Here is a 55,261-nt window from a genome sequence, read left to right as displayed (position 1 = left end):
AGCGCCAGGAAGAACGCGGGGATCCCGATGGTGAGGCCGTCGGTGATCGACAGCTGGCGCGGGAGGAACGGGAAGGCCAGGATCAGCGCACCGAACACGACGGCGAGGGTCGTCGCATACGCCGTCTTGGTGAGGAACAGCATCGAGACGCGTTCGATGTTCGCGATGACCTGCCGCCCCTCGGCCACGACGTCGGGCAGGTGGGAGAACTGCCCGTCGAGCAGGACGAGGCGCGCGACGGCCTTCGTCGCCGGCGAGCCGGAGTTCATGGCGATCCCGATGTCGGCCGTCTTGATCGCCAGGGCGTCGTTGACCCCGTCTCCGGTCATGGCGACGGTGTGTCCGTGGCTCTGCAGCGCGGTCACCATGCGCTTCTTCTGCTCCGGCGTCACCCGCCCGAACACCTGCTGGCTGTCGAGGAGCCGGGCGAGCTCGGCATCGTCGTCGGGGAGCTCCCGCGCGTCGAACCCCTCCTCCACGTCGAGTCCGACCTCGCGCGCGATCGCCGCCACGGTCCGCGGGTTGTCTCCGGAGATGATGCGGATGGCCACCTCCTGGCGGCGGAAGTACTCCAGCGTCTGCGCGGCGTCAGGACGCACCTGTTCGCGGAAGGTGAGGACGCGGACGGGGGCCAGTCCGGCGGGCAGGCGCTCCTCGGCGATCTCCGACTCGGACAGCGGCTGTTCCGCCCGCGCGAGGACCAGCGTGCGGCGCCCGCTCTCCGCGAGCCTCGTGACCGTGCGGCCGAGCTCGGTGCTGCTCGAGGTGGCCTCGTCGCCGAAGATCATCTCCGGTGCCCCCATCACCCAGGTGCCGTCGACCTCCTCGAACACCGTGGCGCTCCATTTGCGCGCCGAGGAGAACGGGATGTCTCCGCGGACGTGCAGCGGTGCGCGCACCGGGTGGTCGGCGCGCAGGGAACGGGCCGTCGAGTTCGCGTCCGGAGCTGCCGCATACCAGGCCAGCACGGCGGCCACCTCGTCTGCACGGGACGGAGACGCGCCGCCGATCGTGTGCTCGGCGTCGAAGACGATGTCGCCCACCGTGAGCGTGCCGGTCTTGTCGAGGCACACGACGTCGACACGAGCGAGCCCCTCGACCGCCGGCAGCTCGTTCACCAGCACCTGTCGACGCGCGAGCCGCGACGCTCCGACCGCGAACGCGATGCTGGTCATCAAGACGAGGCCGAGCGGAATCATCGCGGTCAACGCGGCGATCGTGTTGACCACCGCCTGCTGCCACGAGCCTGAGCTGAACGCCGTCGCATAGCCGCCGGTCACGATGATCTGCGCGTTCAGCACGAGGAGCCCGACGGGACCGATGATCCAGCCCACCCAGGTGAGGACGCGATCGATCGACGACCGGAGCTCGCTCGCCACCAGCGAGAACCGCCGCGCCTCACCCGCGAACCGGTTCGCGTACGAGTCCGCCCCGACGCGGGTGGTGACGGCGAGCCCTTCGCCGGCGACGACGACCGCCCCCGACAGCGCCTCATCGCCCGGGTGCTTCTCGACCGGGTCCGACTCGCCGGTGAGCATCGACTCGTCGATCTGCAGCCCGCGGGACTGCGTGACCGTGGCGTCGGCCGGGACCTGTTCGCCGGCACGCAGCACGAGCACGTCGTCGAGCACCACATCGCCGGGGACCACCTCCGTCTCGGCACCGTCCCGTCGGACGAGCGCACGCGGGGCGTTCATCAGGGCGAGGCGATCGAGGGCCGCTTTCGCTCGGAACTCCTGCACGCAGCCGATGATCGCGTTGGAGAACGCGGCGAGACCGAAAAGGGCATCCTGCCACCGCCCGATCGCGAACAGCACGAAGAAGCACGCGAACACGATCCCGTTGAAGATGGTGAACACGTTCGCGCGGACGATGCTCCAGGCGCTCCGGCTCGTATCGGCCGTGAACGCGTTCGTTCGGCCCGTCGAGACGCGTTCCGCCACCTGGGCGCGCGTGAGTCCGTCGGCGGGCGTGGGCGGGGTCATCGTCACGGCCTCAATATAGGCTGCGCCGGCGTCTCCTGCGGCATGCCCTCCTCCGCGTCTGCTCCCTGGGCCGCGCGTGGTCGCATTGTCAACCGTCTGGCCCCCGATCCTCCGGGAGGAGAGGCTGGAGGAAGTCACCCAGAAAGGAACGCGCATGAGTAGCGACAGCCACCGCAACGACATCAGCACCGAATCCTCCCCCGGGCCCGACGAGAACGACAACCTCGGCGCCGAGGACAACAAGGGCGAACCGCCCACGGTGCCACCCACCGGCGACGACGACGTGGAGGCTCACGACGGCACCGACGCCGACTAGCTGGTCTCGGAACGACGAAGCCCCCGTGTTCATGAGGAACACGGGGGCTTCGTCTGTGACAGCGACCTGGTGGAGCTGGGGGGAATCGAACCCCCGTCCAACGCTGAGTCTCCACGCCTTCTCCGGGCGCAGTCTGTGGAAGCGTTCTGCTCGGCTCCGACCTTTGTCACAGACACCTAAGTCGACGAGCCCAGCCTGGGAAGAGTCCCGCGTGACGTCCAGACGCCGTCACGCAGCAAGATTCCTAGATGACGCCAGGATCCGTATCGGAATCACATACGGTCTGACGGACTATCGGGCTCGCTTAGGCAGCGAGGGCGAAGTCGTTGCGCTTGGATTCGGCAACTATTGTTTTGCAGAGAGCGTTTACGAGATAACTCTGCATCCTCGGCCCGCTTCTCGTGGATTCACAGGCGCTGTCGAAACCGATCAGCCCCGTGGTCCTTCTCGCGAAGGAGCCGCTGTCACACTGTGGAATTACCAGGCCGGGCGACATGCACCCGAGCATCACAGGTTACAACGTTCGGAGGCCCTTCGCCATTCCGCCCCTGCCCCGACCGGCTCGCGTAGAGTCGGCGCATGAGCGAGGTCATCGTCACCGTCCGTGGTGAGCACGAAGTGCGGGTCCGCCCCGAGCGTGCCATCGTCCGTGTCTCCGTCCGTGCCGAGGGGCCGGAGCGCGGCCCCGTGGTCGACGAAGCCCTGCGTCTCTCCGAGCCCGTGCGCGAAGACCTCGCCGAGCGCACGAAGACCGGGTCAGCGCTCGACTGGAGCAGCGCGAACCTCAGCGTCCGGGCGGAGCGCCCGTGGAGCAGCGATGGCTCGCGCCTCGCGCCCGTCTACATGGCCGGCGTCGACTTCACCGCGACGTTCGCGGAGGACGGCGAGCTCTCCCTGTGGGTCACCGAGGTCTCAGCGCGGGAGGGAGTCGAGGTCGGTTGGGTGGACTGGCATCTCACCCCCGAGACCCGCACCCGTGTCGAACGCGAGGTCGCGGCCCGCGCCGTGGAGGCCGCCGTGCTGCGCGCCGAGGCGTACGCGGGTGCCGTCGGCCTCCATCAGGTCTCGCCCGTCGAACTGGCCGACGTCGGGCTGATCGCCCCCGGCCACCCCGGCCCCGGTACGCCCCTGATGAAGGCTCGCGGAGCGGTCGCGTTCGCCGCCGACGCCGCACCCTCCATGCAGTACGAGCCGGAGGAGATCGTCATCTCGGCAACCGTCGAGGCGCGTTTCCTCGCCCGCTGAGCGCGGAACTCACCCCTCCGCGACGAACGGCGCCAGCTCGGCCGCCAGACGCTCGGACACCCGGGCGTGCACGGCGCTTCCCTGCTCCTGATGCTCGACGGACAGCAGCATGCCCGTCTCGTGGATCGCGGCGACGAGGTCGCCCCGGTCGTACGGGACCACCGCACGAATCTCGACCGCGGGCTGGGGCAGTGCCGCCTCAATCGCGGACCGCAGCTCGTCGATGCCCTCCCCTGAGCGCGACGACACGAAGTGCGCGTGCGGCTCCAGGCCGCGCAGCACGAGACGCTCATCCTCGGGGATCAGGTCGGCCTTGTTGAAGACCACGATCTCCGGCAGGTCGCGCACCCCGACGTCGCCCATCACGTCGCGAACCGTCTGCAGCTGGCCGGCCGGGTCGGGGTGCGACCCGTCGACGACGTGCAACACGACATCGGCGTCGCCGACCTCTTCCAGCGTGGAGCGGAAAGCCTCGACCAGCTGGTGCGGCAGGTTCCGCACGAAGCCCACCGTGTCGGTGAGGGTGTAGACACGGCCGTCCTCGGTCGCCGATCGGCGCACGGTCGCGTCAAGGGTGGCGAAGAGGGCGTTCTCGACGAGCACGCCGGCGCTCGTCAGGGCGTTCAGAAGGCTGGACTTGCCGGCGTTGGTATAGCCCGCGATCGCGACGGAGGGAATCGTGTTGCGCTTGCGCTCGGCCCGCTTGGCCTCGCGAGCCGGCGCGAAGTCGCGGATCTGCTTGCGCAGCAGCGCCATCTTCGTGCGGATGCGACGACGATCCAGCTCGATCTTCGTCTCACCCGGGCCGCGCGATCCCATCCCCGCGCCGCCTGCGCCGACCTGCCCACCGGCCTGGCGGCTCATGGACTCACCCCATCCGCGCAGCCGCGGAAGGAGGTACTCGAGCTGTGCGAGCTCGACCTGGGCCTTGCCCTCGCGGCTCTTCGCGTGCTGGCTGAAGATGTCGAGGATCACGGTCGTGCGGTCGATCACCTTGACCTTGACGACGTCTTCGAGGGCGCGACGCTGGCTGGGCGCCAGTTCGGTATCCGCGATGACGGTGTCCGCCCCGACCGCGGCCACGATGTCCTTCAGCTCCTGCGCCTTGCCTCGTCCGAGGTAGGTCGCGGCGTCAGGGTGGGGCCTCCGCTGCAGCACGCCGTCCAGGACCACGGCACCCGCCGTCTCGGCCAGCGCGGCCAGCTCGCGCAGCGAGTTCTCCGCGTCTTCCTGCGCCCCCTGCGGGTACACGCCCACCAGCACGACGTTCTCGAGCCGTAGCTGTCGGTACTCGACCTCGGTGACGTCTTCCAGTTCGGTCGAGAGTCCGGCCACGCGACGCAGCGCATGCCGATCTTCGAGGTCCCACTGCTGACCGTCGGTCTGCGAGTGCGCGGCCGTGGCCTCGTCCTGCAGGGCCTGGGCGGCGCCGAAGACGCGGACCTCCGATCGCTTCTCCGCGTTCGAAAGCACTCGGTCGACCGTCTGGTCGTCGGTGGAGGGGATCTTCGTCTCCGTCATCCGTTCCTGTCTCTGGTTTCCTCGCGAGCCTTAACCTTAGCCCGCACCGTCCGGTACGCTCACCGTATGGGGTCCGACCACTACTTCACTGCGGCCCCGGCAAGCCCCGAGAACCTGCGCACGATCCGTGTATCCCTGGCAGGGCGCGAGCTGGAGATGACCACCGCCGGTGGGGTCTTCAGCCCGGATCGGCTCGATGCCGGAACCGCGGTCCTTCTCGCCAACACTCCGCCCGTTCCACCCGGCGGCCATCTTCTCGACCTCGGCAGCGGCTGGGGACCCATCGCCCTGTCGATGGCTCTGGCTTCACCGCACGCCACCGTCTGGGCGGTGGACGTGAATGAACGTGCGCTCGACCTCGTGCGTCGCAATGCTTCCGCGCTCGGCCTCACCAATGTCAACGCCGCGCTGCCCGGAGATGTTCCCGACGACGTGACCTTCCGCACCATCCGCTCCAACCCGCCGATCCGCGTGGGGAAGAACGGGCTCCACGGGCTTCTCGAACGGTGGATCCCCCGGCTCGACGAGCGCAGCGATGCCTGGCTCGTGGTGCAGCGCAATCTGGGTGCCGACTCCCTGCAGCGGTGGATCGCCAGCACGTTCCACCCCGGCTTCAGCGTCTTCCGCACCGCGACCGGCAAGGGCTACCGCATCCTGAAGGTGCGCAAGCACGGCACGCCACCGACGGAGCCGATCGCGCTGGTCTGATCCGCGCCTCAGAGCAGGTCGATCTCACCCTGGAAGACCAGCTGCGCAGGCCCGGAGAGCGCGACGTGCTCGCCGTCCTCCGCCGGGAACATCCGCACGGCCAGTGTGCCACCGGGCACCTCGACCTGCCAGTTGTTCGGCGCCTGCGCACCCGCCCAGTACCGCACGGCGAGGGCCGTCGCCGCGACACCGGTTCCGCAGCTGAGCGTCTCGCCGACGCTGCGCTCGGAGACCCGCATGCGCACATGGCCGATGCCGTCGCGGACCAGGGGTTCACCCGGGACGACGAACTCGACGTTGGCGCCCGCAGGAAGGGCGGGTTCGAGCTCGGGTGCACGCGTGAGCTCGAGCAGCGCGAGTTCGGCCTCGGATGCCAGCGCGACTACGACGTGCGGGTTGCCCAGATCGATGCCGAGGCCGGGGCGGGTCACGGTGAGCCCATCCGCACGGACGAGTGGGTCGTCGCCCGACAGGCGCCACGCCCCGAGGTCGACCTGGTAGCCGTTCGCGCTGCGGGTCACGTGGCGCACTCCGGCCCTGGTACCGATCGGCAGCGTCGCGCCCTGCTCGATACTCGCGAGACCGGAACGCACCAGATAGTGCACGAACACGCGGATCCCGTTGCCGCACATCTCCGCGACCGAGCCGTCGGCGTTGCGATAGTCCATGAACCACTCCGCGGCGGGCTCTTCCGCCAGCGCCGCAGCGCCCTCCGGAAGGGACGCAGAGCGGACGACCCGCAGGACCCCGTCTGCGCCGATGCCGAAGTGGCGGTCGCAGAGCACAGCCACCTGCTCCTGTGACAGAGGCAGCTGCCCATCGGGGTCGGCGATGATGATGAAGTCGTTGCCGGTGCCGTGCCCCTTGGTGAATGCGACCATGCTCCCAGTCTAGGGACGGTTCGTTCCCCCCTCGTCGCGGACGACGCGATAGCGCCCGCACAGGAAGCTGCGGTTGCGCGCGACCTCGAGCAACTCCAGATCGAGTCGACGAGGAAGAAGCGGTGCACCTGACCCGAGGGTGACCGGGGCGTATTGCACCCAGACCTCGTCGAGAAGCCCGGCGTCGGCGAACTGCCCGGCGACGTCTCCCCCGCCGACGATCCAGACATCGCGACCTTCCGCCGCCGCCACCGCGCGGGCGTGCACCTCGCTCACGGCGTCGCTGGTGAGTTCGACGGCCGCCCCCGCGGGCAGCTCGAGGTCGCGGTGCGTGAGCACCCACGTCGGCTGGGTGTACCCCCACCGTCCCTCCTCGTGCCGCATCACCCACTCGTAGGTGGACGCCCCCATCACGAGGGCGCCGACATTCTTCTCGAACGACGGGTACGCCATCGGCCCCTCCAGATCGATGTCCAGGCTCAGCAGCCAGTCGAGTGAATGGTCGAGCGTGGCGATGAACCCATCGAGACTGGAGGCGGTGTAGAAGTGAGTGGCCATGCGCGCAGTCTTGCACCGGGCACCGACACTCGTCAGTCGGCGAGAAGCTGCTCCGCGGAGGTCGGCACGTCGTGCCACTCGAGCTGCGGGTAACGCTTGAACCACGACACCTGACGGCGGGCGTACCGGCGGGTGAGGGCCTGCGTCTCCGCGATCGCCTCCGCCTCCGTGAGCCGGCCGTCCAACTGTCCCAGCGCCTGGGCGTAGCCGATCGCGCGGGAAGCCGTGGTGCCGCTCTCCAGGCCACGCCCACGGAGACTCTCGGCCTCCGCCACCAGCCCCTGCGCCCACATGCGGTCGACCCGGTCGTTCAGCCGGCGCACGAGCGGCTCGCGGTCCAGGCGCAGGCCGATGATCCGCGTCTGCGGCATCCACAGCGTCGGCGCATCGGGAAGCGCTGCCCCGTGCGTAGCACTCCCCTGTTCCACCACTTCGAGCGCACGGATGACCCGTCGGCTGTTCCTGGGGTCCACGCGCTCCGCCGTGGTCGGATCGAGCAGCCGCAGTCGCTCGAGCAACGGCGTGATCCCCTCGGCCTCGAACTCGAGCTCCAGCCGCCTCCGCACCGCCGGGTCTCGCGGCGGGAAGTCGAAGTCGAAGATCACGCTGGAGACGTACAGACCCGAGCCGCCGACCAGGATGGCGTCTCCGCCGCGCTCCTGGATGTCGCGCACCGCGGCACGCGCCAGCGGCTGATACCAAGCGGCAGCAGCATCCTGCGTGACCTCTCGCACGTCGAGGAGATGATGGGGAATGCCACGACGGTCGGCGGTCGGCAACTTCGCCGTGCCGATGTCCATGCCGCGATACACCTGCATCGCGTCGGCGTTGATGATCTCGGCCGGGTTACCCTGACGCCGCAGCGCTTCGGCCAGGTCCAGGGCGAGGTCGCTCTTGCCCGTGCCCGTGGCACCGACGATCGCCCAGAGTCGCGGCGCGGTCACACGCCGACGCGCAGCGTCGGAAGCCCGAGCGACACGGCGCTCGACCCGCTCGCACTCGGTGACGGCACCGCGCACGACTCCGCCTGCGAGCGGTCCCAGGCATCTCCGCCCCGTGTCCGGCGGATGCGCAGAGGCGCGCCGGTGGGGTCATCGGCCAGCAGGTGGAACGGCGCGGCGTGCGTGACCGTCACCGTGACGACGTCACCCGGGCGCGGAAGCTCCGACCCCGGCGGGACCTCGAAGTGCACGAGACGGTTGTCCTCGCCTCGGCCCGTCAGGCGGTGGGTCTCGGCGTCCTTCTTGCCCTCCCCGGTCGACACGAGCACCTCGATCTCGCGGCCGACCTGCTTCTGGTTCTCTTCCAGCGAGATGCGCTCCTGCAGTGCGATCAAGCGATCGTAGCGGGCCTGCACCACGGCCTTCGGAACCTGATCCGCCATCGTCGCCGCCGGTGTGCCCTCCCGGATCGAGTACTGGAACGTGAAGGCTCCGGAGAAGCGTGCCTGCTCGACCACCCGCATCGTGTCTTCGAAGTCCTCCTCGGTCTCACCCGGGAACCCGACGATGATGTCGGTCGTGATGGCCGCGTGCGGGATGCGTGCCCGCACCCGATCGAGGATGCCCAGGAAACGCTCGCTGCGGTACGAACGCCGCATGGCCTTGAGGATGCGGTCGCTGCCCGACTGGAGCGGCATGTGCAGCTGCGGCATCACGCTCGGTGTCTCGGCCATCGCGTCGATCACGTCGTCGGTGAAGGCGGCCGGATGCGGACTCGTGAATCGGATCCGCTCCAGGCCCTCGATCTGCCCGGCCGCGCGCAGCAGCTTGCCGAAGGCCTGGCGGTCTCCGAACTCCACACCATACGAGTTGACGTTCTGGCCGAGCAGGGTGACCTCGATCGCGCCGTCCTCGACCAGCAGCCGGATCTCGTTGAGGATGTCGCCCGGGCGGCGGTCCTTCTCCTTGCCACGAAGGCTCGGAACGATGCAGAACGTGCAGGTGTTGTTGCAGCCGACCGAGATCGACACCCAACCGCTGTGGGCGGAGTCGCGCTTGGTCGGAAGCGTGGACGGGAACACCTCGAGCGACTCGAGGATCTCCAGCTCCGCGTCTCCGTTGTGGCGGGCGCGCTCGAGGAGGCCGGGCAGGGAGCCCATGTTGTGCGTTCCGAAGACGACATCGACCCACGGCGCCTTGTCGAGCACCGCCTGCTTGTCCATCTGTGCGAGACAGCCACCGACGGCGATCTGCATGCCCGCCTTCCGACGCTTCACCGCGGCGAGGTGTCCGAGAGTGCCGTACAACTTGCCCGCCGCATTGTCGCGCACGGCGCACGTGTTGATGATGACGACGTCGGCTTCACTGCCCGCGGGCGCAGGGACGTAGCCCGCGCTCTCGAGCGAACCGGACAGCCGCTCGGAGTCGTGCACGTTCATCTGGCACCCGAAGGTACGCACCTCATACGATCGCTGTCGCCCGTCGTCGTCGACGGCCGCCGATGAGGCGCTGATGATCGTCGGTTCACTGCGGGGGATAGTCATGATCTGTCCATTGTACGAGCCCCGTCACCGCGCTCAGGGCGGCACCCTCAGTCGGAATCCACGAAGCGCACGCCGGACCCGGAACCACCGGACGACGCCTCGCGCAGCGCCGTCTTGGCGGCGGTCATCGCGACCGATCCGGCATAACCACGCCGCGCCAGCTGACCCGTGAGGCGACGAAGCGCCGTGTCGGCGTCGAGTCGGCTGAGAGACCGCGCCTTGGTGCGAGCGAACTCCAGCGCCCGCTCCGCATCGTCGTCAGGGAGTTCCTCCAGCGCCGCATGGATCACCTCTCGCGGGATCCCGCGCTGGGCGAGCGCACGGGACAGCGCGACACGCCCCTGCCCCTTTCGTTCGGCGCCCGAGGTCACGAGCATCTCGGCGAGCACCGCGTCGTCGAGGTAACCGCGACGGCAGAAATCCTCGATCAGGTCGTCGACGTCGTTCGCCTCCACCCCGTGGCCTCTCAAGACCAGGCGCGCTTCGGAGACGGACAACGAGCGGGTGCGAAGCTTGCGGAGCAGAGATTCTTCGGCCGCGACACGGACCTCCTCCGTGGTGGGACCGTCCTCGTCTCCCCGCTCGGCATCCGCCCCGCCGAGCGTCCCCTCGTCGATCGCGCGCAGCCGAGGGACCGGGGTGCCCGCTGTCGATCGCCCGCGTCGACCGCGTGCGGGATGCCGTTCGCTCGGCGTGCCCGCGTCGGGTTCCTGCGGGAAGTCGGACGGCGCCTGATGCCAGGTCGAGCGCCACGACGCGGCGCCGTCAGTCGATGCCGGCGCGTCCACCCCCGAATGATCGGGCGGGGTAGGCCGTCGTGAGGGCTGCCGAGACGGCGCCCCTCCGAAGAGAGGGATGATGGGGGCGATCCGTTCCGGATCGCCCCCACGCTGCTCGTTCATCAGGCCGGGCGACGCTCAGCGAGCTCGTCCGCAGACGCGGGCGCGGGCTGCGCACCGATGCCGAGCTTCTGCTTGATCTGCGTCTCGATGGCGAGGGCGATGTCGGGGTTGTTGAGAAGGAACGTGCGCGCGTTCTCCTTGCCCTGCCCCAGCTGGTCGCCGTCGTAGGTGTACCACGAGCCAGACTTCTTGACGATCCCGTGCTCCACGCCGAAATCGATCAGGCTGCCCTCGCGAGAGATCCCCACGCCGTAGAGGATGTCAAACTCCGCCTGCTTGAACGGCGGGGCCATCTTGTTCTTGACGATCTTGACCCGCGTACGGTTGCCGACGGCGTCGGTTCCGTCTTTGAGGGTCTCGATCCGTCGGATGTCCATGCGCACGGAGGCGTAGAACTTGAGCGCCTTTCCACCGGCGGTGGTCTCGGGCGATCCGAAGAAGACGCCGATCTTCTCGCGCAGCTGGTTGATGAAGATCATCGTGGTGTTGGTCTGGTTGAGCCCACCCGTCAGCTTGCGCAGCGCCTGCGACATGAGCCGGGCCTGCAAACCCACGTGGGAGTCGCCCATCTCACCCTCGATCTCGGCTCGCGGCACGAGGGCCGCGACCGAGTCGACGACGATGAGATCGATGGCACCGGACCGCACGAGCATGTCGGCGATCTCCAGCGCCTGCTCACCGGTGTCCGGCTGCGACACCAGCAGGGAATCGATGTCGACGCCCAGCTTCGCGGCGTAGTCGGGGTCGAGCGCGTGCTCCGCGTCGATGAACGCCGCGATACCACCCGCGCGCTGCGCATTGGCGATGGCGTGCAGGGTGAGTGTGGTCTTACCCGAGGACTCCGGGCCGTAGATCTCCACGATGCGGCCACGCGGCAGGCCTCCGACCCCGAGGGCGACGTCGAGGGCGATGGAGCCGGTGGGGATGACTGCCACGGGGGCGCGCTCATCGCTGCCCAGCCGCATGACCGAGCCCTTTCCGAACTGACGGTCGATCTGCGCGAGGGCGGTCTCGAGGGACTTCTCGCGGTCGGCGGGTGATGGCATGGTGTGCTCCTTCTGCGCGTGTGATGCCGCCTGTAGGCTGTCGCGGCTCTTCCGGCTGGAAGGAACTCTCCGACAAGGCGTGTGGCTTCTTCAGCCTGGTCCTCACGCTAGGACGAGCCACCGACATTGCATCGGCCCACCCGAGGTCTGTGATGATCCAGGCATCGAAACCACTTGTGCAGAAGACTACGCCCGGTTCGAACAGATTTTCGACAACAGCGCAACGCGGCGTGTCGGAGTTCCGCACAGCCCGGAGAACGAGAGCAGCAACTCAGCGGCTCCGCGGCTCCAGCCGTCCGACGCCGTGCCGCCGAGACAGCGGAACATCCATCTCCTCGCACAGGGCGAGCCAGATCTCCCGGGGCGGCACGCCGTCCGCCAGCGCTTCGCTCGCGGTACGGCCGTTGACCGCCGTCAGACTGAGGTCGTTCACCAGTGACGGCCCTCGCGCCTGGAACTCCGCGTCGACGGCGCGAAGGAATTCGCTACGTCGCATCGTCACCCGGCCGAGTGGTCAGTGCAGCGAGAGCTCGGGCTCGACCGAGGCGACCAGCTCGTCGGGAACGACGTCGGGGAAGACCTGGATGCCCTCGAGGACGGAGATGCGATCCCCGACCTCGCGCATGATGGTGGAGATGGGAACGTCGAGGGCCTCCGCGACCGAGGCGAGGATCTCGCTCGACGCCTCCTTCTGTCCGCGTTCGACCTCGCTGAGGTAGCCGAGCGCGACGGACGCCTTGCTTGCGACCTGCCGGAGGGTGCGCCCCTTCTGCAGGCGGAAGTCCCTCAGCACATCGCCGATTTCCTGTCGTACAAGAATCATCGGAACCTCCTCCCCATGTGTTCGATCGAGGTTCCCCTCGAAGAGACAGCCAGTCTAGCCCTCCTGGCCTGCACAGAATCTACCCTTGCACTCTGTGGTTTGAATGTGAGCACATCGGTATCAACCTTCGGCTGTCGGCTCGTATTCCCCGACCGCCTCAGCCAGCATTCGCACCAGCATCGCCACCGACTGCGCGCGCACCGCCGCTCGGTCGCCGTCGAAGACGAACGCCTCCGTGCGAGTGCCCTCCGGAGTGACGACGCCCAGATGGACGGTCCCGACCGGCTGACCGTCCGGCGACTGCGGCCCGGCGATCCCGGTGGTGGAGATACCGACGTCCGCCGACCGTCCGTCGACGGCGACGGCGTGGCGAACCCCCTCGGCCATCTGCCGCGCCACCTCGGGATGGACGGGTCCCTTTGTCGCGAGCAGCTCGGCGTCTACCCCGAGCAGCGAATGCTTGACCGGCGTCGCATACGCGACCACGCCGCCGAGGAGAACGACGGAGGCTCCGGGAACGGCGACCAGCGCCGCGCAGACCGCGCCGCCGGTCAGCGACTCGGCGACCCCGAGCGTCCAGCCGCGCGCGCGCAGGGCGCCCACGACCATCTCAGGGGTGAACGACGTCATGACCGCTGTCGCGAACCGCGTACCTGCGCCACGATGTAGTCGATTCCGCTGACCACCGTGAGGACGAGCACGATCAGCATGAGCAGGAAGGTGATGGTCGTCCACGGACCGAGACCGATCCACACGTGAAGCGGCAACAACGCCCAGCCGAGGGCCACGCCCTGGAACGCGGTCTTGATCTTGCCCATCCAGGCGGCAGCGACGACATGCTCGCTCGCGACCACCAGACGATGGATCGTGATACCCCACTCGCGGACGAGGATCACGATCACGATCCACCAGTTGACCTCGCCCAGAATGGCCAGCCCGATGAAACCGGCCCCCGTGAGGAGCTTGTCGGCGATCGGATCCCACAGCTTCCCGAAGTCGCTCACAATGTCGTAGCGACGCGCGAGATACCCGTCGACCCAGTCGGTCGAGATGGCCACGATGAAGAGGATGCCGGCGATCCAACGCACCACCGGATCCGAGATTCCATAGGTGCCCCCGAGGAGCAGGAGAACGAAGAAGACCACCGCGAGCGGGATCCGCGCCACCGTGATCGCGTTGGGGAGCTGCCGGGGAATGGCCATCAGTCGCGTCCCGTCAGGCCCCAGGCGTCTTCATCGCCTTCCGCCTCCACGACCGGAAGCCCGTCGTACTGCCCCGCGATCGGGTCGCGCTCGGGCGACGGAGGTGCGGCGGCCGGTGCGCCGGCGCTCGGAGCGGACGCGGGCACGTCCTCGCCGCGAAGGCGAGCCATGACCTGCGGCAGCTGCTCCGGGGTGGCCAGCACGTCGCGGGCCTTCGACCCCTCCGACGGGCCGACGACCTCACGCGACTCGAGCAGATCCATGAGCCGGCCGGCCTTCGCGAACCCGACGCGGAGCTTGCGCTGCAGCATCGACGTGGATCCGAACTGCGACGAGATGATGAGCTCGGCCGCGGCGAGGAGGAGCTCGAGGTCGTCGCCGATGTCCTCGTCGACCTCTTTCTTCTTGCTCGGCTCCATCGCCTCCTGCACATCGGCGCGGTACTCCGGTCGAGCCTGACGCGTGACGTGCTTGACGACGGCGTCGATCTCCTTCTCGTCCACCCAGGCACCCTGCAGGCGGAAGGGCTTCGACGAGCCCATCGGCGAGAAGAGCGCGTCTCCCTGACCGATCAGCTTGTCGGCGCCGGGGCTGTCGAGGATCACGCGGCTGTCGGTGACGCTCGTGACCGCGAACGCGAGCCGGGACGGCACGTTGGCCTTGATGAGACCGGTGACGACGTCGACGCTCGGACGCTGCGTGGCGAGCACCAGGTGGATGCCGGACGCGCGAGCGAGCTGCGTGATGCGCACGATCGAGTCCTCGACGTCACGCGGGGCGACCATCATGAGGTCGGCGAGCTCGTCGACGACGACCAGCAGGTACGGGTAGGGCTTGAGAACCCGCTCGCTGCCGACCGGCACCTCGACCTCACCGGCGCGGACGGCACGGTTGAAGTCGTCGATGTGACGGAAGCCGAACGACGCGAGGTCGTCGTACCGCATGTCCATCTCCTTCACGACCCACTGCAGCGCCTCAGCCGCCTTCTTGGGGTTCGTGATGATGGGGGTGATGAGGTGCGGCACCCCGGCATAGCTCGTGAGCTCCACGCGCTTCGGGTCGATCAGCACCATGCGCACATCCGCCGGGCGAGCGCGCATCAGCAGACTCGTGATCATCGAGTTCACGAAGCTCGACTTACCCGAGCCGGTGGAGCCGGCGACGAGGAGGTGCGGCATCTTGGCGAGGTTCGCGACGACGAAGTTGCCGCCCACGTCCTTGCCGACGCCGATCGTGAGCGGGTGAGTGCTCTTCTGCGCTGCGGCGGAACGCAGCACGTCGCCGAGGGCCACCGTCTCCCGGTCGGTGTTCGGGATCTCGATGCCGATCGCGCTCTTGCCAGGGATCGGAGAGAGGATGCGGACGTCGTTCGAGGCGACGGCGTAGGCGAAGTTGTTGCTGAGCTGCAGGATCTTCTCGACCTTGACGCCGTGACCGACCTCGACCTCGTACTGCGTGACCGTCGGGCCGCGGGAGAAGCCGGTGACCTTCGCGTCGACCTTGAACTGGTCGAGGACGCTGGTGATCTGCTCGACGATGCGGTCGTTCGCGTCGGAACGCGCGACCGAGGGCGGCCCCTCGGAGAGCACGCCGGGCGACGGAAGGATGTACGGAGCGACCGGAGCCTGTGGCCCCCGCTCCCCCGGCCCTTCGGTACCGAAGCCGTCGAGCCCGGGGAGCTCGGGCATCTCGCCCGTGTCGGACTCGTCGTCGAGGAGGGCCGTGGTCTGCTGCTCAGCGAGGGAGTCGGCGATGGACCGGACGTCGGAGAGCACCTCGGTGGCTACCTCCGACGGATTGGCGACCGTGACCGCCTGGTCGTACGCGGGCGTCGGCTCGTTCGTGGTGAGCAGTGCCGTGATGTCGTCGGAACCGAGCGTTCCCTCGTCCGGATCCTCCTCGCGGCCCGTCTTGTTCCGGCGCCACCAGGGCAGCACGTCGGGATCGTCGACCTTGTCGGCCTCGTCGATCGCCGCCGCGTCCTTCGTCGGCTTCTCCGGGCGCTCCGCGTCGAACATCCACGCGTAGAGGTCGCCGAGACGCGAACCGATGCGGTTCGGCGGAGTCTTGGTCAGGATCAGGATGCTGAGGACGACCAGCAGCGACAGCAGCACGTAGGCGGGGATGTCGGTGAGGTAGGAGACCGGCTGTCCGAGGAGCCAGCCGAGGAGACCGCCCGATTCGCTCAGAGCCGGCATCCCCTGGTTCGGATGGGGCCGCGGTCCGGCCACATGGAAGATCGCCGACAGCGCCAGCACGAACAGGCCGAAGCCGATCCCGATGCGCCCGTTGTCGTGCACGGAGGACGGGTGCCGGAAGAGCCAGCCGGCCAGGAGGAGCAACAGCACCGGCATGATGAACGCGACCCGGCCGACGAACAGACCGACCGAATAGGCGCTGATGTTCGCCGCGATCTCGTTGCCGATGAAGAACCACTCGTTGACGGCGCCCAGCACCGCCAGGATCACCAGGAAGAACGGGAAGCCGTCGCGACGGTCGTCCTTCTCGAGCGTCTCCGGCCCGAACGCACGGAAGAGCCCGCCGACCGCGTGCGCCAGGCCGTTCCAGGCGCGGACGGCGACCGGAGGCTTGTCCGCTTCGTCGACGTACTTCTTGGGTGCCGGCGCCGCCTTGGAAGCCGACTGCCGCTTGGGGCGCGACGACGCGGTCGTCGACGCGCGCTCGGTCTTCGTGGTGCTCCTGGCCATGCTCCCACGCTACGTCCAACAGCCGACATCTCCGCGCAATGACGCGGCTTTCCGCGGCTATCCGGGGTCAGGCCTCGATGACGAGGGGCACGATCATCGGACGGCGACGGAGCTTCTGGTTGACCCAGCGGCCGATCGTGCGGCGCACGACCTGGGAGAGGGCGTGCGTGTCGCGCACGCCGTTGCCCGAAGCCTCCTTGAGCGCGGCGACGATCTTCGGCGCGACGTCGTCGAAGACCGAGTCGTCCTCCGCCACGCCGCGGGCGTGGATCTCGGGGCCGGAGATGATGCGACCGGTCGCCGCGTCCACCACGACGATGACCGAGATGAACCCCTCCTCGCCCAGGATCCGCCGGTCCTTCAGATCCGCGTCGGTGATCTCGCCCACCGTGGAGCCGTCCACATACACGAACCCGAGATCGAGCTGTCCGCTCACGCGGGCCACGCCGTCCTTGAGGTCGATCACGGTGCCGTTGGAGGCGATGATCGTGTTCTCCTCCGGGATGCCCGTGTCCTGGGCGAGCTTGGCGTTGGCGATCAGGTGGCGGTACTCCCCGTGCACCGGGAGGACGTTCTTCGGCTTGAGGATGTTGTAGCAGTAGAGCAGCTCGCCCGCCGCCGCGTGGCCGGACACGTGCACCCGCGCGTTCGCCTTGTGGACCACGTTCGCGCCGAGCTTCGTGAGACCGTCGATCACACGGTAGACCGCGTTCTCGTTGCCGGGGATGAGGCTCGAGGCGAGGATGACCGTGTCACCCTCGCTCACCTCGATCGCGTGGTCGACGTTCGCCATGCGGCTGAGCACCGCCATCGGCTCGCCCTGCGACCCCGTCGACATGTAGACGATCTGCTCGTCGGGCAGGTCGCGGGCCTTCTTGAAGTCGATCAGCACGCCCGCGGGCACCTTGAGGTAGCCGAGCTGCTCGGCGATGGTCATGTTGCGCACCATGCTGCGACCGAGGAAGGCGACGCGCCGTCCGTGCGCGTGCGCGGCGTCGATCACCTGCTGCACGCGGTGCACGTGGCTGGAGAAGCTGGCGACGATGACGCGGCGCGGGGCCTTGCCGATCACCTGATCGAGCACGGGACCGATCGAACGCTCGGTCGGGGTGAACCCGGGGACGTCGGCATTCGTGGAGTCCACGAGGAAGAGGTCGACGCCCTCCTCCCCCAGCCGTGAGAACGCGCGCAGGTCAGTGATGCGGCCGTCCAGGGGCAGCTGATCCATCTTGAAGTCGCCCGTCGCGAGCACCATGCCCGCCGGCGTGCGGATCGCGACAGCGAGCGCGTCGGGGATGGAGTGGTTGACGGCCACGAACTCGAGGTCGAACGGCCCGACCCTCTCCTTCTGCCCCTCCTTGACGGTGAGGGTGAACGCCTTGATGCGGTGCTCCTTGAGCTTCGCCTCGACGAGCGCGAGTGTCAGGCCGGAGCCGATCAGGGGGATGTCGCTCTTCAGGCGCAGCAGGTACGGCACGGCGCCGATGTGGTCCTCGTGCCCGTGCGTGAGCACCACGCCGACGATGTCGTCGAGACGGTCGCGGATGGGCTCGAAGTCGGGCAGGATCAGGTCGACGCCGGGCTGGTGCTCCTCGGGGAACAGCACGCCGCAATCGACGATCAGGATCTTGCCGTCGTACTCGAACACGGTCATGTTGCGGCCGACCTCGCCGAGGCCGCCGACCGGGATGACCCGCAGCGTTCCTTCGTCGAGAGCGGACGGTTCGGCCAGGGGAATGGACATGCTGTCTCCTCAGTCGGACACTTCGCGCGTCCGTTCGTTCATGGGGACGCGACTCAGCGCGTCGTGCCGTGCACCTTCGGCAGGGCGCCGCCCGCGGCCGCGTTGCGGTCGGGACGGAAGTTCGAGAAGTCCGCACCGGGAACCCCGGCGACCAGATCGAGCTCGTCCTCGATCAGCGCGGCCTCCCACTCCTCCGGGCCCACCAGCGGCAGTCGGACGCGCGGGCTCGAGATGCGACCGAGCCCGTGCAGGATGTACTTCGCCGCGACCGTGCCGGGGACATGCGTCATGACGGCGCGCACCAGAGGCTCGAGGCGCTTGTGCTCGGCGGTGGCGGTGGCGAGGTCGCCCCGGTTCACCGCATCCACGATCGTGCGGTAGGGCGTGGCCGTGATGTTGGCCGTGACGCCGATGAGCCCGGTCGCACCGATCGCGAGATGCGGCAGGACGTTCGCGTCATCGCCCGAGAAGTACATCAGGTCGGTCTGGTTGAGCACGCGGCTCACCTCGGAGAAGTCTCCCTTGGCGTCCTTCACGGCGAGGATGTTCGGGTGCTTCGCGAGGCGGAGGATCGTCTCGTACTTGATCGGAACGCCCGTACGACCGGGGATGTCGTACAGGATGACCGGAAGGTCCGTGGCGTCCGCGACGAGGCGGAAGTGCGTCAGGATGCCGGCCTGCGTCGGCTTGTTGTAGTACGGCGTGACGATCATGATGCCGTCGGCACCGGCCTTCTCGCTGGCCTTGTAGAGCTCGATCGCGTGCGCGGTCTCGTTCGATCCACCGCCGGTGATGATCTTGGCGCGGCCGGCGGAGACCGACTTGCCGACCTCGACCAGCTTCAGCTTCTCGGGGTCCGTCAGGGTCGAGGTCTCGCCGGTCGTTCCCGTCACCACGATGCCGTCCGCTCCCGCGGTGATCACGTCATCGATGTGCTTCTCGACGGCGGGCCAGTCGACTTCGCCGTCGGCCGTCATCGGAGTGACGAGCGCGACGAGAACCTGTCCGAAAGGGTTGCCCGAGTGCGTCATGACACCAGCGTATCGGGTCACGTGGCGCGGCCGCGGACCGTGCCGCCTAGGCTCACGCCATGGGATGGATCACGCACGCGTCGCGCCTCGCCTACGAGAACTCCTGGATCCGCGTACGCGAGGACCAGGTCACCGGTCCGAGCGGCCGAGGGATCTACGGCGTCGTCGAGATGCAGCACCCCGCCGTGTTCGTGGTCGCGGTCGACGCCGACGACCGCGTCTGCCTCGTCACTCTTGACCGGTACACCGTGGGGCCGTCGCTCGAGATCCCCGCGGGGGGCACCGACGGCGAAGAACCGCTCGTGGCCGCCCGCCGCGAGTTCCTCGAGGAGACCGGTCACACGGCCGACGACTGGACCGAGCTCGGCACCATGAACGCCCTCAACGGGATCGCCGTCGCGACGGAGCACGTGTTTCTGGCACGCGCGATCCGTCGTGTGGACGAAGCGACCGGCACCCGGGCCGAGGAGGGCATCGGGTCGGTCTCGTGGGTGCCGTTCGCCGACGCCCTCGCGATGATCACGGATGGACGGATCACCGATGGAGAGACCATCGCCGCCCTCGCCCTGGCCGGCATCCGGCTCGGACGCTTCGGCTGAGACCCTCAGACGCGCCCGCGCCGCGCCACGGCGGAGGTCAGCGACTGCGGGAGCACGCGGGCGACCGCGACAACGACCTTGTAGCGGAGGGACGGGATCGACACGGGCTTCCCACGGGCGGCATCACGAAGACCGGTGCGCACCACCGACGGGGCGTCGAGCCACAGGAGACCCGGAACCCCCTCCTGCCCCACCGCGAGGCCCATGCGCTCGTGGAAGGACGTGTGCGTGAAGCCGGGGCAGAGCGCCGTGACCGTCACGCCGTCGCGCGCGTACTCCGCGTTCGCCCAGCGGCTGAAGCCGATCAGCCACGCCTTGCATGCCGAGTACGTCGACCGGGAGATGAACCCGGCGACCGACGCGACGTTGATGATGCGTCCTCCGCGGCCGCGCATGCTCTGGAGTGCGGCGTGCATGAGGCGCATCGATGCCTCCACGTGGACACGCAGGTGCCGCACCTCGTCGTCGATGTCGTTGTCCGCGAACTGCAACGGCAGTCCGAAGCCGGCGTTGTTCACGAGCAGATCGACCGGATCGGACGTGTCCCGCAGGCGCTCGGCGACGCGCGAGACGCCCTCCTCCTCCGACAGGTCGGCGACGAGCACCTCGACCGCGACGCCATACTCGCTGCGCAGCTCCGCCGCGAGGGCCTCGAGCGCGTCGGCCGAGCGGGCGACCAGGATGAGGTCTCCCCGACGTCGGGCGAGCTGACGCGCGAACTCCGCGCCGAGGCCGGCGCTGGCTCCCGTGATGAGTGCGGTGGGCATCAGCGCTCGTATCCCAGGAAGCGATACCGCACGCCCGTGCGCGAGGTCTGCCACTCCCCCTCGTCCACGAGCCGCCACCCCGTCGTCGGAGGCGCGAACGCGTCGCCGTCGACGTCGAGGTCGATCTCGGTGACCTCGAGCCTGTCGGCGTCGCCGATCACCTGGCGGAAGATCTCCGCCCCTCCGATGATCCACACCCTGTCGCGGCCGCGCACGGCCTCGGCCACGGTCGCGGCACGGGAGGCCCCGTCCGCCGCCCAGTCCTGCTGGCGCGTGACGACGAGGTTGTCGCGCCCGGGGAGCGGCCGGAACCGCTCGGGCAGCGAATCCCAGGTCTTGCGCCCCATGATGACCGGGGCTCCGTGCGTGATCTCCTTGAAGTGCGCGAGATCTTCGGGAACGTGCCACGGCATGCCGCCCTCGGCGCCGATCACCCCGCCGTGGGCCTGCGCCCAGATCAGCCCGACCCAGGTCATACCGCCACCGCCGCCCTGATCGGCGCGTGGTGCTGATAGTCCTCCACCACGAAGTCCTCGTAGCGGTAGTCGAAGATCGATTCCGGGGTGCGGGCGAAGCGCAGCGTCGGATACGGGAAGGGCTTCCTCGTCAGCTGCTCGCGCACCTGGTCGACGTGGTTGTCGTACACGTGGCAGTCGCCGCCCGTCCAGACGAAGTCGCCCGGTTCCAGCCCGACCTGCTGCGCGATCATCATCGTCAGCAGGGCATAGGACGCGATGTTGAAGGGCACGCCGAGGAACATGTCGGCGCTGCGCTGGTACAGCTGGCAGGAGAGCTTGCCGTCGGCCACGTAGAACTGGAACAGGGCGTGACACGGCGCGAGAGCCATGTCCGGGATGGCGGCGGGGTTCCACGCCGACACGATCAGGCGTCGCGAGTCCGGGGTGCGACGGATCTGCTCGATCACCTCGGACAGCTGGTCGATACTGCCCCCGTCCGGGGTGGGCCAGGAACGCCATTGCACGCCGTACACGGGTCCGAGGTCACCCTCCGCGTCCGCCCACTCGTCCCAGATCGTCACGCCGTTCTCCTGCAGCCAGCCGACGTTGGAGTCGCCGCGGAGGAACCAGAGCAGCTCGTAGGCGATCGATTTGAAGTGCACGCGCTTGGTCGTGATCAGCGGGAAGCCCTGGGAGAGGTCGAACCGGATCTGACGGCCGAAGACGCTGGTGGTCCCGGTGCCGGTGCGATCGCTCTTGTGCGTCCCCGTCTCGAGGACGTCACGGAGCAGGTCTTCGTACGGGGTCGGGACGGGGGCGCTCATGGGAGTCAGGATACCCGGCCCGCTCGCCCCGAGGGCGGATCTGCGCTGTGCCGCCGGGGCGTCATCCGCGGAAACATGCGGGCCCGCATGACTCGCGCGCGCTTAGTCTCGACGCATGTCGCCCGTGCTCGCCCTCGCCGTCGTGGCAGTGCTGCTCGGCGTCGCGGTCGCCGTGGGAGCCGTACTGCGCCACCGCGAGGGCGCTCGCCGTCGCGCCGGAGTCGTCCGGTTCGATCCGGCCGACGCGGGGGCTCCGCTCGGCCAACGCGCGACGTTGGTGCAGTTCAGCACCGAGCTGTGCGCGAAGTGCCCGCACGTCCGTCGCCTCCTGGGCAGCTACGCCGCGGAACAGGACGGACTGCGCCACGTCGAGATCGACCTCACCACGCGTCCCGACCTCGCCAGCCGCTACCGCGTGCTGCAGACCCCGACCACCCTCGTGGTGGACGGCAGCGGCGAGGTCATCGCCCGCTTCCACGGCGTGCCGCAGCGGCACGCCCTCACCGACGCCGTCGCCGCGGCCTGATCAGACCAGGAGAACTCATGTCCGCTCCCGTCGGCATCGACCCGCGAGGACCACGGTTCGCCGCCACCATCACCAGTGTCCTGCTGCTCATCGCCACATTCCTCGCCTTGACCGGCCTCTCCACCGACCGGACCGAGCCTGCGGGCGACTGGGCGATCGTCGCCGCCTCACCCCTCGAGCGACTGACCGACCCCGGCTGCCTGCTCGCGCTCGTGATCGCGCTGCTCTTCCTCTGGAGCGTCGTGTCACCGCCGACCACGCCCTGGGGTGCGCTGTTCCGCAGCGTCGTCCGCCCGCGCCTCGCGCCACCCTCCGAGCTGGAGGACCCGCGACCTCCACGGTTCGCGCAGGGGGTCGGGCTGGTCGTGGTCGGTGCCGGCCTCGCCCTGCACCTCGCGGGCGTCCCCTGGGCGCTGCCGGTCGCCACCGCGGCGGCCTTCGTCGCCGCGTTCCTGAACGCCGCGTTCTCGTTCTGCCTGGGCTGCCAGCTCTACCTGGTCCTCCAGCGCACCGGCCTGCTCGGACGGAACACGAGGCCCGCCTGACCCGGTTCCCCGGCGACCGGCGGCTCGATAGGCTGGCCCGGAGCGCCGCTGCTCACCCCGCAGCGCGAGAACCGGAGGACCCCCATGCCCGTCACCAGTGAAGCCGCCGCCACGTGGACCGGATCGCTCACCGAGGGATCGGGGACGGTCGCGTTCTCGTCGTCGCACCTCGGCACCTTCCCGCTCGACTGGAAGGCCCGCAGCGAAGGCAGCGACACCACCACCACTCCGGAGGAGCTGATCGCCGCAGCCCACGCCTCGTGCTTCAGCATGGCGCTGTCGCACGCACTCGCCGAGAACGGCACGCCCCCGGAGCGCGTCAACACCAGTGCCTCCGTCACGTTCAAGCCCGGTGTCGGCATCACCGGCAGCCACCTCAACGTGAACGCCGTGGTGCCCGGCCTGACCCCGGCCGCGTTCCAGGAGATCGCCGAGGGTGCCAAGACCGGCTGCCCGGTGTCGCAGGCGCTGGCCGGGATCGACATCACCCTCGAGGCCACTCTCGCCTGATCGTCCAAGCGGCGGGCATCCGACGTCGGAATCAGGCGCGGAAGAGCCTGATCGCCTCGCGGATACTCGCCCTCGCGTCCTTGCGTCGACCGGCGGCGTCCTGCACCACGCCGAGACGGTAGCGGGCGCGCCAGTCGCTCGGAGCGGCCGCCGCGGCCTCGGTGTAGCGGGCGATCAGAGGATCCGCGTCCGCCCGGGCCAGGCGGCCGCTGGGCGTGAGCTCGGTCTCCACGGGCGGCATCGCCCCCTCGGCATCGAGGATCCGACCGAGCCGGTCGGCCCCGAACCCGAACAGCATCTCCCTGACCAACGCCCAGGCTCCGAGCGGGGCGAGCACGAGGAGCGTGATGCCCATGCCGATCGACACCGGGGTGCCGACGGAGATGAACATCACCGCCAGCCACACCGCCACCGCCAGGTACACCAGGAGCGCCGCCGCCATCAGGCCGACGCCGATCCGCGACATCACGAGCGCAGACCGAGGTCGATCATGTTCTCCAGCCCGACGACCACTCCGGTCGCCGACGCGGCATACGGCACGGCGAGCCGGATGCCCGGGGCGTACGCGAGGGCCGAGTCGGTGGTGTCGTGCGTCAAGGTGAGCGACTCGCCAGGGCCCGACAGGATCACCTCCTGCTTCGCGATCACGCCGGGACGGCGGAGGGAATGGATCGGGACGCTTGCGACCTGCTGGCCGCGGGCCCGCTGATCCGCGTGCGGCGCACTGACCGGACCCTGCTCTGCCCGCGCCGCGGCGATCAGCTCGGCCGTGCGGACCGCCGTGCCGCTGGGCGAATCGATCTTCGTCTCGCGGTGCGCCTCGATGATCTCCGCCGATCCGAAGAACGGTGCCGCAGCGGCGGCCAGCGCCGAGCCGAGCACGGATCCCAGCGAGAAGTTCGGGATGAAGACCGCACCCGTCCCCGCCGCGTCGACCAGCGGACGCACCAGAGCGATGCGCTCGGCCGACCAGCCCGACGTCGCCACCAGCACGTTGCTGCCCTGCTCCACCGCGGTGCGCACCACGTCGACGCTGATCTGCGGCGTGGAGGCATCCACCACGAGGTCGGCCCCCTGCAACTCCGACAGATCGCTCGATGAACCGAGGACCCGCGTCACCGCGAAGCCGTCGAGCTCCGCGATCACCGAGCCGATGATCGTCCCGAGCTTTCCGGTTCCGCCGACGAGGGCTACCTTCGTGGTCATGCGTCCAGCCTATGGCCGGGCGAGCGACCGCAGCCGCGGCGCGCTGAGGCGCGGCGTCACACGAGGAGCGCGTCGGGGATCCCGGTGCGCAACTCCACGGGCAGGTGTCCGGTGTCGTTGTGAGTGAGCAGCGTCCACGGACGCCCCTGCTTCTGCGCGATCACGGTGAGACCGCAGTGCGACTGGTTCAACGTCATCCAGCGCCACTCCGGCGCCGCCAGCACCTCGCGCACGAACCACGAGATCACGAAGTTGTGCGTGATGAGCACCTCGTGCACCTCGCCGGTCTTGCGGACCAGGAACTCGTTGACCGCATCGGACATCTGCGCGCGGCCGGCCTCGATCTCCGCCTCCGTGACGGAACCGAAGAACGGCTCGAACACCGAGGGCGTCTCCTCCGTCATGCCCGTGGGCACGCAGTCGAACAGGAGCGCCGTCGGCTCGGGATCGACCGACGGAAGACGTCCGGCGATCGCCCTCGCCGTCTCGTTCGCCCGCAGGAGCGGCGAGTGCCAGACCGCATCGAGCGGAAGCCCGGACAGGCGGTCGGCGATCAGCTCCGCCTGCCGCTGGCCGCGCGGCGACAGGGGTCCGTCGGCGAGGCCGTGCTCGGCATCCTGATGTTCACCGTGTCTGACCAGATATATGTAGTGCGTCACAACTCGCTCGCTCGCTTCATCGCCAGCTCCCGCCGGACCTCTCCTCCACCCTATGTCACGGGTGGGCCGACGTTCAGTTGCCCGCGCGGGAGAGCTCGGCCACCTGACTCCGTGACAGTGCCACACCCGCACCCTGCATGAGCTCGTCCACCTGCTCGGCCGCGAACGTGTTCACGATCGGCGCGGTCACCGTGCGCTGCGCCAGGAGCCAGGCGATCGAGACCGCGGCCACGGGCACCCCGAGCTCCTCGGCCACCTGGTCGAGTGCACGGAGGATCTTGATGCCGCGCCGGTTGAGGTGGCCGCGCAGCTGTTCCCCGCGCACGCCGCGCGAGGTGAGCGCCTTGTTGCGGTGACGCCCCGACAAGAAGCCGTGCTCGAGAGCGTGCGAGGGCGTGACCGCGAGGTTCTGCGCTCCGGCCACCAGCCGCAGGTCGCCCTCGAACGGCTGACGCCGCACGAGGTTGTACGGCGCGTCGATGACCGTGATGCGGGGGTATCCGGCCGAGGCCAGGATGCGCGCTTCCACGAGTCGCTCCGGGCTCAGTCCGTAGGCACCGACGGCGCCGATCTTGCCGGCCTCCATCAGCCACTCGACCGTCGCGAGCGTGTCTTCCAGGTTGGTCGTCGCATCGAGCGTCGCGTCGAGGTACAGCACATCGACGCGCTCCACGCCCAACCTCGTCAGCGATCCCTCGACGGCGCGGACGAGGTTGACCGAGCCGAGTCCGGGGTTGTCGGCGTGAGCGCCGATGCGGACGCTCAACACGACCCGGTCCCGCTGGTCTCGCGACCGCAGCCACTGTCCGAGGATGTGCTCGCTGCGACCACCGGAGAAGCCGTCGGCCGTGTGGATGGCGTTCCCGCCGATCTCGGCGTAGCGGTCCAGGATGCCGTGGCTCGTCTCCAGGTCGACGTTCCACCCGAACTCGGCGGCGCCGAGCATGAGCGGGAAGGTCTCGAAGCCGGTCTCCCCGAGCGGGAGCCGGATGGCCTCGCCGACGCCGGGGCCGACGATGGGGATGGGGGCGGACGGGTGGTCCTCGTGTTCCTGCGCGGCGCGATCAGCCGCTGTTCCTGCGCCTACGCTGAACAACCGCATACTCTCACCCCCGCATCGATCGGTGCGTGCCGACCTGCCTCGCTGCCTGACTAGCACCCCCCGGTGCGTACTTCGAGGGTATGCGACCGCAGCCGACGTCCCGACCAATCCGGGGAACGGCGCGGAAACTTCCGATAACGTTTTGATCACATCGCCGACGACGAAGCCCGGCCCCCTCCTCGCGGAGAGAGCCGGGCTCCAGACGAACGGGCGGAGTTACTCCGCCGCGGCCTCGTCCGACGGCGCCTGCTCAGCGGCCGGGGCGTCGTCGAGCACGGGCTCCAGCGAGAGCTTGCCGCGGTCGTCGATCTTCGTGATCTTGACGAGGATCTTCTGACCGACCGAGAGGACGTCTTCGACGTTCTCCACGCGCTTGCCACCGGCGAGCTTGCGCACCTCGGTGACGTGCAGCAGGCCGTCCTTGCCGGGCAGCAACGAGATGAAGGCGCCGAACGTGGCGATCTTCACGACGGTGCCGAGGAACTGCTCGCCGACCTCCGGGTTGGTGGGGTTGGCGATCGCGTTCACCTGGGCACGGGCGGCCTCGGCCGAGGGGCCGTCGGTCGCGCCGATGTAGACGGTGCCGTCCTCCTCGATGGAGATCTGCGCACCGGTCTCGTCCTGGATCGCGTTGATCGTCTTGCCCTTCGGGCCGATCAGCTCACCGATCTTGTCGACCGGGATCTGCACGCTGATGACGCGCGGCGCGGTGGGCGCCATCTCGTCGGGAGCGTCGATCGCGGCGTTCAGGACGTTGAGGATCGTCAGACGGGCGTCCTTGGCCTGGGTCAGCGCGCCGGCGAGCACCGACGACGGGATGCCGTCGAGCTTCGTGTCGAGCTGGATGGCGGTGACGAACTCGCTCGTACCGGCGACCTTGAAGTCCATGTCGCCGAGCGCGTCCTCCGCACCCAGGATGTCGGTCAGCGCGGCGTAACGGGTCTCCCCGTTCACCTCGTCGGAGACCAGGCCCATCGCGATGCCGGCGACGGGAGCGCGCAGCGGCACACCCGCGTTCAGCAGCGAGAGGGTCGAGGCGCACACGGAGCCCATCGAGGTCGAGCCGTTGGAGCTCAGCGCCTCGGACACCTGACGGATCGCGTACGGGAACTCCTCGCGGCTCGGCAGCACCGGCACGAGGGCGCGCTCGGCGAGGAAGCCGTGCCCGATCTCGCGACGCTTCGGCGAACCCACGCGGCCGGTCTCACCGGTCGAGTAGGGCGGGAAGTTGTAGTGGTGCATGTAGCGCTTGCTGGTCGTGGGCGACAGCGAGTCGATCTGCTGCTCCATCTTGAGCATGTTCAGCGTGGTGACACCCATGATCTGGGTCTCGCCGCGCTGGAAGATCGCAGAGCCGTGCACGCGCGGGATGACCTGCACCTCGGCGTCGAGCGGGCGGATGTCCGCCAGCCCGCGGCCGTCGATGCGGGTGCCCTCGGTGAGGATGCGCCCGCGGACGATCTTCTTCGTGACCGACTTGTACGCGGCGGAGAACTCCAGCGGGGCCGCGGCCGGGAGCGAGCCCGCCTCGGTGGCCTCGATGAGCTCGGCCTTGACGCGCTCCTTGATGGCGTCGTCGGCGTTCTGGCGCTCGGTCTTGTCGGCGATCTGGTAGACGTCGCTCAGCTCGGCGAACGCGCGCTCGGACACGAAGTCGTAGACCTCATCGCTGTAGGCCGGGAAGACCGGGTAGACGCCCGGCTCCTTCGACGCCGTGGCGGCGAGCTCGGCCTGTGCCTTCACGAGCTGGGCGATGAACGGCTTCGAGGCCTCGAGGCCCTGGGCCACGACGCTCTCGTCGGGCTTGGTGGCGCCCGCCTTGATCAGGTTCCAGCTGCCCTCGGTCGCCTCGGCCTCGACCATCATGATCGCGACGTCTTCGGAGCCGTCGGCCTTGGTGACAACGCGACCGGCAACGATCAGGTCAAACACGGCCTCCGACACCTGCTCGGCCGTCGGGAACGCGACCCACTGGTCGGCGTGCTCGCCGTGGCCGGGGATGAACGCGAGGCGCACACCGGCGACGGGGCCGGAGAACGGCAGGCCCGAGATCTGGGTCGACGCGGACGCGGCGTTGATCGCCAGCGCGTCGTAGAACTCGCCCGGCGCGATCGAGAGGACCGTGATGACGATCTGGACCTCGTTGCGCAGGCCGTCGACGAACGACGGACGCAGCGGACGGTCGATCAGACGGCAGACCAGGATCGCCTCCGTGGAGGGACGACCCTCACGACGGAAGAACGAGCCGGGGATCTTGCCGGCGGCGTAGGACCGCTCCTCGACGTCGACCGTCAGCGGGAAGAAGTCGAAGCCCTCGCGCGGGTGCTTGCCCGCGCTGGTGGCCGAGAGGAGCATGGTCTCGCCGTCGAGGTAGGCGGCGACAGCGCCCTGAGCCTGCTGCGCGAGGCGGCCGGTCTCGAAGCGGATGGTGCGGGTGCCGAAGCGGCCGTTGTCGAGAACGGCCTCGGTGGCGGTGATTTCAGGACCTTCCAAGAGGTCTCTCCTTCTTTGTTTAGCCTCGCGGGCCCGTGTGACGCGCGAGGTGTTCATGAAGGAGCGGATGCGGTGGGGTTCGGGCGCGCGGGGATTCCCCGAGTCTCGCCTGCGCTGGCCACCAGTAGAAAGCCACCCGACGACCGCGCCGAGGAACCCACCACAGGGGACCAGCTTCTCCGCCGATCGCTCCATGAGTCGATGTGAAGTTGTACAGTCGACCGCAGTCAACCGGATCCACCCTACCAGCGACGTCCTCGGATCCCGCGTGCTCTCGCCGTCGAAAGTGTCGACACCCGCCGGTCATGGTGTGTTCACCCTCCCGTCGACCGTGCGTCCAGGGCGTCGGCTCTGCTGGGGCCATGCGCATGTCAGTGATCGGATGCGGGTACCTCGGGGCCGTGCACGCCGCGGCCATGGCATCGCTCGGACACGAGGTGATCGGCGTCGACGTCGACGAGGGCCGCGTGGCTGCGCTCTCCCGCGGGCAGGCCCCGTTCTTCGAGCCGCAGTTGGACGACCTCCTCGCGTCGGGTCGGGCGGCAGGGCGCCTCCGCTTCGGCACCCGCATCGAGGACGCGGCAGGCGCGACCGTGCACTTCCTCGCCGTCGGCACGCCGCAGCAGCCGCACGGCCCGGCCGCTGACCTGCGCTTCGTGGACGCCGCCGTCGACGCGCTGCTCCCTCACCTGCGCCCCGGCGACGTGGTGGCGGGCAAGTCCACGGTTCCCGTCGGCACCGCCGCGCGTCTCGCCGGACTCGTGCACGACCGCGGAGCGACGCTGGCGTGGAACCCCGAGTTCCTCCGGGAGGGCTGGGCCGTGCACGACACCCTGACCCCCGATCGGATCGTGGTGGGGGCGGACAGCGGGGCAGCGGGCGAGCGCGCCGTCGCGGTCCTGCGCGACGTGTACCGTGCCGCGATCGAGGCGGGAACCCCCTTCCTCGCGACCGACCTCGCCACCGCCGAGCTGGTGAAGGGAGCGGCCAACGCCTTCCTCGCCACCAAGATCTCGTTCATCAATGCCATGGCCGAGATCGCCGAGGCCGCGGACGCCGACATCGCCCTGCTCGCGGAGGCGCTCGGCCACGACACGCGCATCGGGCCACGCTACCTCGGCTCCGGCATCGGATTCGGCGGCGGCTGCCTGCCCAAGGACATCCGGGCGTTCGCGGCGCGCGCGGAGGAGCTCGGTCGGCGCGAGGCCGTGGGCTTCCTGCACGAGGTGGACGCGATCAACCTCCGCCGCAGAGACCGCGCGGTGCAGCTCGTGGTCGACGCCCTCGCCGGACGGGTGTTCGGCCGCCGGATCGCGGTGCTCGGTGCCGCGTTCAAACCCTTCAGCGACGACGTGCGCGACTCCCCTGCGCTCGATGTCGCCGTGCGCCTGCGCGGCCTCGGCGCCGACGTCGTGGTCACCGACCCCGCGGCGATCGACAACGCCAGGGCCCTGCACCCGCAGCTGGGATACACGAGCGACCGGGACGAGGCCCTCCGCGGGGCCGACGCCGTGGTGGTCGTGACGGAGTGGGACGAGTACCGGCGTGCGCTCTCCCCCGCGCATGCGGGGTCGCTCGTGCGCGGACGAGTCGTGGTCGACGGCCGCAACTGCCTCGACGCCGCGGCGTGGCGTGCGGCCGGTTGGACGTACCGCGGCATGGGTCGTCGCTGAGCGCCACCCCCGCGCTCAGCCCACCGGCGCGCCGCGCTCGACGGACGAGCGACCGAGGTAGACGTAGTCGTCGTGCTTGGCGCGGCGGCCGTCACCCGCGGCCCTCCCGTGCAGGCGACGCCATACCCACGGCAGCGCGTACCGCCGCCACCACGCACCGGCTCCGATCGACTCGTGCTCGTGCAGCACGGCGTCGAGCGCGCCGAGGGCCTCGGCATGGGGCACCCCGAGCACCTCGCCGACGCGATAGGCGAGGAACCGGTGCCCGCGACTGCTGAGGTGCACGAGATCCTCCCCCCAGTGCGGTCGCTCCGCGAGCGCGGGATGCAGGTCGGTGTCGATCAGGATGGCGCCGGTCCGCGCGGCCACCCCGGCGAGCGCGGTCGCGAAAGCTGCGAAGCGTCGCGCGTACAGGGCTGCCGCGCGTCGTCCGGGGAGGAAGGGCGTCACCAGCACGACCTCGGCGCCGCCGGCGCGCAGTCGCACGATCGCGCCCTCGACCTGTGCCGCGAGCGTCGGCACGGGGGCACGGTACTTCACGAGGTCGTTCGCGCCCACGAGGATCGAGACCAGGTCGGGTCGGAGCTCCAGCGCGCGCTCGAGCTGCTCCCCGCAGACGTCCTGCACGCGCTTCGACCGGATGGCGAGGTTGGCGTAGTGCAACCCGCCCCGCGCCGCGAGCAGCAGCGCCAGTCGGTCGGCCCAGCCCCGCAGCGCCCCATCCGCGCCCGGGTCGCACAGTCCCTCCGTCAGCGAGTCGCCCAGCGCGACGTATCTGCGCCAGCGCGCCGGCGGCACGGGTGGCGTGGGCTCGGGCCTCACGAGCCGACGGGCTCGCGCCGCCGCGTCCGTCCTGTGCAGCTCCTCGGCCTCCGCGAAGTGCCCGAGGAGCTGATCCCCGACGGCCGCCCAGCTGCGCGCCTGGACGCTCTCGTGACCGGCGCGGCCGAACGCGCGCCGCGTGTGCGCATCGGTCGCGAGCTCGCCCACGCGCCGGCGCAGCTCCCGCAGGTCACCGGGAGGGTAGAGCCAGCCGTCGACTCCGCTGCGTACGAGGTCGAGCGGTCCCCCGCGCCCCGTCGCGACCACGGGGACGCCGCTCGCGTGCGCCTCCTGCAGAGTCTGCCCGAAGGTCTCGCTCTCCCCCGGGTGCACGAACACGTCGAACGACGCCAGGGCCGCGGCGAGCGCGTCGCCGTCGAGGTGGCCCAGGAACAGGGCGTCAGGGAGCAGGTGCTGCAGGCGCGCACGGCTCGGGCCGTCGCCGACCACGACGAGACGGGTACCGGGGATCCCGGCGAGCACGGCCAGGTCTTCCACCTGCTTCTCCGGGGCCAGACGCCCGACATAGCCGATCACGGTCTGCTCACCCCACCGTGCACGCAGAGCGGGGTCGCGGCGCGTCGGATGGAACCGCTCCGCGTCCACGCCTCTCCCCCAGCGGCGGAGGCGGTCGACGCCGAGCTGAGCGAGCTGTCGGGCGGACTCGGCAGACGGAGCCAGCGTCAGGGTGGCCCGCCGGTGGAGCCGGGTGACGTGTGCCTGCGCGATCCCCGCTGTCGCGGCCACGCGGTAGCGCTCGGCGTAGGACACGACATCGGTCTGGTATGCGGCCACCGCGGCGACTCCCTGCCGCTCCGCCGCGAGCACGCCCCGCCACCCGAGGGCGAACGGCGACGCCAGGTGCACCACGTCCGGTCGGAAGTCGGCCCAGCTCGCGATGATCCGCGCCGGGGCGGACGCGCCCACCCGCACGTCGCGGTAGCCGGGAAGGGGCATGCTCGGCACCGCCGTGATCCGCGCGCCGTGGAGCTCGCGCGGCATGCCCTCCGCCGCCGGCGCGATGACCTGCGCCTCGTGTCCACGGCGCTCGAGATGGCGGAGGATCTGCATCACGGATCCGGTCACGCCGTTCATGTGCGGAAGGAAGGACTCGGTGACGATCGCGACTCTCACACCCACAGGATGGCCGCGGCTCGAGCGGCCACCGCCCGGAAACGGCCCGGTGCACCAGATGTTCACCGGATGCTGGACCGGGGGTCACCGGCCAGCTTCCCGTCGGTTGCCGTTCACCCGCGCCGTGCACGCTGGGCGTCGTGCCGACCGATCTGTTCGCCGACGCGCTCGCGAGCCCGTGGAGCCTCGTGGTCATGAGCCTGCTCGTACTGGGTGACGCGTTCGTCGTCGTGATCCCCGGCGAGATCGCGGTGACGGCACTCGGCGCACTGGCCGTCACGACGGGCAGTCCTCCGCTCTGGGCCGTGGTTCTGTGCGCCGCCGCGGCCGCCGCCGTCGGTGACGCCTGCTGCTACCTGATCGGACGGCTCGTCGGGACCCGGCGATGGCGGTGGATGCGCGCGCCGCGCGTGTGGCAGGCGCTGGACGGCGCCAGACGGCGCCTCGACCGCGGCGCGGCCACGGTGCTGTTCACGGCGCGCTTCGTGCCCTTCGCGCGGCTCGCGGTGAACCTCGTCGCCGGAGCCTCGCGTGTGCGACCCCTGCGCTACTTCCCCCTGGTGGTCGTCGCGGCGACCGGGTGGGCGGTGTACCAGGCCGCGGTCGGCGCCCTGATCGCCGCGGTGCTCCCCGGCGGGCCGCTGGTCGCGGTGCCGGTGTCGATCGTCGTGGCCGTGGCGCTCGGACTCGCTGTGGACCGGGTCGCCGCGCGACGCCGCGGCCGACTCCCCGCGCGCGACGACGGTGCCCTAGGCTCGGGGGCATGAGCACCGAAGAAGGCGCCTCCTCCTCGGAGGACATGAAGCGCAAGTTCAAGGAAGCGCTCGAGAAGAAGAACGCGCACCACCGGCAGGGCGAGGCCCACCTCGACGGCGACTCCGCCGTCCACGCCGCCAACGCCCCGCAGACGCGACGCGAGTTCCGACGCAAGAGCGGTTGACCGCGGTGATGCGGGAGCCGGTGATCACCGGCTCCCGCATCCCTGTCCCGCCCGTGTCATCCGCCGAGGGCCCGGTTGCGCGCGCGCTCCTCCTTCGCGGACATCTCGGTGACGGCGGCCTCGTGCAGTCCCTGGACGTCGGTGGCCTGCGGGTGCGGCGCCGCGTGGGCGTCCACCCCGTCGAGTCGTGATTCGTCGAACGGCAGCTCGCCGCTCAGGACCCGGCGTACGCGGTCGCGGTCGATCTGCCTGGTCCAGGTGCCGATCAGCAGCGTGGCGACCGCGTTGCCGGTGAAGTTCGTCAGCGCCCGCCCCTCGGACATGAACCGGTCGATGCCGACGATGACGCCGACGCCGTCGACGAGGTCGGGCCGGTACGCCTGCAGCCCGCCGGCCAGCGTCGCCAGGCCCGCTCCCGTGACGCCCGCCGCCCCCTTGCTCGCGATGATCATGAACACCAGCAGGCCGATCTGCTCCCCGATCGACATGGGCTGGCCCATCCCGGTCGCGATGAACAGCGACGCCATCGTGAGGTAGATCGCGGTGCCGTCGAGGTTGAACGAGTAGCCGGTGGGCACGGTGATGCCGACGACGGGCTTGGAGACCCCGATGTGCTCCATCTTCGCGATCAGGCGCGGCAGCGCGGACTCCGACGACGACGTGCCGACGATCAGCAGGTACTCCCTGGCCAGGTACTTCATGAGCGACAGGATGTTGACCCTGGTGACCGCCCACAGGAGCGTCCCCAGCACCACGAGGATGAAGACGATGCAGGTGATGTAGAACGCCACCATCAGGATCCCGAGGCTCCAGATCGCGGCCACCCCCGTCTTGCCCACGACGGCCGCGATCGCCCCGAAGGCGCCGATGGGGGCCAGCCACAGGATCATGCCGAGGATCCGGAACACGAGCTTCTGCAGCTGCTTGACCGCCTCCATGATCGGGGCTCCGCGCTCACCCAGCCCCTGCAGCGCGAACCCGGTGAGCAGGGCGATGAAGAGGACCTGCAGCACGCTCTCGCCCGTGAAGGCGGAGAAGAACGTCGCGGGGATGATCCCGAGCAGGAACTCCTGCGTCGTCGTGGCCTCCGTGGTCTCCGTCTGATAGCTGGCGTTCGCCATGTCGAGCCCGGAGCCGGGGTGGACGATGTTCCCCACGATCAGGCCGATCGCGAGCGCGAAGGTCGACATGACCATGAAGTAGAGCAGCGCGAGACCGCCGATCTTCCCGACCGTCGCCGCCTTCGCGATCGAACCGACACCGACCACGATCGTGCAGAAGATGATCGGCGCGATCATCATCTTGATCAGCGCGACGAATCCCGTGCCCAGCGGCTCGAACCCGCGTCCGACCTCCGGCCAGACCAGCCCGACGACCGCGCCGAGCACCACCGCGATGATCACCGAGACGTACAGCCAGGTGTGGCGGTCCCAGGCGTGCTTGCCTCGCCGCCAGTGGAACCGGGGAAGGGAGAATCCCGTCGTGAGCGCCATGCGTCCTCCTCGTGTCGACGTCGTCGTCCGAGCCGGTGGCCTCTGTGCCCCCGACCCCTTCCACGGTCTCCGCGCTCGCACGACGACGCCATTTGTGGTCGTATTGGTCCCTGCCGGACCCGTCGACGATCGGAGGAACGGGATGGCGCACGCCTCCCCAGGCCGCAGCGCCGCGTCGCGGGTATTCGCGGCGCTCGTGGTGACCGCCGTGGTCGTCGGCGCGCTCGTCGCGCTGTTCCTCGTGGTGGAGGCGCAGCGTGCCGTCCGCTCCGAGGCCGAACGGCTCACCGCCGCCACAGCCGCCGCCCTCGCCTCCGCACCGGACGTGGTCGCACTGCTCACCCGCGGCGATACGGCGAGCGCCAGCGCGTCGCTCGAACCGTACGCGCTGGAGGTCATCGACAGGGCGGGGTTGGACTTCGTCACGATCATGACGCCGGAGGGTCTGCGCCTCACCCATCCCGATCCGACTCAGATCGGTGCGCCGTACCTCGGGACGGTCCCGTCCACCCCGCGCGTGCTCACCGAGGAGTTCCGCGGCACGCTCGGTCCGTCCGTGCGGACGATCGTCCCTGTTGTCGATGATGACGGCACCCTGGTGGGCTGGGTCGCCACGGGGGTGACGACCGAGACCATCTCCGAGACCCTGGTGCGGCGGTTGCCGCTGTCGCTCGCCATCACGGCGGGACTGGTGCTGCTCGGGGTGGGCGGTGCCCTGCTCGCCCGTCGGGTGACGCGGCGGTTCGCGGGCGACCTGCCGCCCGGGGAGCTGCGCGACGCGGTCTCCTCCTATGAGTCGGTGCGCACCCTCGGCGAAGCGCTGCGGGCGCAGACGCACGAGCACGGCAACCGCATGCACGCGGCGGTGGCGCTGCTCGAACTCGACCGCCGCGACGAGGCGATCGAGATCCTCACGCAGACGTCCAGGCAGAGCCAGTCCCTCGTGGACCAGGTCACGGCGCGGCAGCACGGCGACCCCGCGGTGGGCGCACTGCTGCTGGGCAAGGCCGCACAGGCGCGCGAGCGCGGCATCGACTGGCGGATGGACATCGCCCCGGACACCCCGCGCACCCCGCTGGCGCCCGTCGACGCGGTGGCCGTGCTCGGGAATCTGGTCGACAACGCGATGGATGCCGCGGCGGAATCCGCAGACCGCTGGGTGCGGGTGTCGCTGCGGCGCGGCGATCGCGGCGGCATCGTGCTGGAGGTGGCGGACAGCGGCCCGGGGATCCCGGTCGATCAGCGGGAGCGGATCTTCGCCCAGGGGTATACGACGAAGCCCGCGGGGCCGCACGGGCGCGGCATCGGGCTGGCCCTCGTCCGCTCCGTCGTGAGGGAGGCCGGCGGGGACGTGACCGTGGCGGGCCCGCCGACGGTGTTCCGGGTGACCCTCCCGTCGGCATCGTCACGCGGGAGCAGGTCGTGATCCGCGTCCTGCTGGTCGACGACGACCCGTTGACCCTCGAGCTGCATCGCACCTACCTCGCGCGGCTGGACGGCTTCGCGGTGGCCGGTGAGTGCACGGGAGCGCGCGCGGCTCTCACGGCCGTGCGCGAGCGACCCGGCGCTGGCGCGTTCGATCTGATGCTGCTCGACGTGACGATGCCGGACGGATCCGGACTGGAGGTGCTGCGCGCGCTCCGCGCGAGCGGTGCGGCGCTGGACGTGATCGCGATCACCGGCGTGCGCGACGCGGAGACCGTGCGGCAGATGGCGGCACTCGGCGTCTTCCACTACCTCGTGAAGCCGTTCGCGTTTGCGGTGTTCCAGGAGCGGCTGGAGCAGTACCGGGCGTATCGTGCCCAGGCGCACGGGACGACGGGCCCGGCGACGCAGGCGGAGATCGACGCGCTGCTGAGTCGGTCGACCGGAGCCATCGTCCTGCCGAAGGGGCTGTCGGCGACCTCGCTGGAGCGCGTGACGGCGGAGCTGCGCGCCCGCGGACCGCTCTCCGCGCGCGAGGCCGCCGAGCGACTCGGACTGTCACGCGTGGCCGTGCGCCGCTACCTCGAGCACCTGGTCGTCGAGGGCGTGGCGGTGCGCGGTGCCCGCTACGGGACGCGCGGTCGACCCGAGACCGAGTACACCTGGCGGCGGGGACCGGCTGGGCGGTGACGCGCGCCCCGTCCCCGTGTCTCCACGGGGACGGGGCGCGGACGTCGGCGCGGGGTCACTCGCCCGCGAGACCGCCGAGCATGTGTCCGAACGATCGACCCTCACCGAGATAGGTCGCCGGGTCGTACGGGTCGACGACCGTGGCCGCCTCGCGGCGGGCGACAGCCTCGGCCAGCTCCCTGGCACCCTTCTCGACGCGCTTGGCGAGCGGGGCCACGTCGTCGCCCGCGCCGCCCCAGTCGCTGGACGCCGCGAACACGCCGGTCGACACGGCCTCCGCGTGCAGGTAGGCGAACAGCGGGCGGATCGCGTAGTCGATTGCGAGCGAGTGCCGCGGGGTGCCCGCGTTGGCGCCGATCAGCACGGGCTTCCCGGTCAGCGCGTCCGGGTCGAGCACGTCGATGAACGACTTGAACAGGCCGGAGTAGCTGGTCGAGAAGATCGGGGTCACGGCGATCAGCGCGTCCGCCGAGACGACCGTGTTGATCGCGGTCTCCAGGGCGGGCGGCGCGAAGCCCGTGAGCAGGTTGTTGGTGATGTCGTGCGCGTAGTCACGCAGCTCGATCACGTCGACCGTGGCCTGGATGTCGCGCTCGGCGAGCGCCTTGACGGTCTCGGCGGCGAGCCGGTCGGCCAGCATCCGCGTGGACGAGGGGTTCGACAGGCCGGCCGAGACGACGGCGATGCGACGCGTGGTCATGTCAGGCCTCCTTCCGGCCGAGTCCGAACGCGGCACCCGCGGGTGCCGGGGTGTCCTGGTAGGGCGAGTCGCCCGTGAGGTTGTCGCCCCGGTTGGCGCCGGGTCGCGCCTGACGCGTGGGGCCGTCGCCGAACTCGGCCTTCACGCGCGCCGCGTGCGTCGGGGCGTCGGGCACGCCGGCCGGACGGTCCTTCGCGAGCTCCTTGCGCAGCACCGGCACGACCTCGGAACCGAGGATGTCGAGCTGCTCGAGCACCGTCTTCAGCGGAAGGCCGGCGTGGTCGATCAGGAAGAGCTGGCGCTGGTAGTCACCGAAGTGCTCACGCATGCCCGCGTACCGGTCGATGACCTGCTGCGGCGAACCGACCGTCAGCGGCGTCATCTCGGTGAAGTCCTCCATGCTCGGGCCGTGGCCGTACACGGGGGCGTTGTCGAAGTACGGCCGGAACTGGTTCACGGCGTCCTGCGACTTCGCGGCCATGAACACCTGCCCGCCGAGTCCGACGATGGCCTGCTCGCGCGTGCCGTGGCCGTAGTGCTCGAAGCGCTGGCGGTACAGCTCGATCAGGCGCTGGTAGTGCTCCTTCGGCCAGAAGATGTTGTTCGCGAAGAACCCGTCGCCGTAGTAGGCGGCCTGCTCCGCGATCTCCGGGGTGCGGATCGATCCGTGCCAGACGAACGGCGGGATGCCGTCGAGCGGGCGCGGGGTCGACGTGAAGCCCTGCAGCGGGGTGCGGAACTTGCCCTCCCAGTCGACGACGTCCTCGCGCCACAGCTTGTGCAGCAGGGCGTAGTTCTCGATCGCGAGCGGGAGGCCCTGACGGATGTCCTGTCCGAACCACGGGTACACCGGGCCGGTGTTGCCGCGCCCGAGCATCAGGTCCATGCGGCCGTCGGACACGTGCTGCAGCATCGCGTACTCCTCGGCGATGCGCACGGGGTCGTTCGTGGTGATGAGCGTGGTCGACGTCGAGACGATCAGGCGCTCGGTCTGCGCGGCCAGCGCCGCCAGGAACGTGGTGGGGCTGGAGGACCAGAACGGCGGGTTGTGGTGCTCGCCGATCGCGAAGACGTCGAGGCCCACCTCCTCGGCGTGGGTGGCGATGGCCAGCGTGGCCTTGATGCGCTCCTGCTCGCTGGGGGTGACGCCCGTGGTGGGGTCGCGGGTGATGTCGCTGACCGACATGATGCCGAACTGCATCGCCTGCGCGCCTGACTGCTCGCTCATGATTGCTCCGTGTTCTCCGAACCCGATGATCGTGCCACCCGGTTCTATTCATTTGAATGTAATCGTGTCAACGCGTGCACGGCAACTTTATTCCCGCGCCTGTAGCCTCGGAGGATGAGCACCACCGGGGCCGACATCACGGGGCCCGCCACCGGGTCCGTCCCGCGGAAGCGCCGGCGCGTGCCCTTCTGGGACAACGCTCGCTACGCGTGCATCGTCCTCGTCGTGCTCGGCCATGCGATCCAGCGGCTCATCTACGACTCCGACATCGCGTTCGCGTTCTACCTCGCGCTGTACGCGTTCCACATGCCGGCGTTCGCGATCATCTCCGGCTACTTCTCCAAGTCGGGCTCGCCCACCAAGACGCAGATGGCCAGGGTGATCACCGACATCGTCCTGCCCTACGTGATCTTCGAGACGCTGTGGACCCTCACCAAGTGGCTCGTCGAAGGTCAGGCCACCCCGAACTTCACCAAACCGAGCTGGACACTGTGGTTCCTCCTGGCGCTGGCGATCTTCCGCCTCGTCCTCCCCTACCTCGCGCTGCTGCGCTGGCCGCTGCTGTGGACCGTCGTGATCTCGATCGGCGCCGGCTACCTCTCCAACGTCGACAGCACCTTCTCGCTGTCCCGCACGCTGGGCCTCCTCCCCTTCTTCACGCTCGGCTGGTGGCTGCGCGAGCACGACATCGTCAACCGGCTGCGCCTGCTGGACTTCCGCCCCTGGTGGATCCGCGCGGCGGCGATCGGCGTCTTCGCGGCGACCGGGTGGGCCGCCTGGAACTGGCTTCCGCTGTGGCAGGCCGCCGACCTGCGCGAATGGCTGTTCTACGAGGCCTCCTACTCCGACCTGGTCGGCACGCAGTGGTGGGCCGGCGCGATCCGGGTCGCCCTCATGCTGCTCGCCGTCGTCCTGTGCGCGGCGTTCTTCGCGCTGATCCCGCGCGGCTCGTACTGGTGGACGACCTTCGGCCAGTACACGATGTACGTCTACCTGCTGCACTCGTTCGTGCTCTATCCCTTCCGGGAGAGCGGTGTGCTGCGCGACCTCGAGCCGACGTGGTTCTGGCTGCCGCTCGTGACCGCGCTCTCGGTGGTCCTCGCGCTGCTGCTGGCTACCAAGCCCGTGCGACGGCTGTTCCGCCCGCTCGTGGAGCCGCGCCCGCGCTGGCTGTTCTCCGATCCCGAGCTCGCCGCGCGCGAGGGTCGCAGGAACGACCCGACCGGCTCGCGTCGTCCCCGATGAGCGGCGCCCCCGGAGCCGACGCCCTCTCCGTAAAGGACAGCCTGGTCGCGATCATCGAGGACACGGGCTTCCGCGCACACGGCCTCCACGTGCGCGCGGGCGACGGGACCGCCGAACACCGCTGGGCACCGGACGTGCGAGAGGACATCCAGTCGGTCGCGAAGGGCGTGTGCGTGCTCGCCGTGGCTCTCGCCGCCGACGACGGCGTGGTCTCGCTCGACGAGCCCGTGGCGCACCTCCTCCCCGATCACGAGCTCGGGCCGGGCGTCGACCGGGTGACGCTGCGCCACCTCCTGTCGATGTCGAGCGGGATCGACCTGCCCTGGTCGCCCACACTTCTGACCGACTGGCCCGACCTCGCCGCGGAGTTCCTGCGGCGCCCCTCCCGCGGGCGCGTCTTCCAGTACTCCAATGCCAGCACCTACACCGCCATGGCGGCCCTCGCCGCGCGCGTCGGCGACGTGGGCGACTACCTCGACGACCGCCTGCTCGGGCCGCTCGGCATTCACGGCGCGCGGTGGACCCGCTGCCCCCACGGCCGCATCGAGGCGGGCGGCGGTCTCGCGCTGCGCACCGAGGAGATGGCGCGCGCCGGGCGGCTGATCCGCGACCGCGGCGCGTGGGAGGGGCGTCGGCTCGTGTCGCCGGAGCACATCGATGCGATGCACCGCGACGGCGTCGTCGCCGGCGTGAACCCGGGCTACGACCGCTACGCCCTCGCCGGGTGGGGCGGACCGGGACGGGCCTGGCGGCTGCACGGCGCCTACGGGCAGCTGATGATCTTCCTCGATGACGCTGTGGTGACGATCAGCGCCGACGACCACGCGGGAGCCGATGCGCTGGCCTCGTCCGTCGTCGAGGTGCTGGAGGCCGCGCGGCTCGGGTCCTAGGGCCAGTCAGGCGAAGAGCTCGGCACCCACGTAGGAGCCGGGCTTCGCGCCGGCCGGCACCGCCCAGATCCCCGACCCGACGTGGCGGATGTACTCGTTCATGCGGTCGGTCGCCAGCCGGCGCTGCAGCGTGATGAACTGCGCGGGGTCGCGCTGATACGACAGGAAGAAGAGCCCGGCGTCGAGCCGTCCGAGCGTGTTGTTGCCGTCCACGTAGTTGTAGCCGCGGCGGAGGATGCGCACGCCGTCGTTCTGCGTCGGGTGCGCGAGCCGCACGTGGCTGTGGGCGTCGATCGCGCCGCCGTGGAAGTCGGGCTCGGTGAACTCGTCGCCGCCGGAGAGCGGGGCGCCCTCGCCCTTGTCGCGGCCGATGATGGTGGCCTGCTCCGAGAGTCGCACCCGGTCCCACGTCTCGATCAGCATCGCGATGCGCCGGGCGACCAGGTACGAGCCGCCCGCGAGCCAGCCCGGATCGTCCGCGGCGGAGACCCACACGTGCTCGTCGAGCGCGGCGGTGTCGTCGGCGAGGATGTTTGCGGTGCCGTCCTTGAAGCCGAACAGGTTGCGCGGCGTGGCCTGCGCCGCCGTGGTGCGGGACGTCTTGCCGAACCCGAGCTGCGACCACCGCAGTCGCGCACGCCCGAACGCGATCCGGCTGAGGTTCCTGATCGCATGCACCGCCACCTGCGGGTCGTCGGCGCACGCCTGCACACAGAGGTCGCCGTGGGACATCTCGGGGTCGAGGTCGTCGCCGAGGAAGGCGGGCAGCCGCTCCAGCCCTGCGGGGCGCTGCGCCGCGATGCCGTAGCGGTCGCCGGCTTCGTTCTCGAACAGGCTCGGACCGAACCCGATCGTGATGGTCAGCCCGGCGGACGGCAGACCGAGCGCTTCACCCGTGTCGTCGGGCGGGGCTTCCGGGCTGCCGCCGACGGCACCGCTCGCGCTGACCTCGAGTCCCTGCGTGAGGCGCGAGGCCGCGTAGCTCCAGTCCTGGAGCAGCGAGATCAGGTCGTCGCGGTCGGTGCGCGGCATCATGTCGAAGCTCGCGAAGTGCAGGTGGTCCTGCACGGGCGTGGTGATGCCGGCCTGGTGCACGCCGAAGAAGTCGTAGCTGTTCTGCGCGTCTTCGGCGGCGCGGGCGCGTCCGAGCGCGACGCCGCCGGTCAGTCCCGCCCCCAGGCCGACCGCGAGACCTGCGACCCCGCCGCCGACCGCGAGACCGAGCAGTCCGCGCCTGCTCAGCCCCGCGCGAGCGTCGACGCGTGCGGCCTCCGCCCGGTCCTCCGGTTCGCGGATCGGTTCGCTCTCGGTCATGTCCGGCGCCTCTGCGGTCCCGTCAGTCGAGCACCGTCGCGGTCAGCTGCGACAGCGGCTCGGCCAGGGCGTTGATCAGGTCGGTCAGCTCACGCTTGTCGTCCGCCGTGAGGGTGGCGTACCCGACGAACCCGTCCGCGAGGGAGCCGTGCGTGGCGAGCGACGACTCGAGCGCGGCGTACCGCGACTCGATCTCGTCGACCAGCGCGGCGCCGTCGTCGCCCTGCGCCGTGGCGAAGTCCTGCACCAGGGAGAACGCCATCTTGGAGCCTTCGACGTTCGCCGCGAAGTCGAACAGGTCGGTGCCGGACCACCAGTCCTCCTCGCCGGAGATCTTGCCGGTCGCGACCTCGTCGAGCAGCGCGATCGCGCCATTGGAGACACCCGCGATGCCCTGGTCTTCCAGGGTCGTTGTGAAGTCGTCGGAGTGCACGTAGTCGTACAGCTCCTGCACGTCGGCGAGCAGCAGGTCGCCGTAGTCGGCGCGTTCCTCGGGCGTGGACGGGGCCCAGCCCTGCCACGCGGGCGTCTCCCCGTCGGCGTTGAGGGCGTCCTGCGCCGGCACCCACAGGTCCTTCTCGATGCGGTGGAAGCCGGTCCAGTCGAGCCCGTCGGCCACGGCGTCAACCTCGCGGAAGTCGATGCGCGGATCGAGGTCGCCCAGGGCCTCGGCCACGGGCTCGATGCGCTCGTAGAAGGCGCGGGTCTGCGGGAACAGCGTGCGGGCGGTCGCGTCGTCGCCGGATTCGTAGGCGGCCACGAGCTCTTCCACCGCCGGCACGAGCTGACCGACCTGATCCTTCACGAACGCCGCGTACAGGTCGACCGCCTTCGTCTTCTGCTCGGCGTCCGGCCCGTCGACGGCCACCGGGTCGCCCGTGACGGCGAAGGCGGCCTTGCCCACGCCGTCGCCCACCATGCCCGGCTTGCACAGCGTGAAGTAGTCACCGGGCTGCACCACGACCGTGAGCGTACGCGACGCCGCCGGCGCGATGTTCTCGACCTCGCCGACGATGCGCAGGCCGTCGTCCGCGAGCAGGTAGAACTCCGACACCTGGTCGGTGTCGTTCGAGACGTCGAACGTGAGGGTGCCGCTCTCCGCGGTGGCGGCCGAGACCGCGCAGTCGGAGTCGGTGGACGACACCTCGAAGGCGGCCGTGGCCGCGGTGTCCTCCTTCGCGACGCAGCCGCTCAGGACGAGGACGGCTGCGCCGGTCACGGCCAGCACCCCCAGGGACCGGGACGAGATGGTCATGCTGCTCCTTGCTGTGAGAGAGGGGTCGCCTTGGTGCGAGGGCGCGGCGTCGGTGCCGCGGAGCGACGCCGCGGGCGGAGGCCACGCACGTAGAACGTGCCGACGATGGCGAGGTAGAGGACCCAGGCGGTCACCTGGAGCCAGGTCATGGCCGGCATGAAGCCGATGGTGGCCTGCAGCACGGCGGCGAGAGGGCCGCCGGGGGCGATCCCCGACGACACGTCGAAGGCCCAGCCGAACGGGAAGCCGGCCGCCCCCACGGCGACCGCGCCGGTGGCCGCGTCGATCGGCGCGGCGGCCGTGAACGGACCGGGCAGCGCCCCCGCCTCCTGCAGATCCATGACGGCGTACGCGAGCACGCCGGCGGCGACGATCACGAGGAACCCGCCGGTCCAGGCGAAGAACCGGCGCAGGTCGAGGCGCAGCGCGCCCCGCGAGATCAGCCAGCCGAGGGCCACCGCGGCGAGCAGACCGAGCAGCGCACCCAGCAGCGCGGAGGGCGCGTCGCCGAACGACTGCACCATCGACCACAGCAGCAGGGTGGTCTCGATACCCTCCCTGGCGACGGAGACGAAGCCGATCGCGACGAGCGCCCAGAGTCCGCCCGCGGTGAGCGCACGGTCGACGCCGCCCTCCAGGGTCGCCTTCATCGTGCGTCCGGCCCGCTGCATCCAGAAGATCATCCAGGTGACCATCGCGACCGCGAGCAGGGACAGCCCGCCGCCGATCAGCTCCTGGGCGGTGAACGTGAGCTCGTACGCGCCGAAGGTGAGGACCGCGCCGATGGCCAGAGCGAGACCGACCGCGAGACCGACGCCCGCCCAGAGCTTCGGGAGCGCATCACGCCGGTCGAGACGCCGCAGGTAGGCGACGAGGATGCCGACGACGAGTGCGGCTTCGAGCCCCTCGCGGAGGCCGATGAGGAAGGTGGCGAGCACGGACGGTGTCCCTCTGATGAAGACTGAGGTAAGGCATCCCTTACCAACGAGACTCTAGCACCGCGACACCCGTTCCCCCGACCGGATGACATCCGCCGGTGCCGGGACACCCGCCCGAGTAACGCGACGCAACACTCGCCCGCGGTCCGAGAACCTCGACATACCCTCGGTCCATGGCTGAACTCTCGCTCCCGATCCTTGACCTCTCCCAGCTCGACCAGGGCCCCGAGGCCGCGGCGCGGTTCCGCGACGAGCTGCGTGCCGCGACCCACGACGTCGGCTTCTTCTACCTCACCGGCACCGGCGTCTCTCCCGAGCTGGAGGCGCGCCTGCACCGCGCCGCACTCGACTTCTTCGCCCTCCCCGAAGAGGACAAGCTCGCGATCGAGAACGTCAACAGCCCCCACTTCCGCGGCTACACCCGAGTCGGCGGCGAGCGGACCCAGGGCAAGGTCGACTGGCGCGAGCAGATCGACATCGGCCCGGAGCGCGAGCCCGTGAGCGACGGCCCCGCCTTCAACCGCCTGATCGGCCCGAACCTGTGGCCAGCGGCCCAGCCCGAGCTCCAGGCCGTGGTCGCGGAGTGGCACGACTCCCTGACAGAGATCGCACGCAAACTCCTGCGCGCCTGGGCTGTCACTCTCGGCGCGGACGAGACCTACTTCGACGAGACGTTCCGCGATCCGTCGACCCTGATCAAGATCGTGCGATACCCGGGCACGGACGAGCCGGAACCACAGCAGGGCGTCGGAGCGCACAAGGACTCCGGTGTGCTGACGCTGTTGTGGGTCGAGCCCGGAAAGGGGGGCCTCCAGGTCGAGCGTGACGGCGAGTGGGTCTCGGCTCCCCCGGTGTCCAGCGCATTCGTCGTCAACATCGGAGAGTTGCTGGAGTATGCCACCGGCGGCTACCTCAAGGCAACGAACCACCGCGTGATCTCACCGCGGGCACCCGAGGAGCGCATCTCGATCCCGTTCTTCTTCAACCCCGCACTCGATCAGCAGCTCCCGCTGCTCGAGCTCCCCGCCGACCTCGCCGCTCAGGCGACCGGGGTCACCGATGACCCGGGAAATCCGATCCACGCGACCTACGGCGAGAACGCGCTTAAGTCCCGGCTTCGTGCGCACCCCGATGTCGCGGCGATCCATCACCCCGACCTCGTGACCGTCTGACGGGCGTCACAGTTCCTGCCCGGCACCGAGGGCCACGATCTCACGCAGTGCCTGAAGGTGCGCGGCGAAGGCATCGCGCCCTGCCTTCGTCGAACGCACCCAGGTGCGCGAGCGCCCCCCGACCGCGCCCTTGCGCGCGACCACGTACCCGGCGGCCTGCAGGTGCGCGATCGCCTTGCTCAGGGGCGAGTCGCCGCACTGCAGCATCTCCCGCAGGGCCGCGAAGTCGAGTTCCATCCCGTCGCCCAGTCCGGCCATGAGGGAGAACCGGATGGGCGAGGCAAAGTTGTCGTCCAGCCGCGTGCGCGGGTGTGGGACAGACGCGGGCTCACGCACGTTCGCCGTGCCCCGCGACGAAGGAGACCGCCACGAAGGACGCGAGCACGCCGGCGCCCGCGCACACGCCGACGAGTCCTGCGTTGCCGAGCGATCCGGATCCCAGGACGATGCCGACGGGCATGCAGGCGGCGATGAAGAAGACAGTGATGTGCGGCCAGCGCCAGGACGCGCCGACTGCGGGTAGACCGAAGTCTGAGGCGGAGGCGGCGATCCACCCCACGAGGCACAGCATCACGAGCAGGGTGATGATGCTCCTCAGCACGTCGTCCGGCGATCCTGCGAGCATCGTCAGCACGGCGAACGCGACGCCTATGAGGACGGTGCCCCATCGAAGCCGGTGCGGCAACGAACGGGGAGCCGGACGGGGACGACCCAGGTCGCCCGCAGCCCGTATGAGCCGCGCGACGCCATGCCCTCCGACTCCGACGAGCACCGTGACTGCCGGGATGAGCACCACCCCGACAGGAAGTCGCGTATCGAGAGCAGCGAAGCCGAACACCACGAGCGCACCGATGATGATCGCTGCGCCGCCGACCAGCAGCGGCCACCGCGAACGCGTCATCCGCCACTGCATGCCCGTGCGCTGCGCCATCCCCGTGGACAGCTGTCCCCAGACCAGAAGGGTGAACAGCACGATCTGCGACGCCAGCACGTCGTCTCGCCGGAGAACAAGCGCGAAGGCGACGAAATACGCAGCCATGACCACGGCGTTGCCGATCTGCAGCCGGGCGAGAGCACGTCGGTCGACTGCATGTTCGCGGCGGTCCACCACCGCCTCCGCCGCCTCGAGGTACCGCCGGGCCGTCTCCGAGTCCGGGGGCACCAGAGCGTCCTGGCCTGCGATCGGTTTCTGCTCCATGGCGACTTCCCCGCTTTCCACTTGGAAAGCTCCATGACTTTCCTATCGGAAAGTTGCACGGGTGGCAACCAGAGCTACAACACATCTGCACACGACGAAGGCCGCCCCACACCGTGGGGCGGCCTTCTCAAGAATGTTCTGCGCGATTGAACGCTGGGTTCGCTCTGCCTTATCGGCGGAGTCCGAGACGCTCGATCAGCGAACGGTAACGCTCGATGTCGATGTCCTGGAGGTAGCCGAGCAGACGACGGCGCTGACCCACGAGCAGGAACAGACCACGACGCGAGTGGTGGTCGTGCTTGTGCTCCTTGAGGTGCTCGGTGAGGTCCTTGATGCGCTGCGTCAGCATTGCGACCTGCACCTCGGGGGATCCGGTGTCACCGGGGTGCGTCGCGTACTCTTCGATGATCGCCTTCTTGACGTCTGCTTCCAGTGCCATAGATTCGATCCCCTCTCTGCTTGTTGCGCGGCGCCCGACGCCTGATGCGTGAGCTCTCTTTATCCGCGGCCGATCGAACGGCAACCTGACGAGTCTACCAGCCCGGGCGAGCCCCGAGCGACACGGCCGACCAGCGCTCCCGCGCACTCCACTACGCTCGAGGAGTGCGGGAGAGGTGCGTGGCGTGAACGCGGGACGAGGACATCTGATCGACCTGACGCCGCTGCGGATCAGCCCCGCTTTCGCACGCATGTGGATCGGCTCGACGCTCGCGGGCATCGGCGGCCAGCTCACGATCGTCACGGTGATGCTGCACGTGTTCGCGCTCACCGGGAGCACGTTCGCGGTGTCGATGATCGCGGTGGCCGGGCTCCTGCCGATGGTCCTGGCCGGCCTGTACGGCGGCATGCTCGCCGACGCCTTCGATCGCCGTCGCGTCGCCCTCATCGCCGCCACCGTGACGTTCGCCTCCACCGCTCTCCTCGCGGCGCTCACGTGGACCGGCGCCGAGACGATCTGGTGGCTGTATGCGCTGAGCATGATCAACTCGGCCGCCAACTCGGTCGGCATGGCCACGCGCACGGCGATCGTCCCCCGCCTCATCCCTCGTGAACAGCTCGCCGCGGCGTCAGCGCTCAACGGTGTCGCCTTCGGGCTGACGGTCATGGCCGGTCCTGCCCTGGCCGGCCTGCTGGTCGCCCTCACGGGCTACGGCTGGACCTACTCGATCGACGTCGTGCTGATGCTGTCGATGTTCCTCGGCCTATGGACACTGCCGTCGGTGCGGCCGGAAGGCGAGATCGTCCGCCCCGGTCTCGCCTCGCTCGTCGACGGCTGGCGCTTCCTCCGCCGCGCGAGCAACATCCGGATGCAGTACGTCGTCGACATCGTCGCGATGACCTTCGGCCAGCCCCTCGTCCTCTTCCCCGCACTGGGCACGCTGCTGCTGGGCGGCGGCGCGGTCACCACCGGCATCCTCACCGCAGCTGTGGCGGTGGGCACCTTCGCCTCGAGCCTGTTCTCGGGCCGGGTCGTGCAGTACCGCTGGCACGGTCGCGGGATCGCACGCGCGGTCGAGGCCTATGGCGCATCGATCCTGCTGTTCGGTGTGGTGCTGCTCGTGGGCGCCTTCTCCTCCCCCGCCGACGAGGACACACCCCACGTCGGACTGATCATCGCCGCCTGCGTGGCCCTCGCGCTGTCCGGCGCCTCCGACAACGTCAGCTCGATCTACCGCAACACGATGATGCAGGCGGCCGTGCCGGACACCATGCGCGGACGCCTGCAGGGGCTGTTCATCGTGGTGGTCGCCGGGGGCCCGCGCATCGGCGCCCTCTACGCCGGCACGCTCGCCACGCTCACGACGCTGTGGTTCCCTCCCCTGCTCGGCGGGATCCTGGTGATCGCGCTGGTCGCGCTGATCGCCGGGCGCAACCGCCGCTTCCGCTCCTATGACGCAGAGAACCCCGAGCCCTGACGGACCCGGGGTTCCTGAAGCCGTGCGGTGATCAGTCCTGCTGCAGCGCTCCCTGCAGGTCGAGGTTGATCGTGACGTCCTTGCCCACGAGCACGCCGCCGGTCTCGAGCGCCGCGTTCCAGGTGAGGCCGAAGTCCTCGCGGTTGATGACCGTCTTCGCCGAGGCGCCCGCCTTGTAGTTGCCCCACGGGTCGCTGCCGAAGCCGCCGAAGTCGAGCTCGAACGTGACCGGCTTCGTGATGCCGCGGATCGTGAGGTCGCCGTCGACCAGCAGGTCGCCGCCCTCGACGCGCGCACCGGTCGACACGAACTCCATCGTGGGGTAGTTCTCGGTGTCGAAGAAGTCCGCCGAGCGGAGGTGCTGGTCGCGGCCCTCGTCCTTCGTGTCCACCGACGTCACGTCGACGCTCGCCTCGACCTTGGCCTCGAGCGGGTTCTCCGGAGCCACGAGCGTCGCGCTCTTCACGCCGAACGTGCCGCGCACCTTCGAGATCATCATGTGACGGACGCTGAAGGTGACCTCGCTGTGCGCGGGGTCGAGGACCCAGGTGCCGGGGCGGTAGCCGGGGATGTCGATGCTGGTCATGGGTTTCTCCTCGGAGAATCGGCCGCGCGGAGGCGGCGTACGGACAGGGCCGCGATCGCGGCGTCCTCCAGCCCAACCTACATTCACGCGAATGTATTCCCGTGCATGCACACGCGTTCCGGAAAGACAGAACGCCCCTCCTGGCGAGAGGAGAGGCGCTCGAGATGTCGCGTCGGGATCAGCCCACGGCGACGAGGTCGATGATGAAGATCAGCGTCTTGCCGGACAGGAAGTGTCCGCCGCCGACCGGACCGTAGGCCAGGTGCGGCGGGATGATCAGCTCGCGGCGTCCGCCGACCTTCATGCCGGGAATGCCGTCCTGCCAGCCCTGGATCAGGCCGCGCAGCGGGAACTGGATGGTCTCGCCACGGCCCCACGAGGAGTCGAACTCCTCGCCGGACTCGAACTCCACACCGGCGTAGTGGACGGTCACCGTGTCACCGGGCTTGGCCTCGGCACCATCACCCTCGATGATGTCGCGGATGACCAGCTCTGCGGGGGCAGGAGCGGTCGGGGCGTCGAACTCGGGCTTCGTGCGATCAGTCATGGCTCCATCCAAGCGGACCCGCGCGCGCCCGGTCAACGCGACGGGACCTGCTCACAGCGAACACCTCGACCGGGCGGGTGGCCTCGCGCCCTGCCCCTTGACACGTCCGAGGGGCCGGGTGCACCCTGGTGGCAGATCAACTCAGCGCCCGGGAGACATGCAGGCATCGCCGCAGCACCGGGCGCTGAGTCTTGCTCAGGGCGGATCAGTAGGCCAGCAGCGCGGCCCTCGTCGCGCGCGTGCGGATCAGCAGCGCCCGCTCGTCCTCGACCGCCAGCGGGTCGCGGCCGGTGATCGCCCGCTGCCGCACCGCCGCCAGCGCCGTCGCGTCCTTGATGAACTCGCGCATGAGCGGACGACGGTCGCCGCGCAGCTGCGCCGCCCACGTCAATCCCGCCTTGCGACCGGACGGCGTCGCGAGCATCGTGACCTCCTCCGGCGTGAACCAGCCCGCGGCGGCGTACTCGGCGAGCCGCGCCCTCGTGAGCCGCGCCTCCTCCCGCCGCAGCGCGATGATGCCCAGGATGAAGCCGATGAACAGCGGGACCTGCAGCGTGAAGTAGAGGCCGAAGAAGTCCGCGAAGGTCGCCGAGCCGTTCCACAGCGCGTGCAGGAAGACCGCGCCGAACCACCCGAGCAGTCCCGCGCCGAGGGCCGCCCCGGCGGAGGCGTGCCGGCGCGCGACGAGGCCGATCGCGAACCCCGTCAGCGACGTGAACATGGCGTGCGCGAAGGGCGACAGCAGCGCGCGCACCACGAACGTGGCGCCGAGCTGCTCGCCGCCACCCTCGATCAGGCTGACCGCGAAGTACTGGATGTTCTCGGTGAACGCGAACCCGGCCCCCACCAGCGCGCCGTACACCACGCCGTCGACCGGGCCGTCGAACGAACGGCGGGCGAGCAGGAAGACCAGGAACACTCCGAGGCCCTTCCAGAACTCCTCCACGATCGGCGCCTGTACGACCGCCGCCACCGCCTCCGGCACCGGGCCGAGCAGGATCGTCATCCCGACGTCGACCAGGAGAGTGAGGCCGACCGCCGCCACCGCGCCCCACGCGATCGCGAAGATCACGAGACGCTTCGGCTCCGGCTCCCATCGGTCGATCATCCGCACCCCGAGGAACACGATCGCCAGGGGGATCAGCGCGAGAACGAGCCCCACGGCCGACGCCGTCGGCCCCAGCGCCCAGCCGAAGTAGCCGATCAGCGCCAGGAGCAGGAACCCGAGGAAGGCGAACAGCCACAGCGAGACCGTCCTGCCCTTCTTCGTGGTCACCGGCAGGGCGGGCAGCGACTCCGCCGGCGACGGCGCGACCGGCGCCGGCGGGGTGTACGGCGTCGGCTGCGCCAGTGCGGACGCGTAGCCGGGCTGCTGCCCGTACGCCGCCGGCAGATATGGCGACTGCGCATACTGGGCCGCGGAGTACGCCGACGGGGTGGGCTGCTGGGCGGGCGGCGGCGTGTATCGCCCGGGCTGCTGGGGGTCGGCCGGTCCTCCGAAAGTCATAGCCAAAGCTTATGGGGCACAAGCAATACCGCCCGGGTCTGGTCGAGTCCTCCATCCGCCCCGCCGCAGCCACCCGGTAGCGTAGAACCATGCGGTTCGCTCATCTGCGCCGTCCCGACTCCCCCCGCGCGGTCCTCGCCGTGGTGGACGACACGGACGCCATCCTCGTCTCCGATCTCCTGTCCGACGCTCCTGCCACACTGCAGCAGCTGATCGAGCGGGGTGACGTCGCCCTCGACGAGCTGCGCACCGCCCTGGCCGACGGCACCGCTCCGCGTCACCCGCTGGGTGACTGGAGCTTCGACTCCGCCGTGCTCGCCCCGCCCGCCGTGCTCGCGGTCGGCCTCAACTACGCCGCGCACTCCAGCGAGCTCGGACTCAAGACCGACGCCGCGCCCACGGTGTTCACACTGTGGCCCAACTCCCTCACCGGGCACGATCACGTCACCTCCTGGCCGCGCAGCCTCAGCGAAGCCGTCGACTACGAGGCCGAGCTCGGCGTGCTGATCGGCACCCCCGCGAAAGACGTGAGCGAAGCCGACGCACTGTCGCACGTGTGGGGATACACCGTGGTGAACGACATCACCGCGCGGAACATCCAGTTCTCCGAGGCGCAGTGGTCGCGCTGCAAGTCGTTCGACGGCTTCACGCCCACCGGTCCCTTCGCGGTCACGGCCGACGAGGTGCCCGATCCGCAGGACCTCCACATCTGGACGGTCGTCGACGGGCACACGGTGCAGGACGCGAGCACCGACCAGATGGTGCGCTCGGTCGCGAAGCTGATCGCGCATCTGTCGCAGTCGCTCACGCTGCTGCCCGGGACGCTCATCTCCACCGGCAGCCCCGGCGGTGCGGGCTACTCGCGCGACCCGCAGATCTTCCTCCGCGACCACTCGACGGTCACGGTCGGCATCGACGGGATCGGCGAGCTCACCACGCACTGCCGCATCCTCGACTGACACCGGACACGCGGAAGGGGACGGGAGCCGCGGCTCCCGTCCCCTTCTGCGTGTTCGGCGTGCCGCAGGTCAGATCTGGATGAGGTCGTCGGGCGTGACGATCGGGATGGCCGCCGTCACGGCCTCGAGGCCCGACAGGCGCGCGGGCGAGAGCTGCTTGGTCACCTCGTCGCGCGACATGAGGCCCGCCTCGACCACCAGATCGGCGACGTTGCGGTTGGTGAGCAGTGCGGTCTTCGCGAGCGCGGCCGCGGCGGCGTAGCCGATGAAGGGGGTGAGCGCCGTGATCACGCCGACCGACGCGCCCACCATCGCCCCGAGGCGGTCGCGGTTGGCGGTGATGCCCTCGACACAGTTCACCCGCAGGGTCCACATGGCCTGACGCATCCAGGTGATGGACTGGAAGATCGAGTGCGCGATGACCGGCTCGAACGCGTTGAGCTGCAGCTGTCCGCCCTCGACCGCCATGGTCACCGTGGTGTCCGCGCCGACGACGGCGAACGCGACCTGGTTCACGACCTCGGGGATCACCGGGTTCACCTTGCCCGGCATGATGCTCGAGCCGGCCTGGCGGGCGGGGAGGTTGATCTCGCCGAGGCCCGCCTGCGGACCCGACGAGAGCAGGCGCAGGTCGTTGCAGATCTTCGAGAGCTTGATGGCGTTGCGCTTGAGCGACGACGAGAACGACATGAAGGCGCCGGTGTCGCTCGTGGACTCCACGAGGTCGGTCGCCGTCTCCAGGTCGAGCCCCGTGATCTCGCGCAGGTGCTTGAGCACGGCCGGCGCGTAGTCGACGTGCGTGGTGATGCCGGTACCGATCGCCGTGGCACCCATGTTGATCTCGAACATGAGCGAGGCGTTCTCGGTGAGACGGCTGTGGTCCTCCCCCAGCGTCGTGGCGAAGCCGTGGAACTCCTGGCCGAGCGTCATCGGCACCGCGTCCTGCAGCTGGGTGCGCCCGACCTTGAGGATGTCGTGGAACTCGCTCGCCTTGCCCAGGAACGCGATGCGCAGGGCGTCGAGCTCGTCGAGCAGCGACCGCAGCGTGAGCGACAACCCGATCTTGACCGCCGTCGGGTACACGTCGTTGGTGGACTGGCTGCGGTTGGTGTGGTCGATCGGCGAGAGGAACGCGTAGTCGCCCTTCTCGCGTCCGGCCATCTCGAGCGCGATGTTGGTGATGACCTCGTTCGCGTTCATGTTGGTCGAGGTGCCGGCACCGCCCTGGATGACGCCGACCGTGAACTGCTCGTGGAACTCGCCGTCGATCACCCGCTGCGCCGCGCGGTCGATCAGGTCGGCACGCTCGGCATCGAGCACGCCGATCTCCTTGTTCGCCCGCGCACTGGCCTGCTTGACCATCGCCAGAGCGATCACCAGGTCGGGGTACACGGAGATCGGCCGCTTGGAGATCGGGAAGTTCGCGTCGGCGCGGGCCGTGTGGATCCCCCAGTAGGCGTCGACGGGGATCTCCATGCTCCCCAGCGAATCGGTCTCGGTACGTGTAAGTGCAGGCGCGGCAGAAGCCATGTCACATCCTCGTGGGTCGTGGCGAATGGAAAAGTGGGGGATGCGACCAGTCTACGCCGGTCGGCGCGGCGGTTTCCGGGAGAACGCGTCGAGCCGCTGCTCCGGCGTGAGGGCGGCCATCCGCTCCAGCCACTCGGAGGAGAAGAAGTCGCCCGTGGGAGCGTCGACCACCGGGACGACGGTGTGGGTGATCGTGTCGGGATACACATGCACGAGCTGGAACGACTGCGCCGCGTCCATGCCGTTCACGTCGGGTGCCGGCCGGGCGACGTTCATCGTGTAGCAGGTCGCCGAGGCCACGCTCACCGGGACGCCGGCGAACACCCCGTGCGAGGAGTAGTGCAGGTGTCCCGCGAGGATCCCCCGCACGTCGGTGCCGCGGATCACCTCCGCGAGCTCGTCCTGGTGGCGCAGCTCGAGGATGTCGAACAGCGGCAGGTGGCTCGGCAGCGGCGGGTGGTGCATCGCCAGCAGCGTGCCGTGCGGCGCCGGCTCCGCGAGCAGTCCGGCCAGCCACTCGAGCTGACCGGGGTCGAGGTCTCCGTGGTGCCATCCGGGGACACTCGTGTCGAGCGCGATGAGCCGCAGTCCGTCCAGCTCCCACACGCCCGTCACCGGCTCCTCCGTCGGCTCCCGGTCGAGAAGCTCACGGCGCAGCGCGGGGCGTTCGTCGTGGTTGCCCGCGACCCACACGATCGGTGTGCCCCGGTCCGCGGCGACCGGCTCGAGCGCGGCTCGCAGTCGCCGGTACGCGTCGGGCTCACCGAGGTCTGCGAGGTCGCCCGTGACCACGATGGCTGCAGGCGCCGGATGCACGGCGCGGATCGCCGCGAGGGTGCGGTCGAACGAGGCCTGCACGTCGTAGCTCCCGCCGAGCAGTGCCCCTCCCGCGAGGAAGTGCGGGTCGCTCACGTGGATCAGGACGTGGGAGGCCGGGTCGTGCCTGCCGAAGACGTACGGGGTTCCGGGTGCCGCGGACATGACCTCAGCCTAGGGTCACGCCCCGACGCCGGGTCCGGACGCGCCAGGGCCGCGGGGTCTCAGTGTCCGAGGACGAGGAGGAGGATGCCGCCGATGACCGCCGCACCGCACAGCACGAAGCACGCGTAGGCACCCACGAGCGCGAGAGTCTTCTGTCCCTCGGTGAGCGGGCTCTTCTTCGCCGCCTTGGCCGCCTGCTTGGCCGCGCGCTTGAGTTCCTTCTCGGAGATCACGGTGATCGCGTCGGTGAACTCGGCGGGGCTCACGACGGGGG

General features: G+C 69.9%; 56 protein-coding genes and 1 other RNA gene (2 of these 57 cut by a window edge). 17 read left to right on the top strand and 40 right to left on the bottom strand.

All coding sequences use genetic code 11. The features are described 5' to 3' along the window. On the bottom strand, window positions 1–1,985 hold the 5' portion of the coding sequence (locus tag KZC56_RS12705) for an HAD-IC family P-type ATPase (protein ID WP_308194371.1). Its footprint begins 880 nt before the window's first position; only the first 1,985 of its 2,865 coding nucleotides appear in the window; the start codon lies at window positions 1,983–1,985; its stop codon lies beyond the left edge, outside the window. A gap of 154 nt (window positions 1,986–2,139) precedes the next feature. Here KZC56_RS12705 and KZC56_RS12700 point away from each other — a divergent pair, with 154 nt between their 5' ends. Further along, window positions 2,140–2,301 carry a hypothetical protein gene (locus KZC56_RS12700; protein WP_168387320.1) on the top strand — a complete coding sequence of 54 codons (162 nt, stop codon included), beginning with the start codon at window positions 2,140–2,142 and terminating at the stop codon, window positions 2,299–2,301. 67 nt (window positions 2,302–2,368) lie between these two features. On the opposite strand, the gene ssrA is transcribed toward KZC56_RS12700, so the two are convergent. Beyond that, window positions 2,369–2,738, bottom strand: a transfer-messenger RNA (tmRNA) gene (gene ssrA / locus KZC56_RS12695). 142 nt (window positions 2,739–2,880) lie between these two features. Here ssrA and KZC56_RS12690 point away from each other — a divergent pair. Next, window positions 2,881–3,546, top strand: coding sequence for an SIMPL domain-containing protein (locus KZC56_RS12690; protein ID WP_247638693.1), 666 nt, complete (start codon window positions 2,881–2,883; stop codon window positions 3,544–3,546). A gap of 9 nt (window positions 3,547–3,555) precedes the next feature. Here KZC56_RS12690 and hflX read toward each other — a convergent pair whose 3' ends face one another. Beyond that, on the bottom strand, window positions 3,556–5,067 hold the full coding sequence (gene hflX / locus KZC56_RS12685) for a GTPase HflX (RefSeq protein WP_136034992.1): 1,512 nt from the start codon (window positions 5,065–5,067) through the stop codon (window positions 3,556–3,558). A 66-nt stretch (window positions 5,068–5,133) separates the two neighbouring features. Here hflX and KZC56_RS12680 point away from each other — a divergent pair, with 66 nt between their 5' ends. Then, window positions 5,134–5,775, top strand: coding sequence for a class I SAM-dependent methyltransferase (locus KZC56_RS12680; RefSeq protein WP_247638692.1), 642 nt, complete (start codon window positions 5,134–5,136; stop codon window positions 5,773–5,775). Between the two features lie 8 nt (window positions 5,776–5,783). On the opposite strand, the gene dapF is transcribed toward KZC56_RS12680, so the two are convergent. The 13 genes from dapF to dapA all read right to left on the bottom strand — a co-directional run bounded on the left by dapF (window position 5,784) and on the right by dapA (window position 19,155). After that, window positions 5,784–6,656 (bottom strand): diaminopimelate epimerase, encoded by an 873-nt coding sequence (gene dapF / locus KZC56_RS12675; RefSeq protein ID WP_247638691.1) that lies wholly within the window; start codon window positions 6,654–6,656, stop codon window positions 5,784–5,786. Window positions 6,657–6,665: 9 nt separating this feature from the next. Beyond that, a complete protein-coding gene (locus KZC56_RS12670; RefSeq protein WP_247638690.1) occupies window positions 6,666–7,214 on the bottom strand; it encodes a dihydrofolate reductase family protein in 549 nt (182 codons plus the stop codon). Between the two features lie 32 nt (window positions 7,215–7,246). After that, window positions 7,247–8,158 carry a tRNA (adenosine(37)-N6)-dimethylallyltransferase MiaA gene (gene miaA / locus KZC56_RS12665; protein WP_136035000.1) on the bottom strand — a complete coding sequence of 304 codons (912 nt, stop codon included), beginning with the start codon at window positions 8,156–8,158 and terminating at the stop codon, window positions 7,247–7,249. After that, window positions 8,155–9,699: a tRNA (N6-isopentenyl adenosine(37)-C2)-methylthiotransferase MiaB gene (miaB, locus tag KZC56_RS12660; RefSeq protein WP_136035003.1), complete on the bottom strand. Its 1,545-nt coding sequence runs from the start codon at window positions 9,697–9,699 to the stop codon at window positions 8,155–8,157. Before miaB ends, miaA begins: the two co-directional genes overlap by 4 nt. A 47-nt stretch (window positions 9,700–9,746) precedes the next feature. Then, entirely contained in the window at window positions 9,747–10,487 is a 741-nt protein-coding gene (locus tag KZC56_RS12655) for a regulatory protein RecX (protein WP_240745394.1), read from the bottom strand. A gap of 113 nt (window positions 10,488–10,600) precedes the next feature. After that, entirely contained in the window at window positions 10,601–11,647 is a 1,047-nt protein-coding gene (gene recA, locus KZC56_RS12650) for a recombinase RecA (protein WP_136035007.1), read from the bottom strand. Between the two features lie 271 nt (window positions 11,648–11,918). Further along, window positions 11,919–12,143 (bottom strand): DUF3046 domain-containing protein, encoded by a 225-nt coding sequence (locus KZC56_RS12645; RefSeq protein WP_136035009.1) that lies wholly within the window; start codon window positions 12,141–12,143, stop codon window positions 11,919–11,921. 18 nt (window positions 12,144–12,161) lie between these two features. Further along, the gene (locus tag KZC56_RS12640) at window positions 12,162–12,470 is read right to left on the bottom strand and encodes a helix-turn-helix domain-containing protein (RefSeq protein WP_136035011.1); all 309 of its coding nucleotides are present in this window, start codon (window positions 12,468–12,470) and stop codon (window positions 12,162–12,164) included. A gap of 120 nt (window positions 12,471–12,590) precedes the next feature. Next, window positions 12,591–13,100: a CinA family protein gene (locus tag KZC56_RS12635; RefSeq protein ID WP_247638689.1), complete on the bottom strand. Its 510-nt coding sequence runs from the start codon at window positions 13,098–13,100 to the stop codon at window positions 12,591–12,593. Next, window positions 13,097–13,672 (bottom strand): CDP-diacylglycerol--glycerol-3-phosphate 3-phosphatidyltransferase, encoded by a 576-nt coding sequence (gene pgsA, locus KZC56_RS12630; protein ID WP_247638688.1) that lies wholly within the window; start codon window positions 13,670–13,672, stop codon window positions 13,097–13,099. The genes KZC56_RS12635 and pgsA overlap by 4 nt, the downstream gene beginning before the upstream one ends. Continuing rightward, entirely contained in the window at window positions 13,672–16,380 is a 2,709-nt protein-coding gene (locus tag KZC56_RS12625) for a DNA translocase FtsK (protein WP_247638687.1), read from the bottom strand. The genes pgsA and KZC56_RS12625 overlap by 1 nt, the downstream gene beginning before the upstream one ends. 67 nt (window positions 16,381–16,447) lie before the next feature. Further along, a complete protein-coding gene (locus KZC56_RS12620) occupies window positions 16,448–18,124 on the bottom strand; it encodes a ribonuclease J (RefSeq protein WP_247638686.1) in 1,677 nt (558 codons plus the stop codon). Window positions 18,125–18,177: 53 nt separating this feature from the next. Continuing rightward, on the bottom strand, window positions 18,178–19,155 hold the full coding sequence (dapA, locus tag KZC56_RS12615) for a 4-hydroxy-tetrahydrodipicolinate synthase (protein WP_136035020.1): 978 nt from the start codon (window positions 19,153–19,155) through the stop codon (window positions 18,178–18,180). 59 nt (window positions 19,156–19,214) lie between these two features. Here dapA and KZC56_RS12610 point away from each other — a divergent pair, with 59 nt between their 5' ends. Continuing rightward, window positions 19,215–19,754: an NUDIX domain-containing protein gene (locus KZC56_RS12610; RefSeq protein WP_247638685.1), complete on the top strand. Its 540-nt coding sequence runs from the start codon at window positions 19,215–19,217 to the stop codon at window positions 19,752–19,754. Between the two features lie 5 nt (window positions 19,755–19,759). Here KZC56_RS12610 and KZC56_RS12605 read toward each other — a convergent pair whose 3' ends face one another. Genes KZC56_RS12605 through KZC56_RS12595 form a run of 3 tightly spaced genes read right to left on the bottom strand, consistent with a single transcriptional unit; the run spans window position 19,760 to window position 21,803 of the window. Further along, window positions 19,760–20,521 carry an SDR family NAD(P)-dependent oxidoreductase gene (locus KZC56_RS12605; protein WP_136035024.1) on the bottom strand — a complete coding sequence of 254 codons (762 nt, stop codon included), beginning with the start codon at window positions 20,519–20,521 and terminating at the stop codon, window positions 19,760–19,762. Further along, entirely contained in the window at window positions 20,521–20,997 is a 477-nt protein-coding gene (locus KZC56_RS12600) for a dihydrofolate reductase (protein ID WP_136036717.1), read from the bottom strand. The genes KZC56_RS12605 and KZC56_RS12600 overlap by 1 nt, the downstream gene beginning before the upstream one ends. Then, on the bottom strand, window positions 20,994–21,803 hold the full coding sequence (locus KZC56_RS12595; RefSeq protein WP_136035028.1) for a thymidylate synthase: 810 nt from the start codon (window positions 21,801–21,803) through the stop codon (window positions 20,994–20,996). The genes KZC56_RS12600 and KZC56_RS12595 overlap by 4 nt, the downstream gene beginning before the upstream one ends. Before the next feature lie 115 nt (window positions 21,804–21,918). On the opposite strand from KZC56_RS12595, the gene KZC56_RS12590 reads away from it, so the two are divergent. The 3 genes from KZC56_RS12590 (at window position 21,919) to KZC56_RS12580 (ending at window position 23,384) form a co-directional block, all read left to right on the top strand. After that, the gene (locus tag KZC56_RS12590; RefSeq protein ID WP_247638684.1) at window positions 21,919–22,329 is read left to right on the top strand and encodes a thioredoxin family protein; all 411 of its coding nucleotides are present in this window, start codon (window positions 21,919–21,921) and stop codon (window positions 22,327–22,329) included. A 17-nt stretch (window positions 22,330–22,346) separates the two neighbouring features. Next, window positions 22,347–22,874: a DUF4395 domain-containing protein gene (locus tag KZC56_RS12585; protein WP_247638683.1), complete on the top strand. Its 528-nt coding sequence runs from the start codon at window positions 22,347–22,349 to the stop codon at window positions 22,872–22,874. Between the two features lie 84 nt (window positions 22,875–22,958). Then, window positions 22,959–23,384 carry an OsmC family peroxiredoxin gene (locus KZC56_RS12580; RefSeq protein ID WP_136035033.1) on the top strand — a complete coding sequence of 142 codons (426 nt, stop codon included), beginning with the start codon at window positions 22,959–22,961 and terminating at the stop codon, window positions 23,382–23,384. Between the two features lie 31 nt (window positions 23,385–23,415). Here the strand turns inward: KZC56_RS12580 and KZC56_RS12575 are convergent, their stop codons facing one another. The 5 genes from KZC56_RS12575 to KZC56_RS12555 all read right to left on the bottom strand — a co-directional run bounded on the left by KZC56_RS12575 (window position 23,416) and on the right by KZC56_RS12555 (window position 28,844). After that, window positions 23,416–23,850 (bottom strand): hypothetical protein, encoded by a 435-nt coding sequence (locus tag KZC56_RS12575; protein ID WP_247638885.1) that lies wholly within the window; start codon window positions 23,848–23,850, stop codon window positions 23,416–23,418. Continuing rightward, on the bottom strand, window positions 23,850–24,590 hold the full coding sequence (gene dapB, locus KZC56_RS12570) for a 4-hydroxy-tetrahydrodipicolinate reductase (protein ID WP_136035037.1): 741 nt from the start codon (window positions 24,588–24,590) through the stop codon (window positions 23,850–23,852). Before dapB ends, KZC56_RS12575 begins: the two co-directional genes overlap by 1 nt. Before the next feature lie 56 nt (window positions 24,591–24,646). Continuing rightward, window positions 24,647–25,249, bottom strand: coding sequence for a histidine phosphatase family protein (locus KZC56_RS12565; RefSeq protein WP_136035039.1), 603 nt, complete (start codon window positions 25,247–25,249; stop codon window positions 24,647–24,649). 73 nt (window positions 25,250–25,322) lie between these two features. Then, a complete protein-coding gene (locus KZC56_RS12560) occupies window positions 25,323–26,351 on the bottom strand; it encodes an aldo/keto reductase (protein ID WP_247638682.1) in 1,029 nt (342 codons plus the stop codon). 216 nt (window positions 26,352–26,567) lie between these two features. Continuing rightward, entirely contained in the window at window positions 26,568–28,844 is a 2,277-nt protein-coding gene (locus tag KZC56_RS12555; protein WP_136036712.1) for a polyribonucleotide nucleotidyltransferase, read from the bottom strand. A gap of 362 nt (window positions 28,845–29,206) precedes the next feature. Between KZC56_RS12555 and KZC56_RS12550 the strand changes: the two genes are divergently transcribed. Continuing rightward, window positions 29,207–30,517, top strand: coding sequence for a UDP-glucose dehydrogenase family protein (locus KZC56_RS12550; RefSeq protein ID WP_136035045.1), 1,311 nt, complete (start codon window positions 29,207–29,209; stop codon window positions 30,515–30,517). A 15-nt stretch (window positions 30,518–30,532) separates the two neighbouring features. Here the strand turns inward: KZC56_RS12550 and KZC56_RS12545 are convergent, their stop codons facing one another. Next, entirely contained in the window at window positions 30,533–32,473 is a 1,941-nt protein-coding gene (locus KZC56_RS12545; protein WP_247638681.1) for a GDSL-type esterase/lipase family protein, read from the bottom strand. Between the two features lie 140 nt (window positions 32,474–32,613). Here KZC56_RS12545 and KZC56_RS12540 point away from each other — a divergent pair, with 140 nt between their 5' ends. Together KZC56_RS12540 and KZC56_RS12535 are read left to right on the top strand one after the other, a co-directional pair. After that, entirely contained in the window at window positions 32,614–33,240 is a 627-nt protein-coding gene (locus KZC56_RS12540) for a DedA family protein (RefSeq protein ID WP_247638680.1), read from the top strand. Then, window positions 33,237–33,413, top strand: a complete 177-nt coding sequence (locus KZC56_RS12535; RefSeq protein WP_168387276.1) for a DUF5302 domain-containing protein — start codon at window positions 33,237–33,239, stop codon at window positions 33,411–33,413. The genes KZC56_RS12540 and KZC56_RS12535 overlap by 4 nt, the downstream gene beginning before the upstream one ends. 56 nt (window positions 33,414–33,469) lie before the next feature. Here KZC56_RS12535 and KZC56_RS12530 read toward each other — a convergent pair whose 3' ends face one another. Then, on the bottom strand, window positions 33,470–34,906 hold the full coding sequence (locus KZC56_RS12530; RefSeq protein WP_247638679.1) for a cation:dicarboxylate symporter family transporter: 1,437 nt from the start codon (window positions 34,904–34,906) through the stop codon (window positions 33,470–33,472). Window positions 34,907–35,048: 142 nt separating this feature from the next. Here KZC56_RS12530 and KZC56_RS12525 point away from each other — a divergent pair, with 142 nt between their 5' ends. Then, entirely contained in the window at window positions 35,049–36,332 is a 1,284-nt protein-coding gene (locus KZC56_RS12525; RefSeq protein WP_247638678.1) for a sensor histidine kinase, read from the top strand. Further along, window positions 36,329–37,021 carry a response regulator gene (locus KZC56_RS12520; protein ID WP_136045655.1) on the top strand — a complete coding sequence of 231 codons (693 nt, stop codon included), beginning with the start codon at window positions 36,329–36,331 and terminating at the stop codon, window positions 37,019–37,021. Before KZC56_RS12525 ends, KZC56_RS12520 begins: the two co-directional genes overlap by 4 nt. A gap of 55 nt (window positions 37,022–37,076) precedes the next feature. Here the strand turns inward: KZC56_RS12520 and KZC56_RS12515 are convergent, their stop codons facing one another. Both KZC56_RS12515 and KZC56_RS12510 read right to left on the bottom strand, forming a co-directional pair. Continuing rightward, the gene (locus tag KZC56_RS12515; RefSeq protein ID WP_136035054.1) at window positions 37,077–37,721 is read right to left on the bottom strand and encodes an FMN reductase; all 645 of its coding nucleotides are present in this window, start codon (window positions 37,719–37,721) and stop codon (window positions 37,077–37,079) included. A gap of 1 nt (window position 37,722) precedes the next feature. Then, window positions 37,723–38,949, bottom strand: coding sequence for an LLM class flavin-dependent oxidoreductase (locus tag KZC56_RS12510; RefSeq protein WP_136035057.1), 1,227 nt, complete (start codon window positions 38,947–38,949; stop codon window positions 37,723–37,725). A 114-nt stretch (window positions 38,950–39,063) separates the two neighbouring features. On the opposite strand from KZC56_RS12510, the gene KZC56_RS12505 reads away from it, so the two are divergent. Further along, the gene (locus KZC56_RS12505; RefSeq protein WP_136035058.1) at window positions 39,064–40,194 is read left to right on the top strand and encodes an acyltransferase family protein; all 1,131 of its coding nucleotides are present in this window, start codon (window positions 39,064–39,066) and stop codon (window positions 40,192–40,194) included. Next, a complete protein-coding gene (locus KZC56_RS12500) occupies window positions 40,191–41,084 on the top strand; it encodes a serine hydrolase domain-containing protein (RefSeq protein WP_247638677.1) in 894 nt (297 codons plus the stop codon). Before KZC56_RS12505 ends, KZC56_RS12500 begins: the two co-directional genes overlap by 4 nt. A gap of 6 nt (window positions 41,085–41,090) precedes the next feature. On the opposite strand, the gene efeB is transcribed toward KZC56_RS12500, so the two are convergent. Genes efeB through efeU form a run of 3 tightly spaced genes read right to left on the bottom strand, consistent with a single transcriptional unit; the run spans window position 41,091 to window position 44,591 of the window. Further along, window positions 41,091–42,398, bottom strand: coding sequence for an iron uptake transporter deferrochelatase/peroxidase subunit (efeB, locus tag KZC56_RS12495; protein ID WP_247638676.1), 1,308 nt, complete (start codon window positions 42,396–42,398; stop codon window positions 41,091–41,093). A gap of 22 nt (window positions 42,399–42,420) precedes the next feature. After that, window positions 42,421–43,653 (bottom strand): iron uptake system protein EfeO, encoded by a 1,233-nt coding sequence (gene efeO / locus KZC56_RS12490; protein WP_247638675.1) that lies wholly within the window; start codon window positions 43,651–43,653, stop codon window positions 42,421–42,423. Further along, entirely contained in the window at window positions 43,650–44,591 is a 942-nt protein-coding gene (gene efeU, locus KZC56_RS12485) for an iron uptake transporter permease EfeU (protein ID WP_247638674.1), read from the bottom strand. The genes efeO and efeU overlap by 4 nt, the downstream gene beginning before the upstream one ends. Before the next feature lie 173 nt (window positions 44,592–44,764). Between efeU and KZC56_RS12480 the strand changes: the two genes are divergently transcribed. Further along, entirely contained in the window at window positions 44,765–45,763 is a 999-nt protein-coding gene (locus tag KZC56_RS12480) for an isopenicillin N synthase family dioxygenase (protein ID WP_206251380.1), read from the top strand. A gap of 6 nt (window positions 45,764–45,769) precedes the next feature. Here the strand turns inward: KZC56_RS12480 and KZC56_RS12475 are convergent, their stop codons facing one another. The 3 genes from KZC56_RS12475 to rpsO form a co-directional block, all read right to left on the bottom strand. Continuing rightward, the gene (locus KZC56_RS12475; protein ID WP_136035069.1) at window positions 45,770–46,099 is read right to left on the bottom strand and encodes a transcriptional regulator; all 330 of its coding nucleotides are present in this window, start codon (window positions 46,097–46,099) and stop codon (window positions 45,770–45,772) included. Continuing rightward, window positions 46,092–46,961 (bottom strand): hypothetical protein, encoded by an 870-nt coding sequence (locus KZC56_RS12470; protein WP_136035071.1) that lies wholly within the window; start codon window positions 46,959–46,961, stop codon window positions 46,092–46,094. The genes KZC56_RS12475 and KZC56_RS12470 overlap by 8 nt, the downstream gene beginning before the upstream one ends. Before the next feature lie 169 nt (window positions 46,962–47,130). Next, on the bottom strand, window positions 47,131–47,400 hold the full coding sequence (gene rpsO / locus KZC56_RS12465) for a 30S ribosomal protein S15 (RefSeq protein WP_055993247.1): 270 nt from the start codon (window positions 47,398–47,400) through the stop codon (window positions 47,131–47,133). Window positions 47,401–47,584: 184 nt separating this feature from the next. On the opposite strand from rpsO, the gene KZC56_RS12460 reads away from it, so the two are divergent. Further along, entirely contained in the window at window positions 47,585–48,877 is a 1,293-nt protein-coding gene (locus KZC56_RS12460; RefSeq protein ID WP_247638673.1) for an MFS transporter, read from the top strand. A 31-nt stretch (window positions 48,878–48,908) separates the two neighbouring features. Here KZC56_RS12460 and KZC56_RS12455 read toward each other — a convergent pair whose 3' ends face one another. The 3 genes from KZC56_RS12455 to KZC56_RS12445 form a co-directional block, all read right to left on the bottom strand. After that, the gene (locus KZC56_RS12455) at window positions 48,909–49,463 is read right to left on the bottom strand and encodes a YceI family protein (protein WP_136035076.1); all 555 of its coding nucleotides are present in this window, start codon (window positions 49,461–49,463) and stop codon (window positions 48,909–48,911) included. 178 nt (window positions 49,464–49,641) lie between these two features. Further along, window positions 49,642–50,010 carry an FKBP-type peptidyl-prolyl cis-trans isomerase gene (locus tag KZC56_RS12450; protein WP_136035078.1) on the bottom strand — a complete coding sequence of 123 codons (369 nt, stop codon included), beginning with the start codon at window positions 50,008–50,010 and terminating at the stop codon, window positions 49,642–49,644. A 205-nt stretch (window positions 50,011–50,215) separates the two neighbouring features. Continuing rightward, window positions 50,216–51,517 carry a PrsW family intramembrane metalloprotease gene (locus KZC56_RS12445; RefSeq protein WP_247638672.1) on the bottom strand — a complete coding sequence of 434 codons (1,302 nt, stop codon included), beginning with the start codon at window positions 51,515–51,517 and terminating at the stop codon, window positions 50,216–50,218. A gap of 89 nt (window positions 51,518–51,606) precedes the next feature. Here KZC56_RS12445 and KZC56_RS12440 point away from each other — a divergent pair, with 89 nt between their 5' ends. Further along, complete coding sequence (locus tag KZC56_RS12440; protein ID WP_247638671.1) at window positions 51,607–52,476, top strand: fumarylacetoacetate hydrolase family protein; 870 nt, start codon at window positions 51,607–51,609, stop codon at window positions 52,474–52,476. 69 nt (window positions 52,477–52,545) lie between these two features. Here KZC56_RS12440 and KZC56_RS12435 read toward each other — a convergent pair whose 3' ends face one another. The 3 genes in view from KZC56_RS12435 to KZC56_RS12425 are tightly spaced (at most 59 nt apart) and all read right to left on the bottom strand, a layout consistent with a single transcriptional unit that may run on beyond the window. Beyond that, window positions 52,546–54,006, bottom strand: a complete 1,461-nt coding sequence (locus tag KZC56_RS12435; RefSeq protein WP_136035081.1) for an aspartate ammonia-lyase — start codon at window positions 54,004–54,006, stop codon at window positions 52,546–52,548. Between the two features lie 51 nt (window positions 54,007–54,057). Further along, complete coding sequence (locus KZC56_RS12430) at window positions 54,058–54,987, bottom strand: phosphodiesterase (RefSeq protein ID WP_136035084.1); 930 nt, start codon at window positions 54,985–54,987, stop codon at window positions 54,058–54,060. A 59-nt stretch (window positions 54,988–55,046) separates the two neighbouring features. Next, a protein-coding gene (locus tag KZC56_RS12425) for a peptidase (protein WP_136045664.1) crosses the window boundary here: on the bottom strand, window positions 55,047–55,261 show its 3' portion. The gene runs 121 nt beyond the window's last position; the window shows 215 of its 336 coding nt (coding positions 122–336); its start codon lies off the right edge, out of view; its stop codon occupies window positions 55,047–55,049.

The sequence above is a fragment of the Microbacterium sufflavum genome (genome assembly GCF_023091155.1).
GTDB lineage: Bacteria > Actinomycetota > Actinomycetes > Actinomycetales > Microbacteriaceae > Microbacterium > Microbacterium sufflavum.
The sequence above is the reverse complement of the archived record's forward strand: the minus strand, read 5'-3'. Positions and strand labels throughout refer to the sequence as shown.

Bases quoted from the DNA above. Each gene is read 5' to 3' on its own strand.
- KZC56_RS12700 (WP_168387320.1), top strand. From the start codon at position 2,140: ATGAGTAGCGACAGCCACCGCAACGACATCAGCACCGAATCCTCCCCC.
- KZC56_RS12690 (WP_247638693.1), top strand. From the start codon at position 2,881: ATGAGCGAGGTCATCGTCACCGTCCGTGGTGAGCACGAAGTGCGGGTC.
- hflX (WP_136034992.1), bottom strand. From the start codon at position 5,067: ATGACGGAGACGAAGATCCCCTCCACCGACGACCAGACGGTCGACCGA.
- KZC56_RS12680 (WP_247638692.1), top strand. From the start codon at position 5,134: ATGGGGTCCGACCACTACTTCACTGCGGCCCCGGCAAGCCCCGAGAAC.
- dapF (WP_247638691.1), bottom strand. From the start codon at position 6,656: ATGGTCGCATTCACCAAGGGGCACGGCACCGGCAACGACTTCATCATC.
- KZC56_RS12670 (WP_247638690.1), bottom strand. From the start codon at position 7,214: ATGGCCACTCACTTCTACACCGCCTCCAGTCTCGATGGGTTCATCGCC.
- miaB (WP_136035003.1), bottom strand. From the start codon at position 9,699: ATGACTATCCCCCGCAGTGAACCGACGATCATCAGCGCCTCATCGGCG.
- recA (WP_136035007.1), bottom strand. From the start codon at position 11,647: ATGCCATCACCCGCCGACCGCGAGAAGTCCCTCGAGACCGCCCTCGCG.
- KZC56_RS12645 (WP_136035009.1), bottom strand. From the start codon at position 12,143: ATGCGACGTAGCGAATTCCTTCGCGCCGTCGACGCGGAGTTCCAGGCG.
- KZC56_RS12640 (WP_136035011.1), bottom strand. From the start codon at position 12,470: ATGATTCTTGTACGACAGGAAATCGGCGATGTGCTGAGGGACTTCCGC.
- KZC56_RS12635 (WP_247638689.1), bottom strand. From the start codon at position 13,100: ATGACGTCGTTCACCCCTGAGATGGTCGTGGGCGCCCTGCGCGCGCGC.
- pgsA (WP_247638688.1), bottom strand. From the start codon at position 13,672: ATGGCCATTCCCCGGCAGCTCCCCAACGCGATCACGGTGGCGCGGATC.
- KZC56_RS12625 (WP_247638687.1), bottom strand. From the start codon at position 16,380: ATGGCCAGGAGCACCACGAAGACCGAGCGCGCGTCGACGACCGCGTCG.
- KZC56_RS12620 (WP_247638686.1), bottom strand. From the start codon at position 18,124: ATGTCCATTCCCCTGGCCGAACCGTCCGCTCTCGACGAAGGAACGCTG.
- dapA (WP_136035020.1), bottom strand. From the start codon at position 19,155: ATGACGCACTCGGGCAACCCTTTCGGACAGGTTCTCGTCGCGCTCGTC.
- KZC56_RS12610 (WP_247638685.1), top strand. From the start codon at position 19,215: ATGGGATGGATCACGCACGCGTCGCGCCTCGCCTACGAGAACTCCTGG.
- KZC56_RS12605 (WP_136035024.1), bottom strand. From the start codon at position 20,521: ATGCCCACCGCACTCATCACGGGAGCCAGCGCCGGCCTCGGCGCGGAG.
- KZC56_RS12600 (WP_136036717.1), bottom strand. From the start codon at position 20,997: ATGACCTGGGTCGGGCTGATCTGGGCGCAGGCCCACGGCGGGGTGATC.
- KZC56_RS12595 (WP_136035028.1), bottom strand. From the start codon at position 21,803: ATGAGCGCCCCCGTCCCGACCCCGTACGAAGACCTGCTCCGTGACGTC.
- KZC56_RS12590 (WP_247638684.1), top strand. From the start codon at position 21,919: ATGTCGCCCGTGCTCGCCCTCGCCGTCGTGGCAGTGCTGCTCGGCGTC.
- KZC56_RS12585 (WP_247638683.1), top strand. From the start codon at position 22,347: ATGTCCGCTCCCGTCGGCATCGACCCGCGAGGACCACGGTTCGCCGCC.
- KZC56_RS12580 (WP_136035033.1), top strand. From the start codon at position 22,959: ATGCCCGTCACCAGTGAAGCCGCCGCCACGTGGACCGGATCGCTCACC.
- KZC56_RS12575 (WP_247638885.1), bottom strand. From the start codon at position 23,850: ATGTCGCGGATCGGCGTCGGCCTGATGGCGGCGGCGCTCCTGGTGTAC.
- dapB (WP_136035037.1), bottom strand. From the start codon at position 24,590: ATGACCACGAAGGTAGCCCTCGTCGGCGGAACCGGAAAGCTCGGGACG.
- KZC56_RS12560 (WP_247638682.1), bottom strand. From the start codon at position 26,351: ATGCGGTTGTTCAGCGTAGGCGCAGGAACAGCGGCTGATCGCGCCGCG.
- KZC56_RS12550 (WP_136035045.1), top strand. From the start codon at position 29,207: ATGCGCATGTCAGTGATCGGATGCGGGTACCTCGGGGCCGTGCACGCC.
- KZC56_RS12535 (WP_168387276.1), top strand. From the start codon at position 33,237: ATGAGCACCGAAGAAGGCGCCTCCTCCTCGGAGGACATGAAGCGCAAG.
- KZC56_RS12530 (WP_247638679.1), bottom strand. From the start codon at position 34,906: ATGGCGCTCACGACGGGATTCTCCCTTCCCCGGTTCCACTGGCGGCGA.
- KZC56_RS12525 (WP_247638678.1), top strand. From the start codon at position 35,049: ATGGCGCACGCCTCCCCAGGCCGCAGCGCCGCGTCGCGGGTATTCGCG.
- KZC56_RS12515 (WP_136035054.1), bottom strand. From the start codon at position 37,721: ATGACCACGCGTCGCATCGCCGTCGTCTCGGCCGGCCTGTCGAACCCC.
- KZC56_RS12510 (WP_136035057.1), bottom strand. From the start codon at position 38,949: ATGAGCGAGCAGTCAGGCGCGCAGGCGATGCAGTTCGGCATCATGTCG.
- KZC56_RS12505 (WP_136035058.1), top strand. From the start codon at position 39,064: ATGAGCACCACCGGGGCCGACATCACGGGGCCCGCCACCGGGTCCGTC.
- KZC56_RS12500 (WP_247638677.1), top strand. From the start codon at position 40,191: ATGAGCGGCGCCCCCGGAGCCGACGCCCTCTCCGTAAAGGACAGCCTG.
- efeB (WP_247638676.1), bottom strand. From the start codon at position 42,398: ATGACCGAGAGCGAACCGATCCGCGAACCGGAGGACCGGGCGGAGGCC.
- efeO (WP_247638675.1), bottom strand. From the start codon at position 43,653: ATGACCATCTCGTCCCGGTCCCTGGGGGTGCTGGCCGTGACCGGCGCA.
- KZC56_RS12480 (WP_206251380.1), top strand. From the start codon at position 44,765: ATGGCTGAACTCTCGCTCCCGATCCTTGACCTCTCCCAGCTCGACCAG.
- KZC56_RS12470 (WP_136035071.1), bottom strand. From the start codon at position 46,961: ATGGAGCAGAAACCGATCGCAGGCCAGGACGCTCTGGTGCCCCCGGAC.
- rpsO (WP_055993247.1), bottom strand. From the start codon at position 47,400: ATGGCACTGGAAGCAGACGTCAAGAAGGCGATCATCGAAGAGTACGCG.
- KZC56_RS12455 (WP_136035076.1), bottom strand. From the start codon at position 49,463: ATGACCAGCATCGACATCCCCGGCTACCGCCCCGGCACCTGGGTCCTC.
- KZC56_RS12450 (WP_136035078.1), bottom strand. From the start codon at position 50,010: ATGACTGATCGCACGAAGCCCGAGTTCGACGCCCCGACCGCTCCTGCC.
- KZC56_RS12445 (WP_247638672.1), bottom strand. From the start codon at position 51,517: ATGACTTTCGGAGGACCGGCCGACCCCCAGCAGCCCGGGCGATACACG.
- KZC56_RS12440 (WP_247638671.1), top strand. From the start codon at position 51,607: ATGCGGTTCGCTCATCTGCGCCGTCCCGACTCCCCCCGCGCGGTCCTC.
- KZC56_RS12435 (WP_136035081.1), bottom strand. From the start codon at position 54,006: ATGGCTTCTGCCGCGCCTGCACTTACACGTACCGAGACCGATTCGCTG.
- KZC56_RS12430 (WP_136035084.1), bottom strand. From the start codon at position 54,987: ATGTCCGCGGCACCCGGAACCCCGTACGTCTTCGGCAGGCACGACCCG.